Source organism: Kosakonia sp. CFBP8986, from assembly GCF_034044935.1.
Lineage (GTDB): Bacteria > Pseudomonadota > Gammaproteobacteria > Enterobacterales > Enterobacteriaceae > Kosakonia > Kosakonia cowanii.
Genome location: NZ_JAXCXB010000015.1, coordinates 1 through 51,067 on the forward strand (window position 1 = coordinate 1; position 51,067 = coordinate 51,067).

General features: G+C 51.4%; 60 protein-coding genes and 8 pseudogenes. 40 read left to right on the plus strand and 28 right to left on the minus strand.

What is annotated here, in order from left to right; translation table 11 throughout:
- The first annotated feature begins 314 nt into the window (after nt 1-314).
- On the plus strand, nt 315-809 hold the full coding sequence (locus SOM48_RS21780; RefSeq protein WP_320512983.1) for a 2-thiouracil desulfurase family protein: 495 nt from the start codon (nt 315-317) through the stop codon (nt 807-809).
- 219 nt (nt 810-1,028) lie between these two features.
- Here the strand turns inward: SOM48_RS21780 and SOM48_RS21785 are convergent, their stop codons facing one another.
- On the minus strand, nt 1,029-1,595 hold the full coding sequence (locus SOM48_RS21785; protein ID WP_320512984.1) for a hypothetical protein: 567 nt from the start codon (nt 1,593-1,595) through the stop codon (nt 1,029-1,031).
- Nucleotides 1,596-2,151: 556 nt separating this feature from the next.
- Nucleotides 2,152-3,303, minus strand: a complete 1,152-nt coding sequence (locus SOM48_RS21790) for an MFS transporter (RefSeq protein ID WP_320512985.1) — start codon at nt 3,301-3,303, stop codon at nt 2,152-2,154.
- A 233-nt stretch (nt 3,304-3,536) separates the two neighbouring features.
- Here SOM48_RS21790 and SOM48_RS21795 point away from each other — a divergent pair, with 233 nt between their 5' ends.
- From SOM48_RS21795 to SOM48_RS21805, 3 genes and pseudogenes are all read left to right on the plus strand, one after another.
- Nucleotides 3,537-4,313: a DeoR/GlpR family DNA-binding transcription regulator gene (locus tag SOM48_RS21795; protein ID WP_320512986.1), complete on the plus strand. Its 777-nt coding sequence runs from the start codon at nt 3,537-3,539 to the stop codon at nt 4,311-4,313.
- Nucleotides 4,314-4,323: 10 nt separating this feature from the next.
- Nucleotides 4,324-4,884, plus strand: coding sequence for an NUDIX hydrolase (locus SOM48_RS21800; protein WP_320512987.1), 561 nt, complete (start codon nt 4,324-4,326; stop codon nt 4,882-4,884).
- Nucleotides 4,885-5,255: 371 nt separating this feature from the next.
- Nucleotides 5,256-5,423: pseudogene (locus SOM48_RS21805) on the plus strand (NADP-dependent isocitrate dehydrogenase); the annotation flags it as partial.
- Between the two features lie 98 nt (nt 5,424-5,521).
- On the opposite strand, the pseudogene SOM48_RS21810 reads toward SOM48_RS21805, so the two are convergent.
- Nucleotides 5,522-5,686 (minus strand): annotated as a pseudogene (locus tag SOM48_RS21810) (integrase); the annotation flags it as partial.
- A gap of 6 nt (nt 5,687-5,692) precedes the next feature.
- Between SOM48_RS21810 and SOM48_RS22735 the strand changes: the two are divergent.
- A pseudogene (locus tag SOM48_RS22735) lies at nt 5,693-5,802 on the plus strand (DUF968 domain-containing protein); the annotation flags it as partial.
- A 246-nt stretch (nt 5,803-6,048) separates the two neighbouring features.
- On the opposite strand, the gene SOM48_RS21815 reads toward SOM48_RS22735, so the two are convergent.
- Entirely contained in the window at nt 6,049-6,336 is a 288-nt protein-coding gene (locus SOM48_RS21815) for a contact-dependent growth inhibition system immunity protein (RefSeq protein WP_320512988.1), read from the minus strand.
- A gap of 3 nt (nt 6,337-6,339) precedes the next feature.
- Nucleotides 6,340-6,684, minus strand: a complete 345-nt coding sequence (locus tag SOM48_RS21820) for an RNase A-like domain-containing protein (RefSeq protein WP_320512989.1) — start codon at nt 6,682-6,684, stop codon at nt 6,340-6,342.
- Nucleotides 6,685-6,828: 144 nt separating this feature from the next.
- Between SOM48_RS21820 and SOM48_RS21825 the strand changes: the two genes are divergently transcribed.
- The 10 genes and pseudogenes from SOM48_RS21825 to SOM48_RS21870 all read left to right on the plus strand — a co-directional run bounded on the left by SOM48_RS21825 (nt 6,829) and on the right by SOM48_RS21870 (nt 11,036).
- Nucleotides 6,829-6,963 (plus strand): phage holin family protein, encoded by a 135-nt coding sequence (locus tag SOM48_RS21825; RefSeq protein WP_320512990.1) that lies wholly within the window; start codon nt 6,829-6,831, stop codon nt 6,961-6,963.
- A gap of 7 nt (nt 6,964-6,970) precedes the next feature.
- A pseudogene (locus SOM48_RS21830) lies at nt 6,971-7,418 on the plus strand (lysozyme).
- Complete coding sequence (locus SOM48_RS21835; protein WP_320512991.1) at nt 7,415-7,876, plus strand: lysis protein; 462 nt, start codon at nt 7,415-7,417, stop codon at nt 7,874-7,876. Before SOM48_RS21830 ends, SOM48_RS21835 begins: the two are co-directional and overlap by 4 nt.
- Nucleotides 7,877-8,158: 282 nt before the next feature.
- Nucleotides 8,159-8,701: a type IV secretion protein Rhs gene (locus SOM48_RS21840; RefSeq protein WP_320512992.1), complete on the plus strand. Its 543-nt coding sequence runs from the start codon at nt 8,159-8,161 to the stop codon at nt 8,699-8,701.
- Entirely contained in the window at nt 8,694-9,116 is a 423-nt protein-coding gene (locus SOM48_RS21845; RefSeq protein WP_320512993.1) for a putative T6SS immunity periplasmic lipoprotein, read from the plus strand. The genes SOM48_RS21840 and SOM48_RS21845 overlap by 8 nt, the downstream gene beginning before the upstream one ends.
- Nucleotides 9,117-9,296: 180 nt before the next feature.
- Nucleotides 9,297-9,371 (plus strand): annotated as a pseudogene (locus SOM48_RS21850) (lysis protein); the annotation flags it as partial.
- Nucleotides 9,372-9,578: 207 nt separating this feature from the next.
- A complete protein-coding gene (locus tag SOM48_RS21855) occupies nt 9,579-9,872 on the plus strand; it encodes a Rha family transcriptional regulator (RefSeq protein WP_320512994.1) in 294 nt (97 codons plus the stop codon).
- A gap of 23 nt (nt 9,873-9,895) precedes the next feature.
- A complete protein-coding gene (locus SOM48_RS21860; protein ID WP_320512995.1) occupies nt 9,896-10,417 on the plus strand; it encodes a hypothetical protein in 522 nt (173 codons plus the stop codon).
- A gap of 53 nt (nt 10,418-10,470) precedes the next feature.
- Nucleotides 10,471-10,695 (plus strand): hypothetical protein, encoded by a 225-nt coding sequence (locus SOM48_RS21865; protein ID WP_320512996.1) that lies wholly within the window; start codon nt 10,471-10,473, stop codon nt 10,693-10,695.
- Between the two features lie 115 nt (nt 10,696-10,810).
- Nucleotides 10,811-11,036, plus strand: a pseudogene (locus SOM48_RS21870) (hypothetical protein).
- A 45-nt stretch (nt 11,037-11,081) separates the two neighbouring features.
- Here the strand turns inward: SOM48_RS21870 and SOM48_RS21875 are convergent.
- Nucleotides 11,082-11,420 (minus strand): hypothetical protein, encoded by a 339-nt coding sequence (locus SOM48_RS21875; protein ID WP_320512997.1) that lies wholly within the window; start codon nt 11,418-11,420, stop codon nt 11,082-11,084.
- A 218-nt stretch (nt 11,421-11,638) separates the two neighbouring features.
- Here SOM48_RS21875 and SOM48_RS22740 point away from each other — a divergent pair, with 218 nt between their 5' ends.
- From SOM48_RS22740 to SOM48_RS21890, 4 genes and pseudogenes are all read left to right on the plus strand, one after another.
- Nucleotides 11,639-11,920: a glycoside hydrolase family protein gene (locus SOM48_RS22740; protein ID WP_414672801.1), complete on the plus strand. Its 282-nt coding sequence runs from the start codon at nt 11,639-11,641 to the stop codon at nt 11,918-11,920.
- Nucleotides 11,913-12,288 (plus strand): annotated as a pseudogene (locus tag SOM48_RS21885) (DUF2570 domain-containing protein). Before SOM48_RS22740 ends, SOM48_RS21885 begins: the two are co-directional and overlap by 8 nt.
- Nucleotides 12,269-12,457 carry an Rz1-like lysis system protein LysC gene (lysC, locus tag SOM48_RS22780; RefSeq protein ID WP_420028334.1) on the plus strand — a complete coding sequence of 63 codons (189 nt, stop codon included), beginning with the start codon at nt 12,269-12,271 and terminating at the stop codon, nt 12,455-12,457. The pseudogene SOM48_RS21885 and the gene lysC overlap by 20 nt, the downstream one beginning before the upstream one ends.
- 242 nt (nt 12,458-12,699) lie before the next feature.
- Nucleotides 12,700-13,811, plus strand: a protein-coding gene (locus SOM48_RS21890) for an IS3 family transposase (protein WP_320512998.1) whose coding sequence is annotated in 2 segments (ribosomal slippage) — nt 12,700-12,961 and nt 12,961-13,811 — 1,113 coding nt in all. Because the reading frame shifts where the segments join, the coding sequence is not laid out codon by codon here.
- Between the two features lie 210 nt (nt 13,812-14,021).
- Here the strand turns inward: SOM48_RS21890 and SOM48_RS21895 are convergent.
- The 5 genes and pseudogenes from SOM48_RS21895 to SOM48_RS21915 form a co-directional block, all read right to left on the minus strand.
- Nucleotides 14,022-14,378 (minus strand): hypothetical protein, encoded by a 357-nt coding sequence (locus tag SOM48_RS21895; RefSeq protein ID WP_320512999.1) that lies wholly within the window; start codon nt 14,376-14,378, stop codon nt 14,022-14,024.
- A 205-nt stretch (nt 14,379-14,583) separates the two neighbouring features.
- Nucleotides 14,584-14,776 (minus strand): annotated as a pseudogene (locus tag SOM48_RS21900) (RHS repeat-associated core domain-containing protein); the annotation flags it as partial.
- A 332-nt stretch (nt 14,777-15,108) separates the two neighbouring features.
- Nucleotides 15,109-15,450, minus strand: a complete 342-nt coding sequence (locus SOM48_RS21905) for a low molecular weight protein tyrosine phosphatase family protein (protein WP_320513000.1) — start codon at nt 15,448-15,450, stop codon at nt 15,109-15,111.
- Nucleotides 15,422-15,640 carry a hypothetical protein gene (locus SOM48_RS21910; RefSeq protein WP_320513001.1) on the minus strand — a complete coding sequence of 73 codons (219 nt, stop codon included), beginning with the start codon at nt 15,638-15,640 and terminating at the stop codon, nt 15,422-15,424. The genes SOM48_RS21905 and SOM48_RS21910 overlap by 29 nt, the downstream gene beginning before the upstream one ends.
- A gap of 243 nt (nt 15,641-15,883) precedes the next feature.
- Nucleotides 15,884-16,324 carry a GNAT family N-acetyltransferase gene (locus SOM48_RS21915; protein WP_320513002.1) on the minus strand — a complete coding sequence of 147 codons (441 nt, stop codon included), beginning with the start codon at nt 16,322-16,324 and terminating at the stop codon, nt 15,884-15,886.
- A gap of 193 nt (nt 16,325-16,517) precedes the next feature.
- On the opposite strand from SOM48_RS21915, the gene SOM48_RS21920 reads away from it, so the two are divergent.
- On the plus strand, nt 16,518-17,135 hold the full coding sequence (locus SOM48_RS21920; RefSeq protein ID WP_320513003.1) for a LysE family translocator: 618 nt from the start codon (nt 16,518-16,520) through the stop codon (nt 17,133-17,135).
- A gap of 174 nt (nt 17,136-17,309) precedes the next feature.
- On the opposite strand, the gene SOM48_RS21925 is transcribed toward SOM48_RS21920, so the two are convergent.
- The 4 genes from SOM48_RS21925 to SOM48_RS21940 all read right to left on the minus strand — a co-directional run bounded on the left by SOM48_RS21925 (nt 17,310) and on the right by SOM48_RS21940 (nt 22,345).
- Nucleotides 17,310-18,968, minus strand: a complete 1,659-nt coding sequence (locus SOM48_RS21925) for a methyl-accepting chemotaxis protein (RefSeq protein WP_320513004.1) — start codon at nt 18,966-18,968, stop codon at nt 17,310-17,312.
- Between the two features lie 307 nt (nt 18,969-19,275).
- Entirely contained in the window at nt 19,276-19,425 is a 150-nt protein-coding gene (locus SOM48_RS21930) for a hypothetical protein (RefSeq protein ID WP_181162120.1), read from the minus strand.
- Between the two features lie 13 nt (nt 19,426-19,438).
- A complete protein-coding gene (locus SOM48_RS21935; RefSeq protein WP_320513005.1) occupies nt 19,439-20,989 on the minus strand; it encodes a methyl-accepting chemotaxis protein in 1,551 nt (516 codons plus the stop codon).
- A 408-nt stretch (nt 20,990-21,397) separates the two neighbouring features.
- A complete protein-coding gene (locus SOM48_RS21940; protein ID WP_320513006.1) occupies nt 21,398-22,345 on the minus strand; it encodes an alpha/beta hydrolase in 948 nt (315 codons plus the stop codon).
- Nucleotides 22,346-22,415: 70 nt separating this feature from the next.
- On the opposite strand from SOM48_RS21940, the gene SOM48_RS21945 reads away from it, so the two are divergent.
- Nucleotides 22,416-23,366 (plus strand): LysR family transcriptional regulator, encoded by a 951-nt coding sequence (locus tag SOM48_RS21945; protein WP_320513029.1) that lies wholly within the window; start codon nt 22,416-22,418, stop codon nt 23,364-23,366.
- 148 nt (nt 23,367-23,514) lie between these two features.
- Here SOM48_RS21945 and SOM48_RS21950 read toward each other — a convergent pair whose 3' ends face one another.
- Nucleotides 23,515-24,420 carry a LysR family transcriptional regulator gene (locus SOM48_RS21950; RefSeq protein ID WP_320513007.1) on the minus strand — a complete coding sequence of 302 codons (906 nt, stop codon included), beginning with the start codon at nt 24,418-24,420 and terminating at the stop codon, nt 23,515-23,517.
- Between the two features lie 128 nt (nt 24,421-24,548).
- On the opposite strand from SOM48_RS21950, the gene SOM48_RS21955 reads away from it, so the two are divergent.
- Nucleotides 24,549-24,842 (plus strand): DUF1330 domain-containing protein, encoded by a 294-nt coding sequence (locus SOM48_RS21955; protein ID WP_320513008.1) that lies wholly within the window; start codon nt 24,549-24,551, stop codon nt 24,840-24,842.
- 115 nt (nt 24,843-24,957) lie between these two features.
- On the opposite strand, the gene SOM48_RS21960 is transcribed toward SOM48_RS21955, so the two are convergent.
- Nucleotides 24,958-25,764, minus strand: a complete 807-nt coding sequence (locus tag SOM48_RS21960; RefSeq protein ID WP_320513030.1) for an AraC family transcriptional regulator — start codon at nt 25,762-25,764, stop codon at nt 24,958-24,960.
- A 152-nt stretch (nt 25,765-25,916) separates the two neighbouring features.
- On the opposite strand from SOM48_RS21960, the gene SOM48_RS21965 reads away from it, so the two are divergent.
- From SOM48_RS21965 to SOM48_RS21980, 4 genes are all read left to right on the plus strand, one after another.
- Nucleotides 25,917-27,878, plus strand: coding sequence for an FUSC family protein (locus tag SOM48_RS21965; RefSeq protein WP_414672802.1), 1,962 nt, complete (start codon nt 25,917-25,919; stop codon nt 27,876-27,878).
- Nucleotides 27,871-28,086: a DUF1656 domain-containing protein gene (locus tag SOM48_RS21970; RefSeq protein ID WP_139568762.1), complete on the plus strand. Its 216-nt coding sequence runs from the start codon at nt 27,871-27,873 to the stop codon at nt 28,084-28,086. The genes SOM48_RS21965 and SOM48_RS21970 overlap by 8 nt, the downstream gene beginning before the upstream one ends.
- Nucleotides 28,083-28,946, plus strand: a complete 864-nt coding sequence (locus tag SOM48_RS21975; RefSeq protein WP_320513010.1) for an HlyD family secretion protein — start codon at nt 28,083-28,085, stop codon at nt 28,944-28,946. The genes SOM48_RS21970 and SOM48_RS21975 overlap by 4 nt, the downstream gene beginning before the upstream one ends.
- Before the next feature lie 79 nt (nt 28,947-29,025).
- A complete protein-coding gene (locus SOM48_RS21980) occupies nt 29,026-29,448 on the plus strand; it encodes a TraB/GumN family protein (protein ID WP_341850046.1) in 423 nt (140 codons plus the stop codon).
- A gap of 53 nt (nt 29,449-29,501) precedes the next feature.
- Here SOM48_RS21980 and SOM48_RS21985 read toward each other — a convergent pair whose 3' ends face one another.
- Nucleotides 29,502-30,407: a LysR family transcriptional regulator gene (locus tag SOM48_RS21985; protein WP_320513012.1), complete on the minus strand. Its 906-nt coding sequence runs from the start codon at nt 30,405-30,407 to the stop codon at nt 29,502-29,504.
- Between the two features lie 98 nt (nt 30,408-30,505).
- On the opposite strand from SOM48_RS21985, the gene SOM48_RS21990 reads away from it, so the two are divergent.
- The 7 genes from SOM48_RS21990 to SOM48_RS22020 all read left to right on the plus strand — a co-directional run bounded on the left by SOM48_RS21990 (nt 30,506) and on the right by SOM48_RS22020 (nt 37,167).
- Nucleotides 30,506-31,054, plus strand: coding sequence for a GNAT family N-acetyltransferase (locus SOM48_RS21990; RefSeq protein WP_320513013.1), 549 nt, complete (start codon nt 30,506-30,508; stop codon nt 31,052-31,054).
- Between the two features lie 114 nt (nt 31,055-31,168).
- Nucleotides 31,169-31,690, plus strand: coding sequence for a GNAT family N-acetyltransferase (locus SOM48_RS21995; RefSeq protein ID WP_320513014.1), 522 nt, complete (start codon nt 31,169-31,171; stop codon nt 31,688-31,690).
- 169 nt (nt 31,691-31,859) lie between these two features.
- Entirely contained in the window at nt 31,860-33,758 is a 1,899-nt protein-coding gene (locus tag SOM48_RS22000; RefSeq protein WP_320513015.1) for a methyl-accepting chemotaxis protein, read from the plus strand.
- 307 nt (nt 33,759-34,065) lie between these two features.
- On the plus strand, nt 34,066-35,139 hold the full coding sequence (locus SOM48_RS22005; RefSeq protein WP_312200055.1) for a GIY-YIG nuclease family protein: 1,074 nt from the start codon (nt 34,066-34,068) through the stop codon (nt 35,137-35,139).
- Between the two features lie 280 nt (nt 35,140-35,419).
- Entirely contained in the window at nt 35,420-35,638 is a 219-nt protein-coding gene (locus SOM48_RS22010) for a hypothetical protein (RefSeq protein WP_289742779.1), read from the plus strand.
- Between the two features lie 425 nt (nt 35,639-36,063).
- Nucleotides 36,064-36,630, plus strand: coding sequence for a TetR/AcrR family transcriptional regulator (locus tag SOM48_RS22015; RefSeq protein ID WP_320513016.1), 567 nt, complete (start codon nt 36,064-36,066; stop codon nt 36,628-36,630).
- Nucleotides 36,631-36,690: 60 nt separating this feature from the next.
- A complete protein-coding gene (locus SOM48_RS22020) occupies nt 36,691-37,167 on the plus strand; it encodes a nuclear transport factor 2 family protein (RefSeq protein ID WP_320513017.1) in 477 nt (158 codons plus the stop codon).
- A gap of 66 nt (nt 37,168-37,233) precedes the next feature.
- On the opposite strand, the gene cynS is transcribed toward SOM48_RS22020, so the two are convergent.
- Both cynS and SOM48_RS22030 read right to left on the minus strand, forming a co-directional pair.
- Nucleotides 37,234-37,704 carry a cyanase gene (cynS, locus tag SOM48_RS22025; RefSeq protein ID WP_076769715.1) on the minus strand — a complete coding sequence of 157 codons (471 nt, stop codon included), beginning with the start codon at nt 37,702-37,704 and terminating at the stop codon, nt 37,234-37,236.
- A gap of 27 nt (nt 37,705-37,731) precedes the next feature.
- On the minus strand, nt 37,732-38,385 hold the full coding sequence (locus SOM48_RS22030) for a carbonic anhydrase (RefSeq protein ID WP_320513018.1): 654 nt from the start codon (nt 38,383-38,385) through the stop codon (nt 37,732-37,734).
- Nucleotides 38,386-38,494: 109 nt separating this feature from the next.
- Between SOM48_RS22030 and cynR the strand changes: the two genes are divergently transcribed.
- Complete coding sequence (gene cynR, locus SOM48_RS22035; RefSeq protein ID WP_320513031.1) at nt 38,495-39,382, plus strand: transcriptional regulator CynR; 888 nt, start codon at nt 38,495-38,497, stop codon at nt 39,380-39,382.
- 86 nt (nt 39,383-39,468) lie between these two features.
- Here the strand turns inward: cynR and SOM48_RS22040 are convergent, their stop codons facing one another.
- Nucleotides 39,469-40,305, minus strand: coding sequence for a MipA/OmpV family protein (locus SOM48_RS22040; RefSeq protein WP_313163755.1), 837 nt, complete (start codon nt 40,303-40,305; stop codon nt 39,469-39,471).
- A gap of 183 nt (nt 40,306-40,488) precedes the next feature.
- Between SOM48_RS22040 and SOM48_RS22045 the strand changes: the two genes are divergently transcribed.
- Together SOM48_RS22045 and SOM48_RS22050 are read left to right on the plus strand one after the other, a co-directional pair.
- Nucleotides 40,489-41,166 (plus strand): response regulator, encoded by a 678-nt coding sequence (locus SOM48_RS22045; RefSeq protein WP_315082865.1) that lies wholly within the window; start codon nt 40,489-40,491, stop codon nt 41,164-41,166.
- Nucleotides 41,166-42,554, plus strand: a complete 1,389-nt coding sequence (locus tag SOM48_RS22050; protein WP_320513019.1) for a sensor histidine kinase — start codon at nt 41,166-41,168, stop codon at nt 42,552-42,554. The genes SOM48_RS22045 and SOM48_RS22050 overlap by 1 nt, the downstream gene beginning before the upstream one ends.
- 112 nt (nt 42,555-42,666) lie before the next feature.
- On the opposite strand, the gene SOM48_RS22055 is transcribed toward SOM48_RS22050, so the two are convergent.
- Both SOM48_RS22055 and SOM48_RS22060 read right to left on the minus strand, forming a co-directional pair.
- The gene (locus SOM48_RS22055) at nt 42,667-43,101 is read right to left on the minus strand and encodes a GNAT family N-acetyltransferase (protein ID WP_414672803.1); all 435 of its coding nucleotides are present in this window, start codon (nt 43,099-43,101) and stop codon (nt 42,667-42,669) included.
- Between the two features lie 169 nt (nt 43,102-43,270).
- Nucleotides 43,271-43,858: a TetR/AcrR family transcriptional regulator gene (locus SOM48_RS22060; protein ID WP_320513021.1), complete on the minus strand. Its 588-nt coding sequence runs from the start codon at nt 43,856-43,858 to the stop codon at nt 43,271-43,273.
- 278 nt (nt 43,859-44,136) lie between these two features.
- On the opposite strand from SOM48_RS22060, the gene SOM48_RS22065 reads away from it, so the two are divergent.
- Nucleotides 44,137-45,315, plus strand: coding sequence for an MFS transporter (locus SOM48_RS22065; protein WP_414672804.1), 1,179 nt, complete (start codon nt 44,137-44,139; stop codon nt 45,313-45,315).
- A 36-nt stretch (nt 45,316-45,351) separates the two neighbouring features.
- On the opposite strand, the gene SOM48_RS22070 is transcribed toward SOM48_RS22065, so the two are convergent.
- On the minus strand, nt 45,352-45,903 hold the full coding sequence (locus SOM48_RS22070) for a cysteine hydrolase family protein (RefSeq protein WP_320513023.1): 552 nt from the start codon (nt 45,901-45,903) through the stop codon (nt 45,352-45,354).
- A gap of 367 nt (nt 45,904-46,270) precedes the next feature.
- Between SOM48_RS22070 and SOM48_RS22075 the strand changes: the two genes are divergently transcribed.
- Both SOM48_RS22075 and SOM48_RS22080 read left to right on the plus strand, forming a co-directional pair.
- Nucleotides 46,271-47,002, plus strand: a complete 732-nt coding sequence (locus tag SOM48_RS22075) for an SDR family oxidoreductase (protein WP_320513024.1) — start codon at nt 46,271-46,273, stop codon at nt 47,000-47,002.
- Nucleotides 47,003-47,090: 88 nt separating this feature from the next.
- Nucleotides 47,091-47,660, plus strand: a complete 570-nt coding sequence (locus tag SOM48_RS22080; protein ID WP_320513025.1) for a YceI family protein — start codon at nt 47,091-47,093, stop codon at nt 47,658-47,660.
- A gap of 12 nt (nt 47,661-47,672) precedes the next feature.
- Here the strand turns inward: SOM48_RS22080 and SOM48_RS22085 are convergent, their stop codons facing one another.
- The 4 genes from SOM48_RS22085 to SOM48_RS22100 are packed head-to-tail and all read right to left on the minus strand — an operon-like array spanning nt 47,673 to nt 50,130.
- Nucleotides 47,673-48,470 (minus strand): anti-sigma factor family protein, encoded by a 798-nt coding sequence (locus SOM48_RS22085; protein WP_076769720.1) that lies wholly within the window; start codon nt 48,468-48,470, stop codon nt 47,673-47,675.
- On the minus strand, nt 48,467-48,982 hold the full coding sequence (locus SOM48_RS22090) for a sigma-70 family RNA polymerase sigma factor (protein WP_288880317.1): 516 nt from the start codon (nt 48,980-48,982) through the stop codon (nt 48,467-48,469). The genes SOM48_RS22085 and SOM48_RS22090 overlap by 4 nt, the downstream gene beginning before the upstream one ends.
- Before the next feature lie 22 nt (nt 48,983-49,004).
- Nucleotides 49,005-49,520 (minus strand): tetratricopeptide repeat protein, encoded by a 516-nt coding sequence (locus tag SOM48_RS22095; RefSeq protein ID WP_414672805.1) that lies wholly within the window; start codon nt 49,518-49,520, stop codon nt 49,005-49,007.
- A gap of 31 nt (nt 49,521-49,551) precedes the next feature.
- Nucleotides 49,552-50,130: a cytochrome b gene (locus SOM48_RS22100; protein WP_320513027.1), complete on the minus strand. Its 579-nt coding sequence runs from the start codon at nt 50,128-50,130 to the stop codon at nt 49,552-49,554.
- Nucleotides 50,131-50,366: 236 nt separating this feature from the next.
- Here SOM48_RS22100 and SOM48_RS22105 point away from each other — a divergent pair, with 236 nt between their 5' ends.
- Entirely contained in the window at nt 50,367-50,849 is a 483-nt protein-coding gene (locus tag SOM48_RS22105; RefSeq protein ID WP_320513028.1) for a glutathione peroxidase, read from the plus strand.
- Nucleotides 50,850-51,067 lie beyond the last annotated feature (218 nt).

Below are 51,067 nucleotides of genomic sequence, written 5' to 3' on the forward strand. Positions count from 1 at the left end.
TGGCCACAAGTACAAACTCGCCGCGTTCTTCATTTATAAACTCCGGGGTGAACATTACGCCTACCTTTCATTGTCTTCGCCAAACGCTGGAAATTGAATGCTTTTTCATCAATACCTTATCTTGTCAGAAATCCTGTTCGAGTCGCGATGTCCGCTTCTCGCTCATAGCAGACATTGACCTGTATGTTAGTCAACTCTGTGCCAAAAGCGGCCATGCATTTTTATGTGGTGCGTTATCCATAGGCAGGAATGTGAATAGATAAATATAAATTGTTATAATCCAGGCATTCCTGTGCCCTAAATTTAAGTTAACAATGGTAAACAGAATTCTGATAAGTGCTTGCCTGATGGGTTTTAAAGTGCGCTATAACGGAAGTGAGAAAGCACCAATGATGGCTCATCTGTTGCGCTGGCAAAAGGAGCAACGCCTGGTGATCCACTGCCCCGAGCTGGCTGCGGGGTTACCAATACCACGTTCCCCGGCAGAGATTTTTTTTGCTGATGGGAAAGACGTGATGCGGGAGCGAGCCAGAATAATAGAAAATACAGGGAATGATGTGACTGAGCATTATCAGCTTGCAGCCTGGCTGGCCTTACGCACAGCACAGGAGTCTGGATGTACCGCTGCATTATTAACTGATGGTAGTCCTACATGTGGAAGTCAGTTTATCTATGACGGCTCTTTTAGTGGCCAGCGAAAGCCTGGTATGGGAGTCGCAGCATCGTTACTTATTGAGCATGGAATAGCAGTATTTTCTGATACTCAGCTCGCTGAACTTATTACCTGGATTGAGGAAAGAGAAAGCTGAGCCTTCTGTCTATGGTAAAAATGTCAGACTATTTTGCTTTTCTGTGTCGCTTACCTGATTTAAAGATATCAATCTCTCATGTCCGCTTTTCGCTCAAAGCAGACCTTTACAGAAGCTCTGTTCTACAACCATTCCAGACAGAAGCGATCTTTCAGAAAAGATCTTTACCTCATACCCTTTCCCCTACAAGACTGCCCCGCATCTCGAACTTTATTAACCTCATATACAAGGCCCCGTAGCGCAGCCGTACATCATGTAAAGCGGAAAGAGTGGTACTAAGGGTAACAGGGCGATGGTGCCCAGGGTGCTGACGGTTTGCGTCTTATCAATGATGGATACCACTACCGGTCGCTCAAGCTTATATGGGGCTGCTAGTTCCGGTTCGTAGGATGATGACCAGAATCCCGTGGCTCTGAATACCACTCCAAGGCGATCGTTATTAATCAGCGTCGCCTTATACTGATTGACAAGCTCGGCCTGCTGCACAGCATCCAGTTTACGCTTATCCATCACCACCAGGTACTCCGCCGTCACATCATGATTTTCCACCATAAAGCTGACTCGTAACCCGGAGGCCTGCTGATTAAAGCGTTCATAAAATGCCTTATATCGCTGATACTCTTGCGGCACGCCATTGCGGAAAAAACGGTAACTGTACTTTTGTGAACTGGCGATAATACCGGATTCGATCGGTTTGATCGCTATAATGGTATCGGTTGGTGGTAAATTTTGCGCGCTGGTGCAGCTTGCTATCACAACCGTTGCCAATAGCACGACGTATTTCATCTTAATCATTCCTTGTCATAAGAATCTCTATGGGATTTTATCATATACATTTCTGCATGAACCCTAAGCCGTTATTCTCTATACACCATTCCAGTTAATTTGTAAGCCTTGATTGAACAGACCTGTAAGTTGCGACTTAACCCCCCTTAGCATCGCATAATGTATATGTGCATTACCTTAGCAGTCATTATTAGGACATCAGGAATGCATAGTTTTAAGTTCTTCATCCTTTTACGGCCGGACTTTCCTCTAAGCGAGTTGTTTAAGCCGGGGGGAGCTTTGTCTCTTCCTTTGCCACGGCAACACGATGTCTTGAACTGCAAACTGTATCGCCCCTGTCCATAGCGGTGGTTCAATCGGTTCAGCAGTTTCATTAATGCCTCGCTGTTATGTTTACTCAAAGAGAAGAACAATACGAAGCAACCTGTCAATGAGAAGCGCTGACCGGTGGGCCTGGCGCAGATTTCTGTCGCCAGCAATAACGTCCGACAGCTTTGTGCCAGAAGCGGACACTATCAGCCGCAGATACGATAACCTCGATCTGTCACTCTCTCGCTTACCGGTGGTATCTGCCTGCTTTTCTGAAAACGATAACCCCGGCCAGTAATAATCCTGTGATACACAGAACGATACTGCAGAGAAATAAACCACTGCTGTCTTTTGTACCGGTAAAGTAACCTCCTGCAACAGCTCCAGACCCAATGCCAATATTGAACGACATGACATAAAGTGCAGACGCGGATTCAGGATAATCCCGTGACGCTTCGATTACCCATGACTGGAGACCGACGATAACTACTGAGATGGCGCAGCCCCAGAGAAACAGCACCCCGCCAGCACTTAGAGGACCCGGCAGCGTTATCAGCAGAAGAGTCTGGGCAAGCGCTATACCCGCCCCGCCTGCCAGTGTCAGTAAAGACGGTTTCAGGGAAAAGCGGCTTATCAGCAGCGTACCGCAGGCTCCTCCCACGCCGAAAACAAAAAGCAATATTGTCAGAACATCAGCATTAACCCCCGGTATTGACCTCAGGAGAACAGTGACATAGGTATAACTCATGAAGTGTGCCGTAATAATTAAAAGCGTTACGACTGCCAACAGCCAGAGCAATCCGGAGAAGGCCGGTTTTGGCAGGCCAGATGGTCCCGCTTTCGCTGTGGGTTCATGAACGCGAGGCAGCCATATGACAGCAAGACACATAATGATCAATGAAAACAGGCCGAACAGACCAAACCCCTTTTGCCATCCGTAATAATTTCCTGTTGCAGTCGACATCGGCACTCCCATAACTATCGCCAGCGATATGCCTGAGAAAACAATAGCTGTCGCCCTGCTTGCAGGCATGGTGCCCGACATTCTGATGGCATAAGAGGCAATCCCTGCCCAGAACACACCGTGTCCCAGGGCTGCAATTACTCGGAGCAATAGCAGCATGACGAAACTGTCTGTCAGCATGACCGAGCCATTACATATTGCGATAAGGCCGAGCAAAAAAACGAAAAGCTTTTTTCTGTCAATTGATTGCGTGAGCAACGTGACGGGTATGACGGACAGGGTTATTACCCATGCATATACGGTAATCAGCACGCCGGCCTTCGCCCCGCTAATCCCGAGATGCTCTGCTATCTGATTTAACAGTCCGACTGGCAAATATTCGGTTGTCTGCGAAACAAACGCGCCTGCGGCCAGGACAGATAATGCCTTAATCATAATTTCTGGCCTCGTACCTGTTGCACCTGTACACGCCGTCTGCGGTTTCATCAGGGATGCGTTTTATCCACGCTACCGCTGGCACTGCTGGCCAGGATACCCGGTTAACCGCTCTCCCTGTCAGATTAAATAAATCTGCTCTCATTCTGCGCCTCACAGCCTGTCATAAAATTGCATTATCCTGCAAAATTACGCATATTAACGCAACAAAGATTGCAATATGGCGCACTGAAATGAAATTACCTGATGCAAGGCGGCAGAAAATTCTCGATTTATTAACCCGTCATGGTGAGTTGCAGGCTTCTGCACTGGCTGAAAAACTGGGGATATCAGAGGACACGGTTCGCCGCGATTTGATACGCCTCGAGTCTACAGGCATGCTGCGTCGCGTACGTGGCGGCGCGATTCCCCGCACCCAGGTACCGCTTCATCATCAGGAAAGGCTGGGCAGAACGGGCGCGTCAAAAAGCGCTATCGCTTCGATGGCAGTCTCGCTTATTCGGCAGGATGATGTCGTCGGACTGGACGGAGGTACTACCACGCTTGCCATCGCACAGGCTATCCCGCCCGGATTGCGTTGCACCGTCGTAACGAACAACCTACCCGCCGCCATGGCGCTGTCTGTTCATCCGGATGTGGAGGTCATTGTGCTGGGCGGTAAATTATTTAAGCCCGCGATGGATATGACGGGCCATAAAGTGTGTGAAGAGTTACGCACTATGGCTTTTGATATCTGCTTTATAGGTGCGGCGGCGGCGAATATTACTACCGGCTTCAGCAGTATCGACTATGACGAAACTCAGGTTAAGCGCGTTCTGGCACAAGCTGCTGGGCGCAGCGTGTGTGTTATTTCGGGAGAGAAAATAGGGAAACATTCCCCTTTTTCTTATGCATCACCAGGAGAAATCAGCGACATCATCACCGACTGCGATGCGCCCGCTGACTATATTGCGCTGTTCAGGGACGAAGGCATTAACGTTATTGTGGCAGAGCCACAGGGAAAGAAATAAGGAAATTATCGTGAAGAAAGAGATTGAAACACTGGAATCAAGACAAATTTACCGTAACCGCTGGATGTCACTTAAGGAGGACCGGATTCTGAGAGCCGATGGCAGCGAGGGGCTCTATTCCGTTATTGAAAAAGATGATTTTGTGGTGGTCATTCCGGTTGAGAATGATGAAGTCTATCTGGTCGAGCAATACCGTTACCCGCTGGGCCAGAGAACCACAGAACTACCACAGGGAAGCTGGGAATGTTCCCACGATGCTGCACCTGAAGACGTTGCCAGAGGCGAGCTTAAAGAAGAAACCGGGTTGAGCGCCGGAAAAATATTGTATGTCGGTTATCAGAAGCTCGCGCAGGGCTATTCAGCACAGGGTTATCATATTTACCTTGCTACGCAGCTGACATTTACCGGCCAGCAACTGGAGGAGGAAGAGTATGGCCTGACGGTGAAAAAAATTAAAATAAGCGCCTTTGCTCAATTAATACGTGACGGCGAAATCACTGACGCCACTTCGGTTACCGCTTTCCTGCTGGCGATAGCTAAAAATATGATCTCTGAAGGCTGCCCGGCATAAATAACATAACAACGACGTCCGCTTTTCGCTCAAAGCGGACGTTCGAGAGCATCTTTTTTAGAATGGAATCTTCATAATATGGCTTCTTCAGCACGGTAACACTTTGAAGTAAAACACTTATAATTTTAGTAAATGTTATGAAAAACTAAACTAACCTTTTGTTTTTGCATAACTACACAACTGATTTAAAATCCCTTGTTGGGTAGAAATCAATCATTAATTTTGAGCAGCACACCGTCAAAAGTGGTTATCAAAACCCAAAAACAAATCAAGATAATCATAGGGTTATAAATCAGGTGAAATTCGTGAGCCCTCGCTAAAAAAGTGTATATTAGTTATATTTATCAATAAGTTGTGGGGTTTCTGGGAAACTACTGTTGCGCCATATGGAGTGGTTCGAAGCCGCAGACCTGATCGTTAAAGGTATGGAAGGCGCAATCGCTGCCAAAACCGTGACCTACGATTTCGAACGTCTGATGGATGGCGCTAAGCTGCTGAAATGTTCAGAGTTTGGCGACGCGATTATCGCGAACATGTAATCCGCGTTGTGGGTTGCACAAGAACGGGAACCTGATGGTTCCCGTTTTTTTATGCGCGTTTGAGTTCTTCCCCAAAACTTTTCCCCAAAACTCTCTCTTCACGACCCTGTTTTTGCGCTCAGTATCACCCAGTCTTTCCCTCGGTCATCATTATATCTGTCCGTCATTTTCTGCGTCTTATGCCCCAAGAGTTTTTGCGTATCTACACCCTGCTCTCTGTATAGCCGTTCTGATAGAGAACACTGCTCATGGAAAGTAGGGGCTAACGACCCTACTACCTGCCAGGACACGGGCAGGGTGGAATGGGCATGCAGGCGCACGACCTGTTGTGCTCCCACTTTGCAGAGCGTTGCACGCTGAAACCATGGCACTCGCCGAAATATGCTGCGAGAAATCACACGTTAGGACCTGATTAAAGATTTTAGCGACAAGATTCTAGCTAGGTTCAAAAAAATGGGTGGGTTTTTTCTAACGATGGGTATTGTATATCCACTGTTCAGAACCCGCTCATAGTAGCGGGTTTTTATTTGGCGTTAGTCACTTTCCGGTTGTCTGGTTTTCCAGTTAGTCAGTTCACAACCTATTCAGTTAAGACTACAACCTTTCGCTGAAAAAGTTCTTCCTGTCATGGAATATGGAGCAGAATTTTTTGTAAAAAGGAACGCCATGTTTCACCCCATGGGGCTGGTGAAAATTGACTCTCTGCAAGCGCAGTCATAGTGCGGTTTAACTCCTCATCACTTTGTATAGCAATTGCCTGAGAAGCCTGTTGTTTGAGATTGCGAATAGCTAATTCGTTTTCCATCTCAACATAAGAACTCATAATTTCGCCGATGTTTTCGCCAAATATTTGATAATCCGGACCGAAAAAAATCACCAGCAGCTTTCTTAGTGTTTCGTAATTTTTGTCCATTATTTATCCCATGAATGGATATGCAGTTAAAACGTAATAAGGCTTGTTGTTATACATTTTTTTGAGAAGAACAATTCGTACTACATAAAGAGTTTCTTTGATCTGACTCCCTTGGCGGAAACCGTAACCAACTGCTGAGCCTGATTTATAAGTAATATCCAGCGTATTTTCTGCGCTTCGGGAAAGATTTGCCCAGTGCAGAATTTTCAACCGGTTAGCTTTAAGTGCAGAACTGATAACTTTTTCAGCTTGCTCCAGCTTAAAAAAAGACGATGTGGACTGCATTTGAGGGGTTCTGGCAAGGCGAGCCAGTAACTCTTCTTCAGGAACAGCGATATGTTTCGCCATTGTATGACCGCCAGCTTTAATACCTTTTACAGCTTCATGCTCTGCCAGCCTAAAATTGCCTGCGCGAACGGGCCATTAAGACGCTGACCTTTTTCAGTGAACAGGATCCTCTGTCACTGCTGCAAAGGTGGCGGGGAGGAAATAATGGTAACGACTGACCCACTGGTGCTGATGAACGTCGCTGCCAGTTCAATGATTGTACTCAGGTTGATGATGTTCCGTAAGCCCGGCGGCAAACACAATGTTTGGGCCTCGTGGCGCGCCTTTTTAACGTACTGAGGCCAGAATAATGCGGATCAGCGATAAAGGTATCTCTCTCATAAAGCAGTTTGAAGGCCTGCGCCTAACTGCGTATCAGGACAGTGTGGACAATTGGTTATGGCTGGACACAGCCAGTGGACGGCAAACCGATCCGCCCCGGTATGACCATCAAAGAGGAAACCGCCGAGCCCCTGCTGCGCACGGGGCTGGTGGGCTACGAAAGTGACGTGTCGAAGCTGGTGAAGGTTAAGCTGACGCAGGGGCAGTTTGATGCGCTGGTTTCTTTCGCCTATAACCTCGGTGCCCGCGCGCTGTCGACTTCCACGCTACTGCAAAAGCTTAACTCCGGGGATTACGCCGGTGCTGCTGATGAGTACACGCGATGGAATAAGGCTGGTGGCAAAGTACTGCCGGGCCTGACGCGGCGTCGTGAGGCAGAGCGCGCACTCTTCCTTTCGGACAGCAAAAAATGATCTCGAGCTGGAAAGCCGCTGCTGCTTTGCTTTTACTCGGCGGCGTACTATCCATCGCCTGGACGATTAACCATTACCGCAATAACGCGATCACCTTCAAAGACCAGCGCGATAAAGCCGCTCAAAACCTGAAGCTGGCAAACGAGACAATCGCCGATATGCAGACCCGCCAAAGAGAGGTTGCAGCCCTTGATGCAAAATACACAGTTGCACTTGCTGATGCGAAAGAAACCATTGAGCGTTTGCGTGGCGATGTCGCTTCTGGCGCTAAACGGCTGCGCGTCACCGCAAATTGCCCGGTCGGAACCTCCAGCGCCGGCGGCATGGGCGATGCTTCCACCGCCAGACTTACAGACGCCGCTCAACGGGATTATTTCACTCTCAGAGAGCGAATCGCCACAGTGACCAAACAGGTTGGTTATCTGCAGGAATATATCAAAACCCAGTGCCTGAAATGACAGCCTCGCAATCGCGGGGCTTTTGTATGCGCCTCGCACGCGTAAACACTAACCCGAGCCTTTCAAAAGCTGAGCCTGATAGCAACCGAAGGCATCATTGCGGCCTCTCGGGTGAGGGCTGTTCTGTGCGACAGGTTCATCTTCCTGAAAGGAATCGACCATGACATATCAAACTACAACATTTCTGCATGTTCTGCGGATAACTAAACAATACGTTTGATTTTAATGACATTATGATAATCTCATGTACTGGTTCTGTAAGGCCATTAACAGGAGGTTTATATGGCGCAGCAAGCGCAAGAAGAGGGTAGCTTACGATTGTTGAGGCTGGGTGAGATAAAGCTGGCTAAGTCTGTGTTTGGCGATTCTATCCAATATCATAAAGTCTGGATTCATCATGACAGTTATTTGCCTTTTGGGATGCAAAACCAATACGCAGCGCTGGCCCCGAATGGGGAACTTTATTTTCGTTACTGGTACCAGGACGATTTTTCTAAAGCAGCTGCTGATATGCAACACCTTTTCATCCATGAAATGAGCCACGTTTGGCAGCGTGAGAAAGGAATGTATGTAAAGCTTCGTGGTCTTTTCAGTTGGGCCGTAAGCTATCGGTATGGACTGGATAAACGAACCCTCAGACAGTACCCGTTAGAGCAGCAAGCTCAAATAATTGCTGATCATTTTATCTTAGAGACATTTGGCTACGCTCAATGGCTGGTGTTAAGGGGTAAAAACTATGATGTCGTATCGTATGATGGCGAGCTTGACGAGGCCGTTGTTAGTGGGCGGTACAAGCATACGCTGAGGGGTTTTCCGAATGTTTAAATTCTCGAAAGCATGGTTGTTTTCTATTTTCCTTTTGAGTGGCTGCCCTGGACAAGGTGACAGATTAACCCCCAGTGAAACAACAAAAGTAAAACTGATTTCAAATGACGTGTGTTTTAACGTGCCAGAATCTGAAGATTTCCAACCTTCTATTATAATTATTGCCCCGAGAAAAACGCCTCATAAAGAAAGATGGTATCGCGAAAATCCCCCTCTTGAGGTCAGAAATGGGAGTCTGTGCATCCCACCGACATTCTACTCATTTACACCTGATACGCCTTACATCGTCGAATATTTGCTTACCTCCTTATCAAAAAGTAATTCTGGTGCTTCAAGACATGTTGTCGTGGGCTTTGAACTTACCAGCGGAAGGGTTCACCAGCTCGTTTTAGATAAAAGTGAGATCAGCCAATAAGAAACTTATACCAACTCCGAATCATGATCGACTAACTCTGCGTACCCTAAAGCCGCCTCCGGGTGGTTTTTTATTGCCATCACCAAGCGGCAGACATTACATCATGCATTCACTGAGTGCCTGTAATAGTGCCAGTCTTTGATAAACTAGCGCGCCTGCCTATGCGTTAATTTCACCCTCAGAGAGCGAATCGAAACAATGACGAAGCAGGTTGGTTATCTGCAGCAATACATCAAAACGCAGTGCCTTAAATAAAAATATTTTCGAGTGGTAATGACTATTCATGGCTATTCAATCGTGCTCATAGCTATTAATAGGTGAGATATATAAAATTGAAATTTAATGATTTACTAAGGCCTCGCATTCGTGAGGCTTTTTATTTTGCGGTGACAACCCGCACGAAGAACTGCCGACCGAATCGGTAGAGCATGATCACAAATACACCGAACCCCAACCTGTGAAATGAGCCTTTGGAAACGTCAGTTTAGTGCTGGCGAGCCTTCGGTGGGCTGGCGTTTCATTTCGGCAAAGGTTCATTTCACAAGCGAGGCAAACGCGATGAAATACCTGATTAAGATCGTAAAAGGCGAGCCGGTAGTGAGCACAAAAGTTATTGCAACTGAGTTTGGCCGCCGCCATGACAATGTCATGCAAAACATTCGCTCTCTCATCGAGACGGAGCATTTAGGACCCCTTGATTTCAAGGAGTCCTTATATGTTAATAAACAGAATAAAGTTCAACCTGCTATGAGCTAACTGAGCGCGGATTCCTGATTGCGATGCCGTTCATTGGTAGCGACAAAGCAAGGGATGGGCAGGTTCGGCTGGTAGACAGCTTTATTGCCTACCGCGAAAAGGCGAAGCAGGACACAGTCATTCAGGCTGAGCGTGATTTAGCTTGGGTTGAGTATCGGCCAATGACAAATGCCATAAAGAGCAACAGAGAGTCAGAAGGGAAAGAGGTAGAACATTATCACCTTAGCAAAGAAGCCAGCATGATCAATAGGATTGTCCTGGGCGTCACATCTGCGAAGTTCAGGAAAGATAACGATATCGGAAAGGCTGAGGCTATTCGCGATTTTCTGACCGCAGAACAAATTCGGGCTATCACCGAGCTACAGCGTGCTGACACTGTGTTCATTAATATGGGGTGGGATTATGAACGAGCTGATAATAATGTTCGAGCGCAACCACCGTTAGCCGCTTATCGAAGAACAGCACCTCTTAGCAGTATAAGCGAAAGCAGTGAGCCACTTTCACAATGGCTCTTCATTACAAAGCCTATCTGCGGGTGTGCTTGATAATGGGGCAAGATATGATACGTTTCCCTTCTCATAGCAGAGGGAGGTAAACAATGGAATTATTGGAAAAACGACCTGTTATAGACTTTAGGGTTGGCGTTTATACCTATGAGCAAATTCAAGATAGCCACTTCATGTATCTTGAAGAGCAAAAGGCTCATGAGGAGATTAAAAGGAAGGGTTGGGAATATGCATATACCCCTGGCGATATGTTTAATAGCGGTCGCTATGTAAGGTATTTTCGAGTTTGGACCAGTAAAGAAGAATTTGATACTTAACCGCCTCCGGGCGGTTTTTTTGTTGTCATCACCATGGGTTTACCCATCGTAATGACAATATCCCCTACAGCGGATAAATCACTTGTTATCCCTTTGAGAGGATAAACAGACGCGAATGACTGACATCTACGAAATCACCATCACCACTCAGGACGGCGAAGAGTACGCCGGGAAGATGACTCTTCGGCAGCCTGAACTGGTTAACGGCTTTGTCGCACTAGCGCAGGACAGTGGGTTTACTTCGCCCCGGGCGACGTTAAGCGCTTCCGGTTCACGCCTGTAGTCAGGAGGACGAGCAACCAGTGACAGAAGAAAGCACCACAGAAGAAAAAACGGAATAGCGAAATTTTAAATATTAATGGCCTACCAAAAGATAGGCCGTAATTTTAGTCTTCCATAAACTTCTCACGGCGATAATCGTCATAATCACTTTGCTCACGACAGTCTTCGCAGAGTAAACCGTCATGCTCAAACGTATGATCATAAGCTTCGTCAAGTTCTGCACCTTCAAGAACCTTCCCGCAAGCGTTGTGATAGCCACCAGGGTCGGTATAACCCTCACAACCATGACTCATAAAAGGCCGCAATACTTTTATTTGTGCAGGTGATAGAGCTGCATAGCCTTTGTCGATAGCGAGCTTGGCAATACCAGAAACCTTTCCATCTTCGTTATGGAAAACATCGTGCTTTAATAGTTTTTCGAGCAAATTCTCTTCAATACCCATAGCGCCTCCTTATGATATCTACTCAATAATCGATCAAAAGCAGGGTTTATTTAGTGATTTTGAGCAAATTATCAGAGTTAAATCACATTGAAAATTTTATGGGAGGTGAATAAAAAATACGGAATAATTAATGACACACGACGAAGAGAAAAGGCCACTGCCGAATTCAGCATTCGTCGAAGAGTTCGCGCCATACAACAGGCTAATCCCAGCTACTGGTGTGTGGCTGTGGGGGCAGTCGAACATCATTAGCCGAATCAGGCTACCTACATAACCCCGACCATATTCATCTCGCAGATGCTGATGTCGGCTTCCTTTGGGCTGCGCATGCCTTCTCCAAATCGACCCTCCTGAAAAAGCTGAGCAGAGGCGATCAGGAAGGGGCGTACGAACAAATGCGCCGCTGGGTTTACGCTGGCGGTATGAAATGGAAGGGATTGCAGAACAGGCGGGAGATGGAGCGCTCCATGTGCCTTGCGGAAAGCAAAGATAATTTCTAACTGGAAAGCGTTCGCCGCTCTTCTCCTGCTCGCTGGTGGCCTGTCCCTCGCCTGGACGATTAACCACTCCGCACCAACGCGCTCACCTACAAAGACCAGCGTGATAAAGCGACGGTCCGGGCCAGCACTCTGAGGCGATCACCAACAATGTGATCGCCGCGATGAATCTCATTCGTGACATCTCACGGGCTACGCAGAATGCTAAGAACGAACTGGCCGAAAAGGGCGAAACACGCATTGTCTACATCAGGCAAGCGCTTGGAGGCGATCCGTGCGCAGAGTAGTTTGTTTCTCCTGCCACTGCTGACAGCCTGCGGGAATACGCAGACAGTTTACGTCCCGGCCCCGGTGTTGCCGATAAGCGCTGACCTGACCGCAGACACGCCGATCCCCGGAATGGCAGTTCCGTTCACGTGGCAGGCAAGTCTGGAGTTAAACGCTAAGCTCTATACGGCGTTGGGGAAGTGCAACCTGGATAAGTCGGGGATTAGAAGTATTGAAGCGCGTCGTAGTACTTTGGACTTATCAGATAAATGAGATGAACAATGTTGATAATTGCGAGGGCAAGATCAAGGAGGCTACCATTTTTGACTTTTTATGTTTTTAATCCAGTCTCGCTCTTAGCTGAATTTTTCCCAAATTTTTAGCATGATGAACTGATGGTGGAATTTGAGAAAGGATGCTTTGGCTGCTATATCTCTGTAAGTATCCTGCATAATCGTGCCATTCACATTTAGAGATCCTCCGGCATAATCAATCTGCCAACGAAGGAGATCGCTATGCGTAAAGCCCATTTTACTGAGCATCAGATCATCGCTGTGATTAAGTCGGTTGAAGCCGGACGAACCGTTAAAGATGTCTGCCGGGAGGCCGGTATCTCTGAGGCCACTTACTACAACTGGAAGTCCAGATACGGTGGCATCGAGGCTTCTGATATTAAAAAGATCAAGGATCTTGAGGACGAGAACCGGCGTCTCAAACAGATGTTTGCCGACCTGAGCCTTGAGAACCGGGCGCTGAAAGACGTTATCGAAAAAAAGCTTTAAAACCAGCCTTTAAGCGTGAGCTGGTCACTCATCTGGTAACGACATTTGGACTAAGTATTCGTCAGGCCTGCCGGAGTCTGAACCTGAGCAGAACGGTTTACCATTACCGTCCGGATACCACGCGTGATGAACCCGTTATTGCCGCGTTGCAGGCAGTGGCCGAGCGATACCCACGATACGGTTTTCCGAAACTTTTTCAGGTTCTGAGGCGGCAGGGACACCCGTGGAATCACAAAAGGATCCACCTTATTTACTGTCTGCTGAAACTGAATTTTCGCCGTAAGGGCAAACAGCGGTTGCCGGTGCGTAATCCCTCGCCACTGGCCACTCCGAAAGCGCTGAACCAGAGCTGGTCTGTTGACTTTATGCATGATGCACTGGTCTGTGGCCGTCGTTTTCGCACGTTCAATGTCGTTGATGACTTTAACCGTGAGGCGTTGTCGATTGAAATCGATCTGAATCTGCCAGCTCTGCGCGTGGTCCGTGTGCTCGACAGGGTCGCGGCAAGCCGTGGTTATCCGGTCATGCTACGCATGGATAATGGTCCGAAATTTATCTCACTTGCACTGGCTGAATGGGCAGAGAAACATGCAGTAAAACTGGAGTTTATCCAGCCGGGTAAGCCGACACAGAACGCTTTTATTGAGCGCTTTAACCGGACATACAGTACAGAAATACTCGATTTTTATCTGTTCAGAACGCTGAATGAAGTGCGGGAAATAACGGAAAGATGGGTGTCAGAGTATAACTGTGAACGCCCGCATGAATCACTGAACAATATGACGCCGGAAGAATATCGACAGCACTATTATTTGGCCGGGATCTCAAAAAATTCATGGAACTAAAATGGGTCTATTTACAGAGTTCTTCCCCAAAACCTTTCCCCAAAACCGCTCCTGTTAAATTGATACCCACCCTGCAACTGCACTGCCCGGAATGGAGGATGAAGGTAATGAAAGACGGGATATCTGGCGTACTGTGTGCAGCCCAAAAATAAAGTCCGGGAATATTATGAGGATATTTCCCGGGTTTTTGTTTAACTTTCATTCTATAAATTAATAGTTATTTCCCATTGATTTAACTTCCCATGAAGTACTATCTGAGATAGTTATCAGTGCCAGACAGTTTGATAAGTCACCATTTTCTGATGCACTATATCTAACTGGTTTCACTAACGCAGCTAAAAAACAATTTTTTATATCACTTAATGAGTTGGAAAAATGCTTGATCTCATCCCATGATAATTTAAATCCAGTATTGCTGGATAACACTCGTTGCTCAAAATCAGACATGGACATACCTTGTGGAGCTATTCCAACTGCTTCTATTTCATATAGATACCAATCCCATCTATTAGCCGGTACTTTGTCTAATAAGTGAGATAAATGGACTTTTTCTCCATTGTTCCACATCGCTCCTTTACTTACATACATTATGGCATCTCCAAATCTTTTGCAGGACCATGTTGCGGTGTTCCTCCTGTAGGGTTAGGAATATACTCATGCTGAGTATGTGGCGCATCAACATCATGGACTGGCCTCCCATTTTTATCGCGCGGTAATGGTCGATCGGGGCGATAAGTGCCATAAGGATTTTTATCTTCAGTACCTGTTTTGCACAATCCAGACGGGTCAATATATTTGAGAGGGTTTGGCGCATAACTATATAAGTGCAGCCCACCACTTAACCCTATCGGATCCTGAATGATGAACCATCCGATCTGTGGGTCGTAATTGCCGAACAGGTTATAATGCAGCCCGGTTTCGCTGTCTACATACTGCCCACCATAGCGCAGCGGCTGGTGCTGGAGCATCACCATCGGAAACAATTGGGTTTGTGAACCGCCCTGATGAAAAGTGGCGCAGAACGGTTTACAACATGGACGGTAAAAAAAGTCAGGCGTAAAAATGCGAAAAAAATACCATTTTTTAATAGGTTGTATAATTTCCTTGTCTGGTTGTAATGGTGCTGGTGTATTACTAAACCCACCGACAGAAACTGGATACTATCCACCAACAGAATCCCAAACCGTTGATAAAGCACCAGCCGATACTTCACAAAAGGGAACTCGGACTGTTATACGAAAAGCTCCTGACTGACCATATTGCCCGGTTATCAGTCATGCGATCGGTTCGATGAGTTTCATATTACCGGCTGATCGGTGAGCCCCAGCGTTGCCGGTACGATATCTTCAAATATTGCGATCAGCTGTGGATCCATAAAGAGATAATGATCGGGGATATCGAGGACATGCAGAGGTTTAAATGCGATGACCCGACCAAATTCAGCCACTAAACGGTTTTTATGCTTTTGTTCCATAACACAAATAACATCAGCCCATTGAAGCAATTCGTAAGAGACTCTCTTTTTAGCATTTCGGCTGGTGCCCGCAGAGCGCACATTAAGGGATGGATGACGGCGGAACACCTGTTCCGCCGTAGGGCTTCGCCATTGATTACGGCTGCATATAAATAGTACTTTCATCAATGTGTTGGTACTCTTCCAGGCCTTTCATAGCAAGCTGCTGGTTAGTAATACGCGGATACTGAAATCCCAGTTGTGCGGCACGCAGTAATTTATCTGACCGCGTGTAGAGCATCTTCCAGTTTTTTTCGCCACGAAAAGTTAATGAGGCCGTATGAGCATCGCGAGATCGGTTACGTGCTGTTTCCATTGATTCTCTCTCAGATTGATCGGGGTCAGCAGCCGCGATAATACGGGGAGAACAAGCCGGGAGATTCTAGCATCTTGCGGGCATATTTTGCATATCGGTTATCGCCACTACGTTATTACGGTCACAACGGGGTTTTAAAACCAACGCTCTGCTCCTGTATTAAACTCCCCAAAAGCGTCATCAGCTGGCTGGTAACGCAGCCTCTCCCGGGTACGAGTCAGATCGAATCGCTTAACCGGGATATTAATCAAGCGGCGGCAGATCGGTGAGGAGCTTTACGAAGCGCTTTCTTACTTCCTTATATCCGTTATTTTCATAAAACTTGTGTGCTTTAACCCTTGTTTCATTGCTTGATAGTTCAATCTGAGAACATCTCTTGATAGCCGCGATGCGTTCAGAGGCTATAAGGAGTTGCTGCCCCACGCCCTGTCCTCGTAATGACTCATCTATTACCAGCGCTGAGATTAATGCCCATAAGTTATTTTCATGAACAGGCATGATGAAATTTATGACAATAACGCCACAAACCTCTTTCTCTGATTCGGCAACTAAAGTACACAGCGTGTCATGCTGGTCACGGAGACATTGTTCTAAGATCGCGTGCTCTGTCTCGTAGCCCAACTGCAGGAAAAGCCGTTTTAACGATGGAATGTCTTTGAGTTCAGCAGCCCTGATTGAAATCATTATGATCGCGTCCTTATTTTGATTTCGATAAAGATATTCAGATTTGACTAATCAATTCAACAAAATTTCTGAGACGGGTACATGAACTATGCGCAGGGGCAGACATTGTTGGCATTGTGTTATGTTGTTAACCGGATGCCGTTCATGAAGGGCGGAATTGCCTGACGACACTGTTTACTGATGGGGAAGATGAATGACAAGTGATGTTATCGCGCTTTCTGCTATTGGCGTAGCTATCCTGTTTGGCGCAATGAGCCCGGGAGTGAGTTTTCTTCTCGTCGCCCGAACGGCCATGTCCAGTTCGAGAAGGGCGGCTTTAGCTGTTGCTGCAGGGATGGGTTTTGGTGCGTTTGTTTTTGCTGCCATCGCGTTAGCGGGTCTTCACACCCTGTTGACGTTGATCCCGTCACTGTACACAGGTCTGAAGCTTGCAGGCGGTTGCTATCTTTTATGGCTGGCTGTGAAAATGTTTCGTCGTCCTTCAAATCGTTTTAATGATTTGACCGAAACAGAAGAAGTCAGCGTCTCAAAAGCATTTATAACTGGCGTATTTACGCAGATCAGCAATCCCCATACGGCACTGGTATTTGCCAGTATTTTTTCCGCAGCGCTTAGCAAAAATATTCCGCCTGTTATGTACATCATCCTGCCAACAATGGCATTCGTTATCGATGTGCTCTGGTATGCAGTTGTTGCATGCTTATTATCAACTCACGGGCCACGGCAGGCTTACATTAAATACCGTAAGTTTATAGATAAACTAAGTGGAGGCATTATGGCCTTGCTTGGAATACGGCTGCTGCTGAAGTAGGTCAGCAGGTGCGAGCTTTTATCGATGCAGTCTTTATCTGGGTAGCTTCAGAGTGTGGGGAGAATAAGCGTCGTACGTATGGTGAAGAACAAACAGATAGATCGTCATGAAGGATAAAAGCGCTGCCATAGCAGCGCTTTTTAGTAATCAATTATCGCGTCTAAAACTCAAAAATTAGAAACTTTCCCAGTCTGTATTAGTGACTGCACTGCTGCCCGATGCGGGTTTTTTTTGCAGCTGCTGTGTTCTGGCGAGCGGCGCGCTTACCGTTTTTCCGACATACCCTGTATTTTCATTAAGCGTAAAAGTAGAGACCAGGCTCGACAAGGTTTCAGCCTGCTCCTGCAGGGATTTAGATGCCGAAGAGGCTTCTTCAACCAGTGAGGCGTTTTGCTGGGTAACTTCATCCATTTGCCCGATCGCCAGGTGAACCTGCTCAATACCCTTACTCTGCTCAGTGGTCGCAGCCGCGATTTCGTTCACCAAATCTGCGACCTGACGGACAGCATTGCTCACATTTTCAGTGTTACTTCCCACATTCGCTGCCTGGTTAAGACCCTGCTCAACCTGGGAAACAGAGAGTGAAATGAGATCTTTAATTTCACGGGCAGCAGAGGACGAGCGCTGTGCCAGAGTACGCACTTCAGAAGCAACCACCGCAAATCCTCGGCCATGCTCACCTGCACGCGCGGCTTCTACCGCAGCGTTAAGCGCCAGGATGTTGGTCTGGAAGGCGATACCTTCAATAAGGCCTGTAATATCGGAGATCTTTTCTGAGCTTCCGCGAATCTCTGACATCGTTTCCAGCATCTGGCTGACTGCGCCCGCATTCATGCTCGATAAACTGTTAGCGTTATTCGCCAGTTCGCTTGCCTGAACTGCGCCATCGGCATTCTGGCGCACGGTTTCACTCAGGGTAGCCATACTGGCAGAGGTCTGCTCCAGAGAGGCGGCTTGCTCCTCCGTTCGTGATGACAGGTCTTCGTTGCCTGCGGCAATCTGGGCTGAGCCGGTGCTGACCGATTGTGCAGCATGGTTCACCGATAACAGCGTTGTTGAAACCTTCTCCAGCAGGCCGTTAAACGCTGATGCAGTCTGGCCTATTTCATCGTTTCTGTAGACAGTGGCAACCTGGGTCAGATCGAGACTGTTACTCACCTCAGTCATCGTGCTCTTTATGCTGTTAAGGCTGCGCTTGATGCCCTGAATAATAGTGATGGAAAACAGACCAAGCAGAAGGATCACCACTGCTGCGGCGCTGCTCATCATCCACCACGTTTTGGCATAAATTGTCTTGTTTTGTTCTCTCAGGGCCTCACCGATTTTTATATTTAATTCAATCTGATTGGTGAAATCGGCTTCCATTTTACGCGATGCAGCACCCACACCATCTTCACTTTTAAGAAGAGACAGGGATAACGCATTGTCGTGGTTTTTTGAGGCCGCTAAGAAAGCGGGTAACGCTGCACGAACGGCTTCGATATTTCGGTATGCCTGCTCGGTCATCGCTTTATCTTCATCGCTGGAAATATCATTTGCCATGTAATAATCCGTGAGCGATTTCAGCGTGTTAAGCAGGCTGTTTATTCTCTCTTCAGCCGCAGCCTGGCCAGCACTGTCTAAAGCAGTCTGGTGACGATAAAAGGCGATACCAAGCTGGCTGGTGGTGCTGATTGATTTATTCAAATCCTTAATGCTGGGTATGGCATTGACCTGGACATACTCAAAGCGCGACTGGAAACCCGAAATCACGGAAAGTGAGACGGCAACAACCGCGAAAAGTGATATAGCGAGCAAAGAAAATGCTAGCGACAAACGCTGTGTGATAGACATAAGAACCCTGGTGTTATTAGTAAATGGAGCAAAAAGGGGTTATCGACGCCGCTTTTAAAGGCTTTAACGATATTTAATGAATATATTTTTTTTGAAAAAATGGATACTTCCTGAATTTATGCTAGCCAGCTTTTTTTGAGCGAAATTAATTTTATTATCTTCTTTCAGGTTAAATAACTTAATTAATTACTGGTGCGAAAGTGATTGATGCATAACAACAAATATTTAATAAAACAGATCGAATCATAACCACAATACCTTTTAACCTGATGGGTTTCGTGGTTATTCAGGTGGGCAAAAATCCCTTTTAGCCCATTGATTGAACCCGCTCAACGTGAACTCTTCGTCCGACAGCCAGCCCCGTATGTGCGCCCGCGACTGCTATCGCTACCGTTAATATCAACGGTAACGGCTGGCTGCTGGCGTTACCCGGCAGCAGCGGGCCGAATGCGGCCATCAGGGACCTTTAGTCAGGCAAGTTTGAAAACCGCAGCAGAGCGGTTCAGATGAGCCGCCTGATCCTCCAGCGATGCGGCAGCAGCGGCGGCCTGTTGTACCAGTGCGGCGTTTTGTTGGGTCACTTCATCCATTTGGGTGATAGCGATGCTGACATGCTCAATACCGTTCACCTGCTCGCCGGAGGCGGTGTAGATTTCGGCCATAATTGCAGAGACGTTGTTGATCGCCGTGACTACCCCGGTCATGGTTTTGCCCGCTTGCGCGACCAGGTCGGTGCCTTCCGATATACGGCTATTTGAGGCTTCAATCAGTGCCTTAATCTCTTTTGCCGCCGTCGCGCTGCGCTGAGCAAGCGCGCGCACTTCGCTTGCCACTACGGCGAAGCCACGGCCTTGCTCACCGGCGCGGGCTGCTTCCACCGCAGCATTAAGCGCCAGGATGTTGGTCTGGAAAGCGATGCTTTCAATGGTGCTGATGATATCGCCGACGCTTTTCGAGCTGTCAAAGATAGCCGCCATGGTGGTAACGACTTTATCCACAACTTTGCCTCCCTGCTGCGCGACGCTGGACGCGTCAGACGCAAGGCTGCTGGCGTTTTGCGCGTTAGAGGCATTTTGCCTTACTGTCGCCGTCAGTTGCTCCATGCTGGCTGAGGTTTCTTCCAGTGAGGCAGCCTGCTGTTCCGTTCGTACAGAGAGATCGGTATTACCCATCGCGACCTCTTTAGAAGCGCTGTCGATAGAGGTCGCAGCGGTCTGGATATCAGAGACGACTTTTTTGAGCTGCTCCTGCATGGCGGTCAGGGTGACGATCAGAACACCGGCTTCATCTTTTGAACGAGCGACCAGGCGGGTGGAGAGATCGCCCGAGGCAATCGCCTTCGCTGCGTTTACCGCTTCCCCAAGCGGAAGGGTGATGGAACGGGCGAGGGCATAGCCCAAACCTGAAGCGATAAGTACACCTAACAGCGCGCCGATAAACAACGCCAGCCGGGTCTGCGTTTCAACGGAGTCGACAGAACCCTGACGCTCGCCGAGCAGTTTTTTTTCATTGTTAACGATTTCATCAATGGTGGCGCGCATTTGATCCATCTGCTGCTTGCCCGTGTTAGCTTCGAAGGCGGCATTGAAATTGGCCTGCGTCATGGTCCCGGCATTGAGCGCACGACGATGATCCAGCAATTCAGTAACAAACTTATTCCCCCACTCTTGCTCCTGCTGAAGCAAATTATTCAGGCGATCCTGCTGAGTAGGGTTATCAGAAGTTAAGCTTTTCGTTTCCTGCAAAACTTTAACGAAATCCTCTTTGCCTGAGCTCCACGGAGCCAGCATTTCCTCTTTGCCATTAATGGCATAGCCGCGTAGTCCGGTTTCCATATTTACCAGGTCCTGGGTCAAGGCACGGCTTTTATCAATGACGCGCCAGCTATGTATATTCCATTCGTTGGTACTGACAATTCTGGAAAAGTTATTGTAGAAAGTGGCGCAGAGTAATAGCAGCAAAATTAAAACGGCACCAAAGGCAAAAAAGAACTTTTTCTTGATAGGTAAATTTTTGAACATTTGAACCTCGTTCTACAGAGAAAGACAGAGCAGCTCCATGAGCCCTAAAACAGATAAGTTATCGGCATCGATTAATCTGTCTTTAACTAAAACTCGGCTAACTACAGGCAACGAAGAATATATCCTTTTTGCTTTTTTTCTATGCGTCTGATTTTAAGGAGATAGCTCACTGCAAACGCAAGGGGTGAAGCAGGATATATCGTTTGCGCTGGCGGTGTGGCGCAAGCGGTGCAGTGCAGCGCTGTATCAGCCAGCAAAATCAGAAAGAAATCCTGTGTCTTACATACACAGGATTTCACCATTTTAATTTTCCCTGACGCGCTACAAAAATGAGGCTCTGCCCGTAGAGAGGGATTAATAAGTCAGACTACGACGTTGTGGTTATTTTCTGATAAACAGTGACTTTCTTCATGGATATAAGTTCGATGAACCCTGCTCTTTTGTTAAAGCCTGTTCCAGAAAATGAATCGCGTTATTTAACGCCTGGTCGGCTTCCGGCAGAGTACCGGCCAGAAGATGCCATACATGAAACATCCCAGGCCACACTTCGAGCGTTGTCCGTACGCGCGCTTCGCCTAAATTTGCAGCCAGCCTGATAGCATCGCTCAGCATGACCTCATTCTCACCTATCTGGATGAGGATGGGTGCAAGCCCCTGCACATTCGCATAAACCGGGGAGGCATCAGGATGGGTGGCAAGCTCTCTCGCCAGAAAGCATCTTGCCAGCCTGTTAAGAAAGTCGACGTTACAAAGGGGATCAATCCCGTCACGGGTCGTCGCAGATAAACCGCTATGGATAAGATTAGCCCAGGGCGAGATAGCCACGCCTGCGGCCGGAAGCGGAATACCCGCGTCACGGGCCTTGCGCATGATCGTCACCACCATCGCGCCACCGGCTGAATCGCCTGTTAGCACGAGATTTTCAGGCTGAACGCCGCTATCGAGAAGGGCACGATAAGCTGAAAAAACATCATCTATTGGCGTGGGGAAAGGGAATTCAGGCGCCTGCCGATAATCTGGTGTGTACACCCTGGCTTTTAGTGCCTTAGCGATACGTCCAGTAAGGCCGCGGTATGCTTCGACCCCGCCATGGACATAGCCGCCGCCATGAATATAAAGCACCACTCTGTTGCCGGTATGTTCATCCCTCTCACTGATCATCGCGGGCGTATTGCCTAACGTGCTTGTTTTGTAGGAGACCCCTTCGATCGCAGGGAAGATTTTTTCGAGCCCCTGCATATAGCGGGCGCGAACCTCAGGCCAACTGGCTTCTGACGTACCGTATACCTTCTCGACAACCGGACCAGCTGCACTGATCCATCCATCCAGAGTTTTTTGAGCGTTTTTCGACAACATTATTGAATCCTCACTGATTGAAATTCTACAATCTGAGTATATTTAAATGATTGGCGAAAAAGGTTCCCCAATGACGGGCAGGAAAATCGCGTCACCAGAGAGTGCTGGCTCAGCTCTGGAAATTAACGCATTACGTATCTTTGTTGCTGTGGCAGAGTCGGGCAGTTTTGTTGCTGGCGGTAAGGCAATAGGGCTGACGCGCTCTGCCGCGGGCAAAGCCATTGCGCGTTTAGAAGCTTACCTTGAGACCCGGCTTTTTCAGCGTACAACCCGCCGTTTGTCGCTTACGACAGAGGGGCACGAATTTTATCATCGTTGCAGCCAGATACTGGAGGATTTAGACGAAGCTGAAGCGACTATCCGTCAGAATCTGCCGTTGCCGAAAGGCATCCTCAGACTGACCGTGTCAGAAGGCTACGGCAAAATGATCGTTCTGCCCTTTATCAATGAATTTTTGCGGGCCTCACCAGATATAAGTATTGAAATCAGCTTCAGCGATCGGGTTGTTGACCTTGTAGAAGAGGGGTTCGATCTTGCAATACGTGTAGGCAACGCAACCACCAGTTATCAATACATCACCCAGGTGATCGACAGAACAAGTCCACAACTTTGGGCTTCACCTGATTATATCCGTCAGGCAGGCATGCCTGAATCACTTGCTGGGATTAAAAACCACCGTCGACTCGTTTATGGTCTGGGCGCGGCTTCCACCGCATGGACTCTCGTTGATAAAGCGCAGGGACAGGTAACAGTGAACGGTCGCAATCACGTCAGGTTTGACAGCGGGGATGCCATTCGTACAGCAGCTATAGCCGGGCTGGGTATCGGATTTCTCCCCTCATTTATGGTTGAGAAGGATATTCAGGAAGGACGCCTGGCCCAGGTGCTGCCCGACACGCAAGGCGAAGAGGTCGCTATTCATGCTATCTACCCCAACCGCCGCCATCTTCCTATCAGGGTGCGGGCTTTTATTGATAGCTTTAAATCTTTCCTCAGTAACAGAAAAAACAGCAGCACATGACGCTGTATTGTTCGGGAACTCTACGCTGCCAGAAAGGGACGTGTTCATTCCTGTCCATTCCCGGCACCGTGGTTTTTAAAACCATCGCCCGAGTACGCTCTGCTATTTGAACAACTCCGCGCCCGGATTAAATTCGCGAAAAGCATCATCACTCAAAATAAGGCCTTAACACTTCCTCAGTCCACTTTATAAACGCTCTTACACGCGGCGATAAATTGCGCCGATGTGCGACGACAAATGAGGCGGTGATTGGCTCTGGAGGCAGGTCAGGCAGGATCTCAATTAGCGCGCCGCGCTGGATATGCATTAACAGTGAAGGGTAGCCACCCTGAATCAATCCCAGACCTGCAAGACCCGCGTCATGATAGGCCGGAACGCTATTGACCGTGACCGCACCAGGCAGCATCAGCGATTTATAACCGTCGCCCGATGGATACTCCCATCCGTCAGGTCTGGAACCAAAATTGCGGATGTAATGCACCATCCTGTGCCTTTGGTTAACAAGATCCTCGAGGGTCTCTGGTTTACCAAAGCGGCTGAGATAGCGCGGGCTGGCGGCATTTATCATGCGCAAATGGCCCAGCGGCCGGGCAATAAGCGTTTCATCGACAATGGGGCCCAGGCGCACCACGCAGTCAAATCCTTCCTGAACCAGATCGACGCGGCGATCGCTGCTTGAAAGCTCTATCTCCAGTTCAGGGTGTGCTTCCAGTAACTGCGGCAGGGCAGGGATCACCACGCTTTGCGCCAGGATCGCAGGCATATCCACGCGCAACTTTCCCTTCAGCGGCATGCCGGAATCAGTGAACATGGAGCGCAGGTCGTCGGCTTCAGCAAGTAGATCCCGCGCGCGGGCATAAAAAGCCCGCCCGTCTTCCGTCAGTTGTACCGTCCGTGTTGTACGGTGAAGTAATGTAGCGCCCAGGTCGTGTTCCAGTTCGCGCACCACCATTGAAGCCCGTCCTTTCTGGATCCCCAGGCTTTCCGCTGCCTGGGTAAAGCTCTTCAGTTCTGCCACTCGAGCAAAAATAAGCAGCGGCTCAAGATTCTTCATTGTTCATCCTCAGAGTAACAGTGCGTATTTCCTGGCGCTGTTTATGCAGGTATTAAAACTCAATAGAGTACTTTCACACCGTGTATTTCGCATCACGTTTTCTGAAGGCAAATGAGGAGTAAACAGAAATGAATAAAGGTTATTTAATCGGTCATGTGACCGTCAAAGACCCCGACGCTTATGCCGAATATGCCCGCGCAGCGGGGGAGGCCATGCAGGCCTTCGCGCCAAAGATCATTGCCTGGTCCGGGCAGTATGAAAACCTTGAGGGTGAATCGCATCAGCGGCATGTCGTTTTTGAGTTCGCTTCCTTTGACGAGGCTAAACGCTTCTATGAGAGCCCTGAGTATCAGGCGGCAAAAGCACTCCGTGCAGGTGCGGCGACCGGTACCTTTGTTTTGGTTGAAGGTAGTAGTCTTTAATCAGGCATAAGCGTGGGCGCTTCTCGCACGTGGCTGAATCGTAACGTTGCATCAGGGACAAGGAGTGCCAGTGCCCTGTAAAGCATCATTCAGCGATGGAGCAGAGATTTTAAGGTTAAACCGATCTGCCATTGAGTCCCGTTTTCCGTGAGGCAAAATAGTGTGCTGGCGTGCTGCCCATGGTTTTCTTGAACATGGTGATAAAGGCATTAACCGACTCATAGCCCAGATTAGCCGCCACGTTTTGTACCGAGACTCCGCTTGCCAGCTCCCGCAAGGCGACGATCAGATGCAGCTGCTGGCGCCACCGACCAAAGGTCAGGCCGGTTTCGCGCAGCATCAAGCGGGCCAGAGAGCGCTCGCTGAGCGCCAGCCGCTTTGCCCAGCTTTTAAAGGTGCTCCTGTCTTGCGGATGGCTGACCAGCGCATCGGCCATGGCGCGGATTTTTGGATGCGATGATACTGGCAGGCTCAGTTTCTGCTGCGGCATGGTGGCGAGTTCATCGAGCGTTACGCGAGTCAGCCTGCCGGCATGGCTCTGTGCGGCGCAATCCACCTCTTCATGGGTTAAGCGCTCCACCAGCGCTTTAATCAGCGGTGAAATCGCCAGGGTGCAGCATCTCTCCGGCAGCGCGGCGGCACCCGGTTCAATAAACAGATAGTTGAGATGCGCGTTCCAGGTGGCTTTGGCGCTATGCGCGATCCCGCCAGGGATCCACATCGCGCAATCTGGCGGCACGATCCAGAGATCATTTTCCGCCCGGCATATTACCGCGCCGTACAACGCAATGATCAGTTGCCCCTTGCGGTGCGTATGAACCGGCACTTCTGCTGCGTAATCCACGAAATCAATATGGCGTGCAACCGCCGGGCCGGAGGTGCTGTCCGGATCAAACAGAGTATGAGCAAGTCGGGGTGTCATCACATTGGCAACATTTAGGTATTTTTTGACAGAATAGGGTATTTAGTGACCTGCGCAAACCGGAAATAATGCCCGGTATGAGCAAAATAACCTTTCGTCACATAGTTCCCGTGAATCTGATCAGCCGCATATCAGGCCGCAGGCTTCCATCGATGCTACTGAGCGATGCCCACGCCATGCTCTACTCCGTCAGGAGCTTTGCCGCGGCGATGCTGGCTTATTACGTTGCCCTGTTGATTGGCCTTGAGCGACCCTCCTGGGCAATCATCACCGTCTATATTGTTTCGCAAACCTCGGTAGGCGCGTCCCTAAGCCGCAGCCTCTATCGTCTGGCAGGCACCGTTGTGGGGGCCGGGGCGACGGTGTTGATTGTGCCGACATTTGTGAACATGCCCATTGTATGTAGCGTGATGCTGACCGGCTGGATCACCTTCTGCCTCTGTTTATCCCTGCTGGAACGCACGCCCCGAGCCTATGCCTTTGTGCTGGCCGGCTACACCGCAAGCCTGATTGGTTTCCCCGCCGTCTCCGATCCTGGATCGGTGTTTAACATCGCCATTATTCGAGTGCAGGAGATCACCATCGGCATTCTTTGCGCCGCGCTGATCCACCGATATGTTTTTTCGCGCCGGATCTCAGGGCTGTTCAACACGACATTAGCGCAGACACTGCACTCGGCGCGCCAGCGTATCGCTGACACCTTGTCAGGTAAGCCAGATGCGCCGTCAGGGCCGCTGCATCTGGCGCTGGCCCTGCAATTTCTGCAGGGTATCAGCCACCATATTCCCTATGATTTTGCCCTTTCGGTGCCGGTGCGCCAGGCAAGGAAAGCCCTGCACGACAGGCTGGCGCGGCTGGTCATCGTCAACGGTGAATTACGCGATCGAGTGCAGATGATTGCCAGCATGCCAGCCGATATTCAGATACTGCTGGATGACGTTCAGGCCTGGCTTATCTGCGACGATGCCGGGCAGCGTAAAAGCACGGCAGAGGCGCTACGAAAACGCAGCGCCCGGTTGGCGCAGAGGCGCGCGGCGCAGATAAAGACCTTTGAGGACGCGCTGGTGGTGAATATGATCCGCTATATCACGGAGTCGATAACCCTCATACACGAGTGTGAGCATCTTTCTACCGCCATCCATCACGCCAGGCCAGTGCCTGCGCCAACAGAAAGCCACGCGCTTAAAGGGTATGTTTTTCATCGCGATCCGCTTACGGCCGCCCGCACGGCGCTGGGCGCCTTTGCCATCATCCTGATCGGCTGTCTGGTATGGATTTACTCAGCCTGGCCAGAGGGCGGTACGGCGGTCTCCATTCTTGGGGTGTGCTGCACGCTGTTTGGCAGTTTCGACACGCCGGCACCCCATATTCTGAAATACATAATCGGCTCCATCTGGGGCGTTTTGATAAGCCTGGTCTACAGCTTTTTTCTGCTTCCCCAAATCAGCGATTTCGCCGTACTGGTTGCGGTGTTTGCGCCGGTCTATCTGCTGGCCGGGTCACTACAGGCTCGGCCACCCACCACTTTTATGGCAATGGGCATCACGCTGACGCTGCCGGTGTTATGCGAACTGGGGGCGCACTACAGCGGTGACTTCGCCGTCGCAGCTAATACCGCAATCGCACTCTTTATAGCGACCGGCTTTGCATTTATCAGCATGAGCCTGCTGCAAACCGTGCAGGCAGACGCCGCGATAAGTCGTTTGCTGAAGCTCTGCCAGCGCGATATTCGCCGCAGCGTGAGCGGGGTAGTGACCAGTGATGAGACGCACTGGACCAACCTGATGATTGATCGGGCCGCGCTGCTGATCCCGCGATTGCCGCGCAGCGGGGCATCATCAGCTCGGGCGCTCGATCATCTGTTGCACTTTCTGCGCATCGGTCTTTCTGTCCGCCACCTGCGCCGCGGCGATTCGCCTGTGGGATGTGAGATCAACGAAGTGCTTTATCGCCTTACCCGCACAACTGAAACCGAAGCCTTGCGTGAGCGCATCGTCGCGATCGCAGGCCGCTGCTTGCCTGCAACAGATGAGCCATCGCGCCAGTTTGTCGACAAGCTGGTTGATCTTTACTGCGCGTTACGCGCGCAGCACGAGGAGTCCGCCGATGATTAATGACATCAATATCGGAGGCGTTTTTATCCCCGGATTGTTGGTAACGGCGCTTATCGCGCTGGTCTGCACGTTATTCATTATGCCGCTTCTCTCGTGTAGCAGGCTTTATCGCCGCTTGCCGTTTCGCCCGTTGATCGATCTCTCAAGCTATATCGTTACCTTTTTCCTGCTGTTGCAGGGCCTGACCACCCTGGGGTTACTCGTATGAAATCTTTACTCTTTTTACTGGGACGCTATGTGTTGACGCTGAGTGCTGTCGCGGTGGCGACGCTTGCGGCGTTTATTCTCTGGAAACATTACGCACAGACGCCATGGACGCGCGATGGGCGGGTGCGTGCAGATGTGGTGCAGATTGCGCCGGATGTCTCCGGGCCGGTAAGCCGTGTGATGGTGCGCGATAATCAGTGGGTTAACCGGGGCGATACGCTCTATGTTATCGATCCGCACTGGCTGAAGCTTAGTGTGCTCAGCGCGCAGGCCGACGTTGAGGCAAAACGTCATGAGATGTTGATGCGCCAGGATGCGGCGCGGCGACGTGCGCAGATCAAAGAGGTTATTTCCGGCGAGGATATCCAGCAAACACGCAGTGCGGCAAGTGTCGCGGTGGCTAATTATCAGGGCGCGCTGGCTGCGCTGGAGCTGGCGGAGCTGAATTTATCCCATGCTACCGTTCGCTCGCCGGTTGCAGGTTATGTCACGCATCTGCGGCTCCGCCCTGGCGACTATGCCACGGCGGGGGAGACAAAAGTCGCCATCGTCGATGTGCACAGTTTCTGGGTGGTCGGTTATTTTGAAGAGACCCGGCTGCGTCATATCCAGGTTGGCAACCGTGCGCGGGTTTCGCTGATGGGGTATGACGCGATGATTAGCGGGCGCGTGGAGAGTATCGGGCGCGGGATCGGCGACAGCAATGACGAAACCGGCGGGCTGGGGCTGCCGGAGGTTAACCCAACCTTTAACTGGGTGCGGCTTGCGCAGCGGGTACCTGTGCGTATCCAGTTAGACAGGATCCCTGAGGGCATAGTGTTAGTGGCCGGGCTATCTGCCAGCGTCGCCATCGAGCCGTAAACGGCGTTTGCATGCTCGATGCGGGCTGAAGATCGATGCCAAATCAGCGGGCACGCTTTTCGCCTGGCGTGACGCAACCATGGCTGAAAAGTTAATCGCCTTAACTTCAGCCTATCCCCGGCAGCGGATGCTGATCATGCTGCATAACCTGCATATAAAACGAGAGGGGAGCCGCGAGAGGGCAGCACTAAAGCTGAAATCTGTACGAGAATATTTCGAAGAGTTTTTTCCAGGGCAAAGTCATTCTGTGGCTCAGCTTGCCCGCAGTGGCAGCGCCTTACACAATGATTTATCCCCCTTTCGTTTTCACATTACCGACCCACACTCCGCAGAGTCTCTGTGCGGTGATGCTGCCTGTACTCTGCTTACCGCGGCAGAAATACCGGCTACCTGCACCGCATGGCACCATGCCTTTGAGCGTGAAACCGTGACAGCCAAAGATCAGTACGAGGGCTGTTTTATCTTCAATGCGGTGCGTTCGCCAGTGATAGTTTCCTCGTAAAATCCCCTCGTATACCAGCAAGCGGACAAGGGCCGCGTCAATCAGCCTGATGTTTATCTGCTCTCCTCGTTAAGCAGAGTTTCATCGAGCTTTTTCAGCACTTCGTTCATTCCCCTGCTGACGATCCTGTCTTCACGCATAACGGTCCCAAGCGTCCGCTGAAGCGGGGGCGTCAGCGGGTATACGCTGAGTCCTTCACACTCTTCATGGGCTGCCACGGCGATGCGGGGAACGATGCTGTAACCCAGCCCCGATCGCACCATTCGCTTGATCGCTTCGATACTGCCAAGCTCCATCACCGGGCTGGCAAGATGGCCTGCATGCCGGAACCATTCATCAATCAGCGCGCGCGTTCCGCTTCCGGACTCAAAAATAATCAGCGGCAGCGATAAGAGATCGTCAGGAGAAAGGGCTTTCATCGATCGCGCGGATAAATCCTCCTCCATGATGACCACAAACTCATCCCTGTAGAGCGGATTAACGCTCACGCTTTTGCCTGCGGCTGGCAGTGTGACCAGGCCGATATCGATCCGGTTCTCCTCGACGCCGCGGACAATCTCTGAGGTGTTGCCGGTGCGCACATTCACTTTCAGCAGCGGATGCGTCTGGCGCAACTGCTGCAATATCGGCGGCAAAAGATGAATGCACGCCGTTGCGCCTGTGCCGACGGTGACGGTGCCGGTAATCTCATCGGAATGTAGCGAGACCGCTTCCACCGCGGTGGTTACCGCTGCCGCTATTTTCTGGCAGTGCTCGCAAAGCGTTATGCCAGCCGCAGTGGGCTTGATTCCCCGACCGGTTCGCTCAATAAGCCGCACCTGCAGCGCTTGCTCCAGCTGTCTTATTTGCAGGCTGACAGCGGGCTGCGACAGGCCAAGCTCCGCCGCTGCTTTGGAGAAACTGCCCCGGCTGATGACCAGTCTGAAGGTGGCCAGGTGGTCGAGGTTAAGGTTTGTCATGCCAAAGTTTTCCTTATGCTGCTGATAAGCCCGGTGGCCTGTCTGAAATGATCGCCAGGGGATAGTCTCTTTCTCAGACGCAATAAGGAGCCGTACTGATGGAAATTATTCAGGCAGAAGAACGACATATCCCTGCTATACAACAAATTTATGCATACCACGTATTACACGGCTGCGCCACGTTTGAAACCCAACCGCCCGATGAAGCGGAAATGGCATTCCGCCTGAAGAGGTTGCAGGCCTCCGGGCTGCCCTGGTTTGTCGCCGTGGTCGATGGCAATGTGCGCGGTTACTGCTATCTGGCACGCTACCGCGAAAGGCATGCCTACCGGTTTACCCTCGAAGATTCGGTCTATATCGATGCCGCTTGCCAGGGGCAGGGTATCGGCAAAAAACTGCTCTCCCGTGCGGTGGCATGGGCCGAAGCCAGCGGTTTTCGCCAGCTCGTCGCCGTGGTGGGAAACAGCGAAAACGCTGCCTCACTTGCCCTGCATCGCGGGGCGGGATTTATGCTGACCGGCACACTCAGATCGGTAGGATTTAAACATGGGCGCTGGCTCGATACCGTCATGATGCAACGCACCCTCGGGCAGGGGGAGAGCACGCTGCCGGAGATGGCTGAAAGATCCGGGCATTCTGCCTACTGATGCAGTCGGCTGGAGATCAGCAGAGGGCGTTGTTGCTGGTATGTTAATTCATTGTGGATGTTTCGTTTTTGGTGATAACGTAGCCACATCATAAAACCCGCATAAGGGGTAACCGTGGCACACCAGCAAGCACCTCACATTGAAACAGAACGCCTGATTTTAAAGCAATTTACCCTTGATGATTTTCCGGCGCTCCAGGCGTGCTGGTCGACCCCGGAAATGGCAAAAATAAGCGGTGGCGAGATCCCGACGGCAGAGATGGTCTGGGCTCGCTTGTTACGTTATATCGGGCACTGGCAGGCGTTAGGATATGGCTACTGGGCCGTGTTTGAAAAAGCAACGAACCAGTATGCCGGTGCGTTTGGCTTTCAGGATGCGCATCGCGACACCACGCCGAAGCTGACATACCCGGAAGCGGGATGGACACTGATTCCGGAAGTACGTGGTAAAGGCTATGCCTCTGAAGCGCTGGCCGCAATTTTACTATGGGCAGATGAGACCTTCGCTTCGCCTGTCTGCTGCATCATTGCTGAAGAAAACCAACGCTCAAACTATTTAGCCGAGCGTTTCGGCTTCGAGTTTCAACATTATGTGAGTTATCGCAGTAAGCAGGTGCGGCTTCTTATTCGCGACTAAACTCTTAAAGCGCATTTATAAAATGTGATCGACATAACGTTTTTTCCTCAAAAAATAGTTTGTCCAATTAAATGTGCTTCGAAATGAAATAGTGGCGCCGGGTGAGTTAAAGCATTTCAACGAAATGTCGATATTAGATCGAATAACAACCCCAATGAGTGCCGCTAATATGACATGGAAAAATACCCAGGGCCGAATAGGCCTGTTACTTATAAGCTTTTTCGTTATCTTATTGATCGTTACCTATATTGTTATCAAACTATTCGTCTCCCCGCAGATTATTGAATCCGAAACCAAAAATATTCAGACGACGGTTCAACTACAAAGTAACGCCATTAAAGAGCAGATGAACCGTGTTAAGGCTCAGCAACGCTCAATTACTGAACTGGTTGTCGGTCTGCAAAGCGAGCAAATCGACGCATTATTACCGCATCTGGTTAACCAGTATGGGGATCTCAACGTATTCGGCGGTGGGATTTGGCCTCTGCCTGGGCAGCGCGATCCGGCCAGGGACAAATTCAGTACTTTCTATGCCCGCGACGGCGGCGGCAACCTGCAAGTCAACACCGTATGGAACCAGCCGGAATCGGCAAAATACTGGGAGCAACCCTGGTATAAAGACGGTATGAATGCGCCAAAAGGAGAGTGTGCGTGGGCGAAAGCCTACCAGGATGCGGCCAGCCCACAGCCCCGCACTAACTGTGCCATGGCGATCTGGAAAGATGGCAAAGTCTGGGGCGTGGCGACCATTGACGTGACGCTGGGTTTCTTCAACCAGCTGGCTGTCGACATGGGCAAAGCGGTCAATGGCAGCGTACTGATTGTTGAGGCGGACGGCAAAATCGTCGGCAACGGCTCTTCCGTACAGGATAAACCCGCCCTCTCAAACGTCCGCGATCTCGGTATTCCGGCGGCAGCGCCGTTAATGAGCCTGTTAGGCCAGGGCAAAACAACGGAAGTGCGCGGCAGATATGACGGTGAAGACGGTGCGCATTCCCTGTTCGTTCTGCCCATTAGCGGGAGCCCGTGGTTTATGACGGTTGATATTCCGAGCAGCCAGCTGGTGAGTATTTCTGACGCCATTATGACCAAGCTCACCATCGTACAGGCGATTATTGGACTTCTTATCGTCGTTATCATGATGATTATTGTGCGCAATATTTTCCACAATGTGACGTTGCTCAACCGTAATATTGAAGCGCTCTCCAGCGGCGGCGCGGATTTAACGCAGCGTCTTGCGCAAAGTAAGAGCCCGGAATTTAATGCCATTATTAACAACTTCAATAAGTTTATTTCATTCCTTAATGAGCTGATGCAGCAGGTCGGGAGCAGCACGCTGGCGATCTCGTCCGCTTCGCGACAGATTGCCAGCGGTAACCTCAACCTCTCTTCGCGCACCGAAGATCAATCGGCCTCGATTGTGGAAACGGCAGCGTCGATGGAAGAGTTGACCAGTACCGTACGCCTTAACGCAGAGAACGCGTTGCAGGCGAACAAACTGGCGGAAGAGGTTTCAGCGGCGGCAAAACAGGGGGCCAGCGTGGTCAACAAAGTTGTCTCCACGATGAATAGCATCAATGACTCCTCCGCTAAAGTGGTGGACATCATTAGTGTGATTGATGGCATCGCCTTCCAGACCAACATCCTGGCGCTTAACGCCGCTGTAGAGGCAGCAAGGGCGGGCGAACATGGCCGTGGGTTCGCGGTGGTGGCCGGTGAAGTTCGCTCCCTGGCACAGCGCAGTGCCCGCTCGGCTCAGGAGATCAAAAAACTGATTGAAGAGTCAGTGAGCAGCATTGAGCAGGGCAGCGGGCAGGTTCGTCTGGCGGGGGCAACAATGGATGGCCTGATGGAGAAAGTGGAAGGCGTGGGCGTGCTGATCTCAGAAATCAGCTCTTCCAGCGATGAACAGAGTCGCGGGATTGCCCAGATTAATATCGCCATCAACCAACTCGATAGCGCCACGCAGCAGAATGCGGCACTGGTGGAAGAGGTGGCGGCGGCTGCGCAATCGATGGAAGAGCAGACCGTCCAGCTCGAAAACGTGGTTGGCAGCTTTAAGCTCTGACATACATAAAAGCCGACCCTGCGGGGCCGGCTTTTTTCTCTTGCGTCTGTCACTTGTGCTCTTCGTCGATGCTCGCTTCGCACTTCCCGGGTTATAAATATCCCTTCGTATTTCTGTTTTTTACTAAACGGTTAATCGCCGTGGATTCGGTGGCTATTTTAGTTTTGCAGGTGATGGTCAAGGTCGGTTCTGTGCCAGTGGCGGACGTTACAGATATCAGTAATTTTGCTATATAGTGTCTAGTTTAATTGATAACTTTATAACAATGACCTAAGTTAATAAAATTTCCATGATTATGAGGACGCAGATGATTATCACTATGGAATTATTAATGTCAGGAGCATCTCAAAGAGGTTCGCATAAACGGCAGCAAATCGAGTTGCTTGGTGAAAAATGGCCACCCACAAGGGGGTGGAAGCAAAGGGTAATTGGCAAGATAATTTCTGATGAAATTGCAGAGGAATTTATTCGACTGGGCGATGGTGATTTTATTACTGAGAGTTCTGTTAATAATAAATCTGAGTACTGGTTTAATTCTTTGTTACCCGTAGACATCTACATGTATGTCCTTGAACTATCGAATGGGTGCTACTATGTTGGATTGACAGGAAATATAAAAAAAAGAATAGATGAGCACTTCAATGGGAAAGGTGCCGAGTGGACCCGATTAAACACACCACTTCGATTAATGTATACAGTTAATACAGGAACGAAAAATGCTCGCGAGGCAGAGATAATGGAAAGTGAAGCCACGGTTATACTTATGCTCAAGTATGGCATTAGTAAAGTCCGAGGAGGTTACTATACCCAAACAGAGCAGAATTTAGTTGAAGTGCAATTACGCGCTCATGGAGTATGGGAGCGTGTTAAGCAGTCTGAACTTGAAAAAAAAATTTTCGATTACGAGCATAGCTGGGATGCTGCCATGGGGAATTTCCTTGATGTCGTTTTGAACTATTATGATGAAGGCTGTCCAGAACGTATGCATGAAGCTGTATTTGAGACCTTTTTCTCCTTAACCCGTTATCCATGCTGGAATGAAAGTTTTGCTCCATGTTTAAGCTGGAGTTTTTGGAATAAAAAAGGGATTCTTCCCGTCTTGTTGTCTTTCAAACATGCCCGCACTGTGGGTAGCAAATTACCTTCTGCTTATGACGTGCTTGCCGCAGCCTTAAATAGAGGTAAAAAAGATAATCACCCTCTAAGACGTTTATTCTTGCTGGGTTGGCAGGCTTTTAAACCGCCAACTACACTCAAGCAGGCTGAGACCGTGATTAGGTTCATGTCCTATCTTGATGAAGATACTGAGTTTGACCGACAATATGATGCATTCGTTTCAATTCTTTTCCCTGAGATGCGAGAACTGTTGCAGCAACCATGAATGCAAAAACTATTGTCCACTTTTTCCTGATTCAACGAAGCTTTCTGGATATATCTGTGAACACTCTCCCGATGATTAATGCAATGCTATTTAAACTGTGATGATAATAGTTGCACCTCTTGCTGGTTGCGCGCAGTAGACGTCAGCTCTCATGCCAGTGCGCGTTTTTCTGAAATAAAGTATCTACCATGTTGCAACCTGGCAATTTTACTTCAGTATGCATTACAGCTTTGGCGGATTAAACGATAAGAGCTGTAGTGATCGGGAGCAAGGGAGCGTTATGCATTTTCAAACGCCTATTTTACTGGCTGGTATTTTGGCTTTAACCGGCTGCGTGGTGGCAGATATGGCTCGTCTAACTACACCTATGTTCCCTGGATACAGCTCTTTCAGAAAGTGGATTCAACGGGGCAGACAAATTTCCGTGAACGAAAAGAAGCGCTCTATAGTTGTGGTATTGATCGAAGCGAAAACCTGGATGATAAACACTGGAGTTTAAATACCCTGATGCCGAATGAAACGTCCGATGAACAGTCTGAGAGATTTGATCGGGTTATTGCCTGTATGAAACGTAAAGGCTACAAGGTGTATGGCTTTGATCAGTGCGGGCCATTAAAAAAGCCCACGGGTTTATGCCCTAACTAACGCGACTCTGGCTCAGCCGAATTTTTATTCAGTGAACGGGTCATTGCACGGAATATCTGTTTCTCACTCAAAGCAGCCTTGACTTCTCTCTGTGTCACCAAAAAATCCCGCCGGAGCGTGATCCTCCGCTCCCTACGCGTCACGCTCTATGAATAATTCATGGCAACCCGATTCTTTGTCCTTGATTTAAAATCCTTTTATTATTCTCTTCCCGCGAGCAGCAAAAAGCCTATGCGTTATCGCTTGACCAAGGTAGAACGATCGTTCTACCATTAGCCCATGAACAAAAACATGACCAACACACGCGAGAAAATTCTCACAACCGCTGAAGAGCTTATCTATCAGAACGGTATTCATGCCACCGGTATGGAGCTTCTGGTGAAGACGTCCGGCGTGGCGCGCAAAAGTATCTATCACCATTTCACCAATAAGGATGAGGTGGCTGCCGCGGCGCTGAATGCGCGTGATGTGCGCTGGATGGAGTGGTTCAGGCGTGAGTGCGACAAAGCGGAGACGCCGCGCGAGCGCATCCTGAATATCTTTACCGTGCTTAAAAGCTGGTTCGAGTCGGAAGGCTATCGCGGCTGCGCATTTATCAATACGGCGGGCGAAGTGGGGGATGCGGACGATCCGGTTCGCCAAATCGCCAGGCAGCACAAGCAGAAACTGCTCGACTACCTGGTTGAACTTACCGGGCAGTTAAATCCGGATCAGCCATTACCGCTGGCGAGGCAGTTACTGATACTGATTGAAGGCGCCATCACCATGTCGCGCGTGATGGGCGATTACCGCGTCGCCGATGAGGCAAAAGATGTCGCTCAGTTATTGCTAAAGCAGATCCCGTAGCCGGGATCTGCGTTCCAAAAATGAAACACTCACCTGTCCACTTATGCTGGAGGCACCACCATGTCCGATTCACCTATCCGTCCGCCGCTGCCGCCGTTTACCCGCGAGTCAGCACTTGAAAAAGTCAGGCTTGCTGAAGATGGCTGGAACAGCCGCGACGCCGAAAAAGTGTCGCTTGCTTACTCTCTGGATACCAAATGGCGCAACCGGGCGGAGTTTGCCAATAATCGTGAAGAGGCGAGAGCGTTTCTTGATCGTAAGTGGAAAAAAGAGCTGGAGTACCGACTGATCAAGGAACTGTGGGCATTTGACGGTGACCGTATCGCTGTCCGCTATGCCTATGAGTGGCGCGATGACTCCGGGAACTGGTTCCGTTCTTACGGCAATGAGAACTGGGAGTTTGGTGAAGACGGGCTGATGCATCATCGCTACGCCTGTATTAATGACATGCCGATTAAAGAGAGCGAGCGCAAGTTCCACTGGCCGCTGGGGCGTCGCCCGGACGATCATCCGGGATTATCCGCGCTGGGGCTGTAAGTGTCCGGGCATCCCTTACCGGATGCCCGTCCGTTATCGGCTGGAAGAAGTCGCAGGCCTGGAGGGTCAGAAAGGTTTGGTAGGAAGATACTTGCCATCCAGCGTGATCACGGCGCGATGGCCGCCATCCGGATCGTCGACTTTTTTGATGTCCAGCTTGAAGTTGATCGCACTGATCACACCATCGCCGAATTTCTCATGAACCAGCGCCTTCAGGGTCGGCCCGTAGACCGACATCATTTCATAGAAACGGTAGAGAGTCGGATCGCCGGGCACTTCGCCCCCAAAGCTTCCGCGAACCGGCACCGTTTGTAGTAGCGCAATTTCATCAGCATTCAGATCGAGCTTCTCGCCCACGACGCGCGCGGCACTCTGCGGAAGAGGGTGCTGGCCGAGCAACGCGGCAACAACGAAGGCTTCGGAGAGCCCTGTGCCGTCAACGATCTCCGCATAGGAGAGGTTTTTGCGTGCCTTTGCCAGAATGATGGTTTCAGTAAGCACCTGGCGGGCGCTCTGGGTAACTTGAGTCTGGATCATTATTTTATCTCCGGGTTGATAGGGGGTTCAGGCAACAAGCCTGGTACGTTGGGAAACAGCATGAACATCCGGGTTCTCCGCAAGGGAGACGAATTCCCGGCCATTGAAGGCGTCAATGCCTCCGCTGCCGATGTCATATACCCAGCCATGCAGCGTGACGCGGCCCTCTTCAAGCGCGAGGCGAACAGAGGGGTGCGTCTGAATATTGGCAAGCTGCGCAATCACATTTTCACGCACCATCGCCGCGACTTTCGTCGGCCGATCCTCATGCTGTCTCGACTCATTCACGACCTTCGCTGAATCAGCGTATCGCAGCCAGCTGGCCACGGCAGGCATATGATCCAGACACTGACAGGTGGCAATTGCCGTCATTGCGCCGCAGTCGGAGTGACCACAGATCACAATATCGGCGACCCTGAGGGCGGAAACGGCGTACTCCACGGAGGCGGTAACACCGCCCGGCTCCGGGCCATATGACGGGACAATATTGCCGGCGTTGCGGATCACAAACAGATCGCCGGGTTCGCGTTGAGTGACCAGTTCCGGCACCAGCCGGCTGTCGGAGCAGGAAATGAAGAGCGCCTTCGGGCTCTGCTGGGTGGCGAGATCCCGAAACAGCGTGCTCCTCTCGGGAAACGCCTCCTTCTGGAACTTCAAAAAACCGTCAATGATCGCTTTCATCGTGCTTTCTCACTGTCGCTGGGTGTGGAGCAGAGAGTAAGCCGTGCGTTGTATAAGGTAAAAGTCTCATTTATTATGAGATTTATTAGATAATCTAATGGAGAGCATGATGCTCGCCCGGCATATTCACTATTTTCTTGCAGTTGCAGAGCACCTTAGCTTTACGAAAGCGGCAGCGGAGCTGCACGTATCTCAGCCAGCGCTTTCGCAGCAGGTAAAGTTACTTGAGGAGAGTCTGGGCGCTCAGTTATTTGATCGCTCAGGGCGCACGACACGTTTGACGGATAGCGGAAAGATCTACCTGCAATATGCCCGTCGCGCGTCACAGGAGTTGCGTGAAGCCACGCGCGCCATTCATGAGGTGAGCGATCTCAGCCGCGGATCATTACGCGTGGCGGTGACGCCAACCTTTACGACCTATCTTCTGGGGCCGCTGGTTGAAGCCTTTCACGCCCGCTATCCAAAGATCACTCTCAGCGTGCAAGAGATCGCCCAGGAGCATATGGAAGAATTGCTTTTGGCAGGGGAGCTGGACGTGGGTATCGCTTTTGCGCCGGTGCACAGTCCCGATATCGAATCGGTCCCGTTGCTGGAGGAGACGCTTGCGCTGGTGGTTAGCCCCAGACACCCTTTGTCGAAAGAGAAACGTGTTGAGCTGCAAAGGCTTGGCGAAGAGTCGCTTGTGTTACTCAGTTCGGAGTTCGCGACGCGCGAGCAGATCGATCGTTACTTTCGCAAGCATCACATCACTCCTCAGGTGCTGATGGAGGCCAACGCCCTTGGCGCGGTGATTGAGATTGTCCGCTGGACGCCGCTATCAACGTTATTACCTGCGAAGACGGCGTTTGCCCAGGACGATCTGGTGGCCATCGCGCTTGAACCCGAGCGGCTGCAGCGTACGGCTGTTTTACTGCGACGAAGAGATGGCTATCAAAGCTTCTCCGCCCGTGCCTTCACTGAACTGGCAATAGAGGTTTCAGCCAGGCTAACTGACTGAAACGCAGCCCATGTATCGCTAACCCGGCGGATAGCATTTCTGTACTGTAACGCCAGACAACCGCCAGCCGCCGGGGCGAATATTCATCAGAAGCGATATGTCACAGTCAGGCTTCCGGTGGGGGACGCTTTGCGCTGCACAATGGGGCTATTACGCGCATCACCCGCCAGCTGTGTATAGCCTGCATCGGCGACCACGCTCCAGCGTTCGGTGAAGTTGTGCGTCCAGTCGAGATTGAGTGACCAGGCATAGATCCCCGAACCGGCGGTGTATTGCGTAAACCCCGATGCGGCGGACTGCGTGGCACTGACCCCGTAGTAAGTCTGCATATAATCATTTGTCCCCCAGCTGCTGGTCAGCCCCAGCGTCACGCTATTTTTCGGCGAGTGATAAAGCGGGCTGACGATACCGAAATGCAGCGCCGCACCATTGTCGCGCTGGGAAAAGGGCACCTCAGCCTGCAACTGCGCACTCAGCCAGTTGGTCAACTTATACCCAAGGCCCACAACGCCGAGCGCCGAGCCTTTTACATTGCCCATTCCACGTAAGTGGTCGCTGCCGTCGCTCATGGTATCGCTGTCGACATTGTGATCTTTACGGCCGGTGCGATAGCTCAGTGCCGCGCTGTAATCGACGTTGCCAAGGCTGTTGCCATAACCGATGCCGCGCGTCGAGCTGGCGAAGAAGCCATTACGCATTGAGTAATCGAGCACCAGCGCCGTCGAGACGCGGTTTTCATCGGAACCTGAATAGCGCGGCGCAACACCCACGCCGCCCCCCAGCGTTAAGGTGGTACCCTGGGGCGGTTCTGCCGCCAGTGTTGGAGTGGCGAGCAACGCCAGCAGCGCGCCCGGCACGATTTTTTTCAGCGGGCGTCCCGGGAATGCAGGGAGGAACTTACGACGCGGTTCGGTGTTTCTCATTAAATAAGTCCTTATGGAGTCATCTGATTACGAGTCACGCCTAGTTTGCATACCCACCCTAAAGTTCTCATGAGCCGAAAATGAAGAAAGTCTGAAGCGCGTAACGGTGAGATAAACCTGATAGATTTCAGCTACCGTTTTTTCTTCAGACGTTCTTCATTTACGCCTGGTAACGTAACTATTGTGAAAATTCTACTTATCGAAGACGACCTCGATCTTGGCAACGGCGTACGTATTGCGCTGGCCGATCAAGGGCTAGACGTTATATGGGTTCGCCGCAAAGCGGATGCGCTGCATCAGCTCGATCTCTGCGTGCCGGAGCTTGTGCTGCTGGATCTCGGGCTGCCCGACGGCGATGGCATGAGCCTGATGGCCATGTTGCGCCAGCGGCTCAACAGGATCCCGGTCATTATTCTGACCGCGCGAGGCACGCTGCAGGATCGTCTGGGCGGGCTGGATGCCGGGGCTGATGATTATCTGGTCAAACCCTTTGTGCTCGCCGAGCTGCTGGCGCGGGTGAGAGCCCTTGCGCGGCGCAGTTACGGTTTTGACAATGAGGTAATCGACATTCGCGGATTGTCCCTTCATGTGCCGACGCGGCGCGTGACGGTAAGCGCACGCACGATTGAGCTGACGGCAAGCGAGTACGCGCTGCTTGAGACGTTACTGTTGCGCCCCGATCGCGTGGTGACGCGCCGCTTTCTGGAAGAGCGCGTCTTTGGTGAAAAAGAGAATATGAGCAACACCCTCGATGTGCATATGGGCAATCTGCGGCGCAAAATTGGCGAAGGGTATGTGCGCACGGTGCGGGGCGTAGGGTATGTCATTGATACCGTTCCCATTGAGAAGAGGGAAGGGTGATGGGAACGTTCTGGCGCAGCCTGAAGGCCCCGACGCTGGCTCGGCGAATTATCATCGCCCAGATGCTGTTGCTCACGCTGCTATGGTGCCTTTTTCTCACCTTCATTTTGTGGGAGGACTTGCGCAGCCCGCCGATCCTCACCGGGAGTGAGACTTACGAAACCATCTTTACCATGGTCGATCATATGGACGATCGCCCACTGGCGCGAACCGCCGTTCTGGAGTCCTTCAGTCGGGCACTGCGGGAAGGGTATGGCGGTGGTGACGATCCCGCGCTCTCCATCAGCCTTATCGTGCGCAGAGATCACGCGATTATTTACGCCTCTGAAGGCGCGCCAACCGGGGTAACCAACAGCAGCTATGGCAAGCTGCAAAAAATCGAGAGTGAAGGGCGCAGCTGGACCAGCCGTACCCTTAAATCAGCAGACGGCAAAACGGAGGTTACGCTCATCACGCCTGCCGGCAGCTTGAACTTCTTTATCTACCTCAACTCGCGCGGCTACTACATCCTGCCGCTGCTGGTCTGCATCCCGTTTCTGCTATTTCCCGCCTGGCTGTCGATCCGCATCGCCATGCGGCCCTGGAACAGGGTGGTCAGCGAGATTGCTTTACGCACGCCGGAGGATCTCTCGCCCTTAAACGCTGTGCCAAAACATAAAGAGCTTCGCCAGATGGTGGATGCAATCAATGACTTTCTGGCGAGATTGCGGGAAAGCACGGAGCGGGAGCGGGTGTTTATTGCCGATGCTGCGCACGAGCTGCGCACCCCGCTGGCGGCGATGCGCATCAACGTTGAGGCGTTGCAGGGCTATATCAGCAGCGAGCGTCAACAGGCGTTGCTGGCAGGAATTATTCGTAGTAACAGCCGTGCGGCACGTCTCGTTAATCAGTTGTTGCTGCTGATGCACAGCGAAGCGCGCACCGATACAGTGATGGCCCCCGTGCCACTGACCTCGCTTATCCAGGATCGTATGGCGGCGCTGTCGCCGCTGGCGGCTGAGCGGCGGATCGAACTGGAGTTTTACGCCGATGATGAGTTCTGCATCGACGGTGTCAGGGAGCGCCTGATGTCGCTGATTGATAACGTTATTGAAAATGCGATCAAATATAGCCCGGAGGGCGGGCGGGTTGAGGTCGCAGTGCGAACGTGTGATGCATTCACGCAGCTTCGCGTCTCTGATGCCGGGCCCGGCATCCCCGTTGAGCTGCGCGAGCGCGTCTTCGACCGCTTTTTCCGCGATCCCAATCAGATGCAGAGCGGCAGCGGGTTAGGTCTCTCCATCGTCAGGGCGGTAGCGCAGCAACACAACAGCCGCGTTAGCTTAGGCACCTCTGAAGAGGGGGGATTAGTGGTGACCGTTGAGTTTCCCAGCCACACCGCTGCCTGAAAAAAAGGAACTGCTTTACGAAGCGTATCGGCTTCTTAAGCAGCTTCACCTTCCGGGAGAAAAGGGAAGCGATGGATAACGTTTCACCCGGGCGTTGTGTCGTAAGGGTTTGTTATTGATTTTGTTTGCTGGTGTAGATGTCAGGCCGGCTAATGGACCAGGTGTAATTTTGCCGGTTCACCGGTTGATAGCCAAACTTTTCATAAAGCCATGGCGCGGTTGTGGTGAATAACACGATCCTACGAAGCTTTTCAAACACCGGGTGACGATGAATAGATTCCATAAGCCATCTTCCCAACCCTTCGCCCTGGTGCTCCTCAAGGACATAGACATCACACAGATAAGCGAAAGTCGCGTGATCCGTTACCAGGCGTGCAAACCCTATCTGGGTTTCGTGGTGATAAACACCAAAGTTAAGGCTGTTTGCTACTGAAACTTTGACGGTCTCCAGATCGATACCTTTTGCCCATGTGGATCTCGTCAAATAGTGATGCACTGCCTGTATGTCCAGTTTTTCGTTGTCTGTGCTAACCAGAAAATCATGCATACGCCATTCATGTATCGCTGAAGTGCTCACGCTCACACCTGTCAAAATGATGTCGGGAAACTGAACATTATCACTATCTGCACGCCATTAACCCCCACTGGATCTGGCTGGCTTTTTGTGAAGTCTGAAAGGGCATACGCTTCGCAGTTGTCCTTTTGTGATGCGCACGCTATTGAGCTGGCCGTAATCCGCGAAGCAGCAGGTTCAGCGCGGCAATGCCTTGCGCGAGGCGCGTATCGCTTTCATCGCTATCGGCAATCCAGAACGCGGCTTCAGCCAGACTTCCGTAAATCAGCGAAGCGAGCCCCTCCGGGTCGGCTTCTTCAATTACGCCCTGCTCGATCAGATCGCGAATCAGGGTCTGCATGGATTGCACGCAATGGCGCTGTGATTCAGGTGAGAAACCGCCCAGTACGGCTTTGGCATCGCGCAACATAATGCGCTGAAACTCAGGCTCCAGCGCCATCTCAAGGCAGGCGCGGCAACGGCTGCAAAAACCTTCCCACGGATCGGCTGCACTGTCCGAAATCGCCTGTAGCCGTTGATCCATTTCGTCATCAATTTGCTCTACTACCGCGGCCAGTAAGCCTTTTTTATCCCCGAAGTGGTAATAGAGCGCACCACGCGTTAGCCCTGCCTGAGCAGTCAGATCATCCATCGAGGTTTCAGCGAAGCCATGCTCTTTAAAAAAGTGGCGGGCAGTTGTCAGCAATGTCGCTCTTGTCTCTTCCATCTCGGCACGGGTACGGCGAACCATGATTTTTCCTTTACATACGCAATGAATGATTATTTACATACGCAGCGTATGAATATAGGATTGTTTTCATACGCCTTGTATGAATTGTCGCTGTGCCACGGCGTTGTGGCAAGCACATGCTACCGGAGAATGAGATGGCAACACTCTATCGAGACCTTTTTTCTGCCCCTGGAACCGGCCGTTTTACGGCGGCTGGCCTGCTTTTAGCCGCGTATGCCTGGCCGGGTTGTTGTTCGGATCATTGCGCCTGACAGGGCGCTCACATAAGGAACTGCATGATGAGTACTTTCTCTGGCGCGACGCAGGTTCGCGGTTTATGGACGCCGGTCCTCGCGGTTGGTCTGGCAACATTCTCTGTAGTGACGACGGAAATGCTGCCGGTCGGGTTGCTGACTTCCATCGCCGCGACGCTCTCTGTCACCACAGGCAGTGCGGGGCTGGCGATCTCTCTGCCAGCACTGCTTGCTGCGTTATTCGCACCCTTCGTGGTTATTGCATCGGGGGGGATCGATCGGCGTTTGATACTGTGTGGCCTGCTGGTGCTGCTGATAGTGGCTAACCTGGCCTCGGCGTTGGCATCCAGCCTGGCCATCATGCTGATGGCGCGCGCCCTTGTTGGTTTATGCATGGGAGGAATCTGGGCTATCGCGGGCGGTCTGGCGGCGCGCCTGGTGCCGGAAAAATCGGTTGGCCTGGCGACATCCATTATATTTGGCGGTGTTGCGGCCGCATCGGTACTCGGTGTACCGCTGGGGGCGTTCATTGGCGATGCGATCGGATGGCGTTGGGCTTTTGGCTGCATGGCGCTTTTTAGCACACTGGTCCTGGCGCTGCATCTTGCTGTTATCCCGCCGTTGCCTGTTGCTGCCTCCGCGAAGGTCGGCCAGTTCATTGCGCAACTTACCAACCGCACATTAGTAGCAGGTTTGCTCCTGACACTGTTGCTGGTTACCAGCCATTTTGCGGCTTTTACCTTCGTACGCCCGCTGTTGATCTCTGTATCCGGATTCCATACCCAGTGGATTTGGGCGATCCTCTTCGCGTACGGTATCGCGGGTATTATAGGTAATTTCCTTGTGGGGATCGGCGCTGCCCGCAATACCACGCGCACGCTGATGGTGGTGGCAACGGCACTGGCCGTAACGCCGTTGCTTTTTCTGAGCGCAGGGCAGACGGTTATGGGCGGCGGGGCGATTTTGATTTTCTGGGGGCTGGCATACGGTGGGCTCTCCGTCGGGCTGATGACCTGGATGATGAAAGCCGCTCCCGACGCCGTTGAGATAGCCGCAGCCCTTTATGTCGGCATCTTTAATATTGGCATTGCGACAGGAGCATGGGTTGGCGGGGAGCTTGTTGATGCGTTAACGCTTACCGCGCCTCTGTGGCTTGCCTGCGCATTAGCGATTGCTGCTCTGTTATTAACCATGATGCCGAGTCGTATCTCTGCCCGAAGATAACTGTAGCGCCCCCCAGAATCAGGGGGGCATCATCCTTCAGGCACTTTTGTCAGAGCCAAAATGCCATTCAGCGGTGGACGAAAGCGTTACGAACGGCCCGCCGAGCGTGGCATTGTGATGGCTGATGATGTCACTTGCTGACAAGCATTCGCTATCCATGGTGGTGTGCGCATCTGAAATCAGCACGGTTTTAAAGCCCCGCTCCGGCGCTGCCCTGCAGGTCGTATCGACACAAAACTCTGTTTTCATGCCGGCAATAACCAGCTGTTTTACGCCTGCCTGCTCGAGGTGATGCAGCAGGGTCGTATCCCGAAAACAGCTGGGGTACTTTTTAACAAAGATAATATCCCGCCCGGCATCAACATCCATTTCCGCTATCAGTTGCGTTAGCGGGCTCTGCTCTGAGAAGGGCGAGTCATCTGGTTCGGTGTGGCGGGCAAAAAAGATCGGCACCCGATCCTGTCTCGCTTTAGCAATCAGCAGGCAAATATTTTCCAGCACGCTGACTGCGGAGTGTGGGGCAACAGGGCCACGGAAAAGCCCCTGCTGCATATCGATAACCAAAAGTGCCTTGTCAGATGAAATCATGATGTGTCTCCATTCAGCATGTTATGAACGGAGAGATCGTTTTCCCCGTCCGGTTTGGCGGGGGCGAGGATCTGTTTGTCAGAATTCAGTCACAGATAACGCCACACCGCCGCAAGGCCCGGTGGTGGTGGTGGTAGTCGTGATTGAGTGAACTGACTTAATCATTTTCTGGCCTTTAGTGATGCGTTAACGATTAAAACAGGAAAGAGAAAGATGACAGAAGCGCCTCTTCGCTTATAACACCAGGCAAATAACGTTTTCAATCTCTAATCTGAACAACGCTCATTTAAAAATGGCACGAACGGAAAGATGTCATCCCGCCTCCTCATGTATATCTCTCTTCACAGAGAAAAAAGAGGAGATGAAGATGCTGAAAGGTAAAAGAGCGGTTATTACCGGCGGTGGCAGGGGGTTTGGTCAGGCGCTCTGCGTATGGCTGGCGCGAGAGGGCGTTGAGGTCGATTTTTCCGCGCGGCGGGCTGAGGATATTGAGAAAACCTGCGGCATCATTACCGCGGAGGGCGGCATCGCAAGAGGGTATCTGTGTGATTTAGCCCAGCCTGAATCCCTCCCTCACTTTTCCGATCGGCTGTTAGCGTCAGACAAGCCCATCGACATGTTGATCCTCAATGCTGCGCAGTGGTTGTCAGGCACCTTAGACGAGCAGCCTGCGGCAGACATTATCACGACCATCAACTCTGGCGTGACAGGGTCGATTCTGCTGACGCAGGCGTTGCTGCCGGGGCTTCGGCGTTCAGAGAGCGCAGATATCGTCGCGATCATCTCTTCATGCGGCATCCCGAACTTTACGGACTCTATTGCCCACCCCGCTTTTTTTGCGAGCAAACATGGGCTTAGCGGGTTTATCACGAAACTGTCTCAGCAACTTAGCGAAGAGAATATTCGGGTTACCGGCCTCTATCCACCCGATTTCGAAGTGACAGGATTAGACCCGCTTGCCGGGAGCCAGGCGAAAATGGGTGAGCGTCTGCTGAATGGGCGTTCGGTCTGGGAGACGATCCGTTTTGTGCTGACGCAACCGCGGAGTTGCCATATCGGCCAGATTTACTTCCAGGGCCCAACCCGCGAAGCGCTGTAACCGTAGCACTTTCAGACTCAGCAAAAGGGAGTCGAATAAAAAACCGGGTTGGCACGTTTACACGCTAAACACCCCAGGAATTATCAACATGACGCGTATCGTGCCTGCCATCGCTCTCGGATTTCTGCTCAGCTCCTTTTCGTTATATGCCAACCCGGCTGACTACCGTATTAATTCGCAAGAAACCACCATTACCCTCTCCTGGCAGGCATTTGGCGATATGTCACAGGCCAGGCTGGGAGATGTCACCGGGGATATTGCGCTTAATGCTGGCAACGACAGAGATGACACTGTCCATGTCTCCATCCCGGTAGCGACGCTCAATGCCTCTAACCCGCTGTTAACCTGGCAGATGAAAAGCAACCTCTTTTTTGACGCTGAACGCTACCCGAACATCATATTCACCAGTAGCAGGGTGGTGGCGCTGGGGCAGGGGCACTATCGGATCCTGGGCACTCTGGCAGTGAAGAATATCGCGCGCCCGGTCATTCTGGATGCCTTACTGAATGATAAAACCAGCGGGCCAGAGAACATTTCCCTGAATGCAACAACCACGATTTCACGCTCGGCTTTCAATATGACCAGTTTCGCGGCGCTGGTTGATGACCACGTGACCATCAATATTGCGATTCAGGCCCGCCTGCACCGGGCCGTCTGAGCGCGCCTTTGGCTATGCAAGCGCTGCCTGCAGGGTGAGCGCGTTTTGCTTCAGCTGGGAGGTGGGGTTACGGCCAATCAACACAAACTGGTAACCACCTGAGTGCCACCAGACAAGGTTCATCTGGTGGCGCTGCTCGTGATTCAGCTCCGCGCGCGCGGGCTGGCTGTCCGGCGAAATGCAGAGCGCCATCGGGCCATAATCGGCATGCATCCAGGCGATCTGCGCAATGGAGGTGGTGTCATAGCGCAGGATGCGCACCATTTTCAGCTCTGCTCCATGCAGTTCAAGTTGTTGCGCATCCGCCCGTAAACCGATGTCCTGTGCCGTGCGTGCCAGCCCGCGCTGCAATGCCGTGGGTGAGCTGTCTGCATCAAGCAGCGTCTCTGCGCTATAGAGCGACATATATTGCGCCTCAAGGTCGCGAATTTTTTCGCTCTCCCCCAACGTCTTCGTTGCAGGACGCGCCAGATAGCCCAGCCCGGAACCGATCACCAGAAAACTGAGCGAGGCGGCGATCAGCGCCCGTCGGCTGACGCCGGATGTTTTCGGTTCAGTTGCCGCTGGCCGGGCGAGCAGGGTGGTGAGTTGTGCCTCCATGCGTGACTGTGGTGCCTCATTAAGCAGTGGCGCAAAAGCGCTGGCAATCTCTTGCTGGTTAACCCTTAACGCGTTAGTTCGTGCGGCGAGCTGTGTATCTTCAGCCAGCGCGGCCTCGAAACGCCGGGCATCGCTTGCCTCCATTTCGCCATCCAGCCAGGCGACGATAGCCTCATCGCTGTAGGGCGCTGTAAATCTGATGGATTTCACTCTCGCTTCTCCTGTACAGGTCGCGGGGCGTGAACAAGCTGAGCGAGTTTCGCCCTCGCCGTCGCCAGCCGGCTCATGATGGTGCCAATCGGCACAGACAAGGTATCTGCCGCTTCCTGATAGGTAAAACCTTCGACATAGACCAAAAAGACCGCGTTGCGCTGCGCTTCCGGCAGGTCGCTGACGTGCTGCATAATTTTTCCATAGTGCAGGCGAGCCTCATCCTGCTCATGGGTATCCGGCGCCAGCAGTTCATCGCTTTCAACGAAGCCCTGCCCAAGGCGCACCCGGCGGGCACGCACATCTGAAATCCAGATGGAGTGCAGGATGGTGAATAACCAGCTGTCGATACGCGTGCCGGGGGTGAACTGCGCGCTTTTTTCCAGCGCGCGCACACAGGTAGACTGCACCAGCTCCTCGGCAACCTCACGATTACGCGACAGAACCAGCCCATAGCGCCACAGGCGTGTCAGATGTTCAGCAAGATGCTGGCGGACGTCACTGCTAGTGATTTTTTTATCCTCATACCTTTACTCAGGATCCAGCATGGCCGTTAATCGCCGCCTCAAGATCCCGATACTCCTCGCAACTCTGCCCGCAGAGTGTGGCGATGGTTTTCAGTTGTGCTTGCGCCAGGTCAGGACGCCCTTTGATAAGCCACGCTTCACCCAGATATTCCCGCACTTTGGCATACGTGGGGTCGAGGGCGATAGCGCGCTGATAATAGCCGATACCCTCATCCGTACGCCCCAGCTTGCGCGTGGCGTAGCCGCGATAATTCCATGTTTCAGCGGTATCGCCATTTTTCAGCGTGTTGAGCAGATTCAGCGCAGCCTGATACTCCCCTTTTTTTGCCAGATGATAGGCGTAACGGGTTTTATCTTCATCACTGAGCTGGCTTGTTTTTTCTGGCACGCACTGCTTTGTCGAACTGTCGTACACCTGCCCGGTTGGGCAATCCGGCGTTTTGCTGTTGCTGCTATCGTCCCCGGCAGCAAAAACCGGCGCGCTTAACAGAACAAAGGCCACAGGCAGCAGACGTTTAATCATGGCGGTAGGTAATTTCATGGTGGACTCCAGGTTAACGAAAAGCACGGCCGGGCAGCATGCGACGCAGTACGCCGTCCCGTAACAGGTAGTGATGGAAAAGCGCGGCCAGCGCATGCACCAGTGCCACTGAGATCAGCGCCCAGGCTACCGTGTCGTGCCACCCAGCAAGGGTATGCCGCAGGGTGGGGGTAATTTCCACCCAGCCTGTCAGGTCGAACAGACCAAAGAACTGGAAAGGCTCATGCTGCGACCAGCGGAAAAGAAATCCCAGCACGATTTGCGTAAAAAGAAGCAGATAGAGCGCGGCGTGCATGCCGTGCGCGAGCCCTTTCGCCAGAGTCGAACCCTCGAGCGGCGGCATCGAAAACTGGCGGGAGCGTTGGCTGAACAGCCGCCAGAGCGGGCGGACAACCATCACCAACGCCAGCAGGATGCCGCAGGAGATATGCACGGCCTGCAACCCTTTTCGCAGCGGCGTCCCGCGCTCCAGCAGCTCCCAGATATGTGCGCTGGCAAAGAGGAAAATGACGCTGGCTGCGGTGATCCAGTGCAGGGCGAGGGTAAAACTATCGTAGCGCTGTCTTGTCAGCGCCGGTGTTGTTGCGGTCATAAAGCGATTCCATCAGTCTGTTGATGATGGGTAAACGCCACACCCTGTGGATCTATTCGATAAAAAATTGTTTTTTGCTTTTTATTCCGGCGAGCGGCGCTAAAAAGTGGCGGCTATCACGCCGCAAAACCGCGAAGCGGTGCGGTTTGTTGTTCTTTAGCGCCAACTTTGCCACCATGTATCCCCAGAGACGCGCTGAGCGGTAATGTCGACCTGTTCTGCTACGAGGACCTCATATGAGCACTTTTCATCAACATACTGCCACCAGCCTTAGCGGCGAGCCTGTGCCGATGGCCGACTACGCGGGGAAGGTGGTGCTGGTCGTTAATACCGCCAGCCATTGCGGCTTCACGCCACAATATGCCGGCCTCGAAACCCTCTACCAGAAATATGCCGCCCAGGGGCTGGTGGTGCTCGGTTTTCCCTGCAACCAGTTTGGTAAACAGGAGCCCGGCAGTGCGGATGATATCGCGCAGACCTGCCACATTAACTACGGCGTCAGCTTTCCAATGTTTGCAAAAATCGAGGTTAATGGCGCCGCCGCGCATCCGCTGTTTCGTTACCTGAAAAAGGCGCTACCCGGCGTACTGGGGGAGCGAATTAAGTGGAACTTCACCAAGTTCCTGGTTGGCCGCGACGGCAAACCGATTAAGCGTTTTGCGCCGTTTACCAAGCCGGAGAAAATGGAAGCCGCGATCGTTGCTGCGCTTGAAAGCTGATTTCAGCGCTTAATCGAAGGCGTTATTTTAGTGTGCTGGGGCACAGGCAGGGGAGGCAGGCGAGGGGCGAGAAAAGCGTCCGCTATGTGCCTGGAGCGGACATTCATATTTTAATATTGTGAACTTAGCCGCTTTGCTAATGAAAACAGGGGATCTGCGCCCGACATGCAATGCGACTTCCTTACCTCGCTCAGCGCTGAAACTCACCAAAGCCAACG

What these genes read in the sequence shown, in the direction of transcription:
- SOM48_RS21780 (WP_320512983.1), top strand. Translation starts at nt 315, where the DNA reads ATGGTAAACAGAATTCTGATAAGTGCTTGCCTGATGGGTTTTAAAGTG.
- SOM48_RS21785 (WP_320512984.1), bottom strand. Translation starts at nt 1,595, where the DNA reads ATGAAATACGTCGTGCTATTGGCAACGGTTGTGATAGCAAGCTGCACC.
- SOM48_RS21790 (WP_320512985.1), bottom strand. Translation starts at nt 3,303, where the DNA reads ATGATTAAGGCATTATCTGTCCTGGCCGCAGGCGCGTTTGTTTCGCAG.
- SOM48_RS21795 (WP_320512986.1), top strand. Translation starts at nt 3,537, where the DNA reads ATGAAATTACCTGATGCAAGGCGGCAGAAAATTCTCGATTTATTAACC.
- SOM48_RS21815 (WP_320512988.1), bottom strand. Translation starts at nt 6,336, where the DNA reads ATGGACAAAAATTACGAAACACTAAGAAAGCTGCTGGTGATTTTTTTC.
- SOM48_RS21820 (WP_320512989.1), bottom strand. Translation starts at nt 6,684, where the DNA reads ATGGCGAAACATATCGCTGTTCCTGAAGAAGAGTTACTGGCTCGCCTT.
- SOM48_RS21825 (WP_320512990.1), top strand. Translation starts at nt 6,829, where the DNA reads ATGGTAACGACTGACCCACTGGTGCTGATGAACGTCGCTGCCAGTTCA.
- SOM48_RS21835 (WP_320512991.1), top strand. Translation starts at nt 7,415, where the DNA reads ATGATCTCGAGCTGGAAAGCCGCTGCTGCTTTGCTTTTACTCGGCGGC.
- SOM48_RS21840 (WP_320512992.1), top strand. Translation starts at nt 8,159, where the DNA reads ATGGCGCAGCAAGCGCAAGAAGAGGGTAGCTTACGATTGTTGAGGCTG.
- SOM48_RS21845 (WP_320512993.1), top strand. Translation starts at nt 8,694, where the DNA reads ATGTTTAAATTCTCGAAAGCATGGTTGTTTTCTATTTTCCTTTTGAGT.
- SOM48_RS21855 (WP_320512994.1), top strand. Translation starts at nt 9,579, where the DNA reads ATGAGCCTTTGGAAACGTCAGTTTAGTGCTGGCGAGCCTTCGGTGGGC.
- SOM48_RS21860 (WP_320512995.1), top strand. Translation starts at nt 9,896, where the DNA reads ATGCCGTTCATTGGTAGCGACAAAGCAAGGGATGGGCAGGTTCGGCTG.
- SOM48_RS21865 (WP_320512996.1), top strand. Translation starts at nt 10,471, where the DNA reads ATGGAATTATTGGAAAAACGACCTGTTATAGACTTTAGGGTTGGCGTT.
- SOM48_RS21875 (WP_320512997.1), bottom strand. Translation starts at nt 11,420, where the DNA reads ATGGGTATTGAAGAGAATTTGCTCGAAAAACTATTAAAGCACGATGTT.
- SOM48_RS21895 (WP_320512999.1), bottom strand. Translation starts at nt 14,378, where the DNA reads ATGTGGAACAATGGAGAAAAAGTCCATTTATCTCACTTATTAGACAAA.
- SOM48_RS21905 (WP_320513000.1), bottom strand. Translation starts at nt 15,450, where the DNA reads ATGAAAGTACTATTTATATGCAGCCGTAATCAATGGCGAAGCCCTACG.
- SOM48_RS21910 (WP_320513001.1), bottom strand. Translation starts at nt 15,640, where the DNA reads ATGGAAACAGCACGTAACCGATCTCGCGATGCTCATACGGCCTCATTA.
- SOM48_RS21915 (WP_320513002.1), bottom strand. Translation starts at nt 16,324, where the DNA reads ATGATTTCAATCAGGGCTGCTGAACTCAAAGACATTCCATCGTTAAAA.
- SOM48_RS21920 (WP_320513003.1), top strand. Translation starts at nt 16,518, where the DNA reads ATGACAAGTGATGTTATCGCGCTTTCTGCTATTGGCGTAGCTATCCTG.
- SOM48_RS21925 (WP_320513004.1), bottom strand. Translation starts at nt 18,968, where the DNA reads ATGTCTATCACACAGCGTTTGTCGCTAGCATTTTCTTTGCTCGCTATA.
- SOM48_RS21930 (WP_181162120.1), bottom strand. Translation starts at nt 19,425, where the DNA reads ATGGCCGCATTCGGCCCGCTGCTGCCGGGTAACGCCAGCAGCCAGCCG.
- SOM48_RS21935 (WP_320513005.1), bottom strand. Translation starts at nt 20,989, where the DNA reads ATGTTCAAAAATTTACCTATCAAGAAAAAGTTCTTTTTTGCCTTTGGT.
- SOM48_RS21940 (WP_320513006.1), bottom strand. Translation starts at nt 22,345, where the DNA reads ATGTTGTCGAAAAACGCTCAAAAAACTCTGGATGGATGGATCAGTGCA.
- SOM48_RS21945 (WP_320513029.1), top strand. Translation starts at nt 22,416, where the DNA reads ATGACGGGCAGGAAAATCGCGTCACCAGAGAGTGCTGGCTCAGCTCTG.
- SOM48_RS21950 (WP_320513007.1), bottom strand. Translation starts at nt 24,420, where the DNA reads ATGAAGAATCTTGAGCCGCTGCTTATTTTTGCTCGAGTGGCAGAACTG.
- SOM48_RS21955 (WP_320513008.1), top strand. Translation starts at nt 24,549, where the DNA reads ATGAATAAAGGTTATTTAATCGGTCATGTGACCGTCAAAGACCCCGAC.
- SOM48_RS21960 (WP_320513030.1), bottom strand. Translation starts at nt 25,764, where the DNA reads ATGACACCCCGACTTGCTCATACTCTGTTTGATCCGGACAGCACCTCC.
- SOM48_RS21965 (WP_414672802.1), top strand. Translation starts at nt 25,917, where the DNA reads ATGCTACTGAGCGATGCCCACGCCATGCTCTACTCCGTCAGGAGCTTT.
- SOM48_RS21970 (WP_139568762.1), top strand. Translation starts at nt 27,871, where the DNA reads ATGATTAATGACATCAATATCGGAGGCGTTTTTATCCCCGGATTGTTG.
- SOM48_RS21975 (WP_320513010.1), top strand. Translation starts at nt 28,083, where the DNA reads ATGAAATCTTTACTCTTTTTACTGGGACGCTATGTGTTGACGCTGAGT.
- SOM48_RS21980 (WP_341850046.1), top strand. Translation starts at nt 29,026, where the DNA reads ATGGCTGAAAAGTTAATCGCCTTAACTTCAGCCTATCCCCGGCAGCGG.
- SOM48_RS21985 (WP_320513012.1), bottom strand. Translation starts at nt 30,407, where the DNA reads ATGACAAACCTTAACCTCGACCACCTGGCCACCTTCAGACTGGTCATC.
- SOM48_RS21990 (WP_320513013.1), top strand. Translation starts at nt 30,506, where the DNA reads ATGGAAATTATTCAGGCAGAAGAACGACATATCCCTGCTATACAACAA.
- SOM48_RS22000 (WP_320513015.1), top strand. Translation starts at nt 31,860, where the DNA reads ATGACATGGAAAAATACCCAGGGCCGAATAGGCCTGTTACTTATAAGC.
- SOM48_RS22005 (WP_312200055.1), top strand. Translation starts at nt 34,066, where the DNA reads ATGATTATCACTATGGAATTATTAATGTCAGGAGCATCTCAAAGAGGT.
- SOM48_RS22010 (WP_289742779.1), top strand. Translation starts at nt 35,420, where the DNA reads ATGCATTTTCAAACGCCTATTTTACTGGCTGGTATTTTGGCTTTAACC.
- SOM48_RS22015 (WP_320513016.1), top strand. Translation starts at nt 36,064, where the DNA reads ATGAACAAAAACATGACCAACACACGCGAGAAAATTCTCACAACCGCT.
- SOM48_RS22020 (WP_320513017.1), top strand. Translation starts at nt 36,691, where the DNA reads ATGTCCGATTCACCTATCCGTCCGCCGCTGCCGCCGTTTACCCGCGAG.
- cynS (WP_076769715.1), bottom strand. Translation starts at nt 37,704, where the DNA reads ATGATCCAGACTCAAGTTACCCAGAGCGCCCGCCAGGTGCTTACTGAA.
- SOM48_RS22030 (WP_320513018.1), bottom strand. Translation starts at nt 38,385, where the DNA reads ATGAAAGCGATCATTGACGGTTTTTTGAAGTTCCAGAAGGAGGCGTTT.
- cynR (WP_320513031.1), top strand. Translation starts at nt 38,495, where the DNA reads ATGCTCGCCCGGCATATTCACTATTTTCTTGCAGTTGCAGAGCACCTT.
- SOM48_RS22040 (WP_313163755.1), bottom strand. Translation starts at nt 40,305, where the DNA reads ATGAGAAACACCGAACCGCGTCGTAAGTTCCTCCCTGCATTCCCGGGA.
- SOM48_RS22050 (WP_320513019.1), top strand. Translation starts at nt 41,166, where the DNA reads ATGGGAACGTTCTGGCGCAGCCTGAAGGCCCCGACGCTGGCTCGGCGA.
- SOM48_RS22055 (WP_414672803.1), bottom strand. Translation starts at nt 43,101, where the DNA reads ATGCATGATTTTCTGGTTAGCACAGACAACGAAAAACTGGACATACAG.
- SOM48_RS22060 (WP_320513021.1), bottom strand. Translation starts at nt 43,858, where the DNA reads ATGGTTCGCCGTACCCGTGCCGAGATGGAAGAGACAAGAGCGACATTG.
- SOM48_RS22065 (WP_414672804.1), top strand. Translation starts at nt 44,137, where the DNA reads ATGAGTACTTTCTCTGGCGCGACGCAGGTTCGCGGTTTATGGACGCCG.
- SOM48_RS22070 (WP_320513023.1), bottom strand. Translation starts at nt 45,903, where the DNA reads ATGATTTCATCTGACAAGGCACTTTTGGTTATCGATATGCAGCAGGGG.
- SOM48_RS22075 (WP_320513024.1), top strand. Translation starts at nt 46,271, where the DNA reads ATGCTGAAAGGTAAAAGAGCGGTTATTACCGGCGGTGGCAGGGGGTTT.
- SOM48_RS22080 (WP_320513025.1), top strand. Translation starts at nt 47,091, where the DNA reads ATGACGCGTATCGTGCCTGCCATCGCTCTCGGATTTCTGCTCAGCTCC.
- SOM48_RS22095 (WP_414672805.1), bottom strand. Translation starts at nt 49,520, where the DNA reads ATGATTAAACGTCTGCTGCCTGTGGCCTTTGTTCTGTTAAGCGCGCCG.
- SOM48_RS22100 (WP_320513027.1), bottom strand. Translation starts at nt 50,130, where the DNA reads ATGACCGCAACAACACCGGCGCTGACAAGACAGCGCTACGATAGTTTT.
- SOM48_RS22105 (WP_320513028.1), top strand. Translation starts at nt 50,367, where the DNA reads ATGAGCACTTTTCATCAACATACTGCCACCAGCCTTAGCGGCGAGCCT.